64 protein-coding genes, 1 tRNA gene and 1 pseudogene (2 of these 66 cut by a window edge) are annotated in these 53762 nt (G+C 66.4%); 21 read left to right on the forward strand and 45 right to left on the reverse strand.

Features of this window, described 5'->3' with window-relative positions; all coding sequences use genetic code 11:
- Both PARHAE_RS10265 and PARHAE_RS10270 read right to left on the reverse strand, forming a co-directional pair.
- Nucleotides 1–186 carry the 5' portion of an ORF6N domain-containing protein gene (locus PARHAE_RS10265; RefSeq protein ID WP_164555210.1) on the reverse strand. 645 nt of this gene lie to the left of the window's left edge, so 186 of the gene's 831 nt are visible here — the first part of the coding sequence; its start codon is at nt 184–186; its stop codon lies beyond the left edge, outside the window.
- 46 nt (nt 187–232) lie between these two features.
- Nucleotides 233–433 (reverse strand): hypothetical protein, encoded by a 201-nt coding sequence (locus PARHAE_RS10270; protein ID WP_126154525.1) that lies wholly within the window; start codon nt 431–433, stop codon nt 233–235.
- Nucleotides 434–521: 88 nt separating this feature from the next.
- Here PARHAE_RS10270 and PARHAE_RS10275 point away from each other — a divergent pair, with 88 nt between their 5' ends.
- The 5 genes from PARHAE_RS10275 (at nt 522) to PARHAE_RS10295 (ending at nt 2830) form a co-directional block, all read left to right on the forward strand.
- Nucleotides 522–815 (forward strand): Arc family DNA-binding protein, encoded by a 294-nt coding sequence (locus PARHAE_RS10275; protein WP_126154526.1) that lies wholly within the window; start codon nt 522–524, stop codon nt 813–815.
- Between the two features lie 85 nt (nt 816–900).
- Entirely contained in the window at nt 901–1113 is a 213-nt protein-coding gene (locus PARHAE_RS10280) for a hypothetical protein (RefSeq protein ID WP_126154527.1), read from the forward strand.
- A gap of 133 nt (nt 1114–1246) precedes the next feature.
- On the forward strand, nt 1247–1744 hold the full coding sequence (locus tag PARHAE_RS10285) for a DUF3280 domain-containing protein (protein WP_126154528.1): 498 nt from the start codon (nt 1247–1249) through the stop codon (nt 1742–1744).
- Between the two features lie 211 nt (nt 1745–1955).
- Nucleotides 1956–2522: a Panacea domain-containing protein gene (locus PARHAE_RS10290; protein WP_126154529.1), complete on the forward strand. Its 567-nt coding sequence runs from the start codon at nt 1956–1958 to the stop codon at nt 2520–2522.
- A gap of 2 nt (nt 2523–2524) precedes the next feature.
- Entirely contained in the window at nt 2525–2830 is a 306-nt protein-coding gene (locus PARHAE_RS10295; protein ID WP_126154530.1) for a hypothetical protein, read from the forward strand.
- Here PARHAE_RS10295 and PARHAE_RS10300 read toward each other — a convergent pair.
- From PARHAE_RS10300 to PARHAE_RS10345, 12 genes are all read right to left on the reverse strand, one after another.
- Nucleotides 2821–3228 (reverse strand): hypothetical protein, encoded by a 408-nt coding sequence (locus PARHAE_RS10300; RefSeq protein WP_126154531.1) that lies wholly within the window; start codon nt 3226–3228, stop codon nt 2821–2823. The genes PARHAE_RS10295 and PARHAE_RS10300 overlap by 10 nt on opposite strands.
- Before the next feature lie 17 nt (nt 3229–3245).
- Nucleotides 3246–3746, reverse strand: coding sequence for a hypothetical protein (locus tag PARHAE_RS10305; protein WP_126154532.1), 501 nt, complete (start codon nt 3744–3746; stop codon nt 3246–3248).
- A 79-nt stretch (nt 3747–3825) separates the two neighbouring features.
- Nucleotides 3826–4299, reverse strand: coding sequence for a phage tail tube protein (locus PARHAE_RS10310; RefSeq protein WP_126154533.1), 474 nt, complete (start codon nt 4297–4299; stop codon nt 3826–3828).
- Nucleotides 4300–4410: 111 nt separating this feature from the next.
- On the reverse strand, nt 4411–4785 hold the full coding sequence (locus PARHAE_RS10315; protein ID WP_164555211.1) for a phage tail terminator-like protein: 375 nt from the start codon (nt 4783–4785) through the stop codon (nt 4411–4413).
- Nucleotides 4782–5213: a hypothetical protein gene (locus tag PARHAE_RS21070; protein WP_164555212.1), complete on the reverse strand. Its 432-nt coding sequence runs from the start codon at nt 5211–5213 to the stop codon at nt 4782–4784. The genes PARHAE_RS10315 and PARHAE_RS21070 overlap by 4 nt, the downstream gene beginning before the upstream one ends.
- A complete protein-coding gene (locus tag PARHAE_RS10320; RefSeq protein ID WP_126154535.1) occupies nt 5213–6256 on the reverse strand; it encodes a phage minor head protein in 1044 nt (347 codons plus the stop codon). The genes PARHAE_RS21070 and PARHAE_RS10320 overlap by 1 nt, the downstream gene beginning before the upstream one ends.
- 60 nt (nt 6257–6316) lie before the next feature.
- The gene (locus tag PARHAE_RS21075) at nt 6317–6478 is read right to left on the reverse strand and encodes a hypothetical protein (RefSeq protein WP_164555213.1); all 162 of its coding nucleotides are present in this window, start codon (nt 6476–6478) and stop codon (nt 6317–6319) included.
- Nucleotides 6471–6650 carry a hypothetical protein gene (locus PARHAE_RS10325; RefSeq protein ID WP_126154536.1) on the reverse strand — a complete coding sequence of 60 codons (180 nt, stop codon included), beginning with the start codon at nt 6648–6650 and terminating at the stop codon, nt 6471–6473. The genes PARHAE_RS21075 and PARHAE_RS10325 overlap by 8 nt, the downstream gene beginning before the upstream one ends.
- Before the next feature lie 9 nt (nt 6651–6659).
- A complete protein-coding gene (locus tag PARHAE_RS10330; protein ID WP_126154537.1) occupies nt 6660–7085 on the reverse strand; it encodes a hypothetical protein in 426 nt (141 codons plus the stop codon).
- Nucleotides 7085–7546 carry a hypothetical protein gene (locus PARHAE_RS10335; RefSeq protein ID WP_126154538.1) on the reverse strand — a complete coding sequence of 154 codons (462 nt, stop codon included), beginning with the start codon at nt 7544–7546 and terminating at the stop codon, nt 7085–7087. The genes PARHAE_RS10330 and PARHAE_RS10335 overlap by 1 nt, the downstream gene beginning before the upstream one ends.
- A 2-nt stretch (nt 7547–7548) precedes the next feature.
- A complete protein-coding gene (locus PARHAE_RS10340; RefSeq protein ID WP_126154539.1) occupies nt 7549–7779 on the reverse strand; it encodes a hypothetical protein in 231 nt (76 codons plus the stop codon).
- A 64-nt stretch (nt 7780–7843) separates the two neighbouring features.
- A complete protein-coding gene (locus PARHAE_RS10345; RefSeq protein ID WP_126154540.1) occupies nt 7844–8047 on the reverse strand; it encodes a hypothetical protein in 204 nt (67 codons plus the stop codon).
- On the opposite strand from PARHAE_RS10345, the gene PARHAE_RS10350 reads away from it, so the two are divergent.
- Nucleotides 8031–8411: a tyrosine-type recombinase/integrase gene (locus PARHAE_RS10350; protein WP_126154541.1), complete on the forward strand. Its 381-nt coding sequence runs from the start codon at nt 8031–8033 to the stop codon at nt 8409–8411. The two genes, PARHAE_RS10345 and PARHAE_RS10350, sit on opposite strands and share 17 nt — an antisense overlap.
- Before the next feature lie 33 nt (nt 8412–8444).
- On the opposite strand, the gene PARHAE_RS10355 is transcribed toward PARHAE_RS10350, so the two are convergent.
- The 7 genes from PARHAE_RS10355 to PARHAE_RS10385 form a co-directional block, all read right to left on the reverse strand.
- A tRNA-Arg gene (locus PARHAE_RS10355) sits at nt 8445–8521 on the reverse strand.
- A gap of 41 nt (nt 8522–8562) precedes the next feature.
- Entirely contained in the window at nt 8563–9030 is a 468-nt protein-coding gene (locus PARHAE_RS10360) for a GNAT family N-acetyltransferase (protein WP_241232765.1), read from the reverse strand.
- Between the two features lie 69 nt (nt 9031–9099).
- Nucleotides 9100–9609 (reverse strand): CarD family transcriptional regulator, encoded by a 510-nt coding sequence (locus PARHAE_RS10365; RefSeq protein WP_126154542.1) that lies wholly within the window; start codon nt 9607–9609, stop codon nt 9100–9102.
- 322 nt (nt 9610–9931) lie between these two features.
- Nucleotides 9932–10270, reverse strand: coding sequence for a ferredoxin FdxA (gene fdxA / locus PARHAE_RS10370; RefSeq protein ID WP_126154543.1), 339 nt, complete (start codon nt 10268–10270; stop codon nt 9932–9934).
- Between the two features lie 146 nt (nt 10271–10416).
- Complete coding sequence (locus PARHAE_RS10375; RefSeq protein WP_126154544.1) at nt 10417–10695, reverse strand: RNA-binding S4 domain-containing protein; 279 nt, start codon at nt 10693–10695, stop codon at nt 10417–10419.
- Nucleotides 10692–13634: a helicase-related protein gene (locus PARHAE_RS10380; protein WP_241232766.1), complete on the reverse strand. Its 2943-nt coding sequence runs from the start codon at nt 13632–13634 to the stop codon at nt 10692–10694. The genes PARHAE_RS10375 and PARHAE_RS10380 overlap by 4 nt, the downstream gene beginning before the upstream one ends.
- A 3-nt stretch (nt 13635–13637) precedes the next feature.
- Entirely contained in the window at nt 13638–14105 is a 468-nt protein-coding gene (locus PARHAE_RS10385; RefSeq protein WP_241232767.1) for a tetratricopeptide repeat protein, read from the reverse strand.
- A gap of 184 nt (nt 14106–14289) precedes the next feature.
- On the opposite strand from PARHAE_RS10385, the gene PARHAE_RS10390 reads away from it, so the two are divergent.
- Nucleotides 14290–14574: an SCP2 sterol-binding domain-containing protein gene (locus PARHAE_RS10390; protein ID WP_126154545.1), complete on the forward strand. Its 285-nt coding sequence runs from the start codon at nt 14290–14292 to the stop codon at nt 14572–14574.
- 35 nt (nt 14575–14609) lie between these two features.
- Nucleotides 14610–15533 (forward strand): alpha/beta fold hydrolase, encoded by a 924-nt coding sequence (locus PARHAE_RS10395; protein ID WP_241232768.1) that lies wholly within the window; start codon nt 14610–14612, stop codon nt 15531–15533.
- Here the strand turns inward: PARHAE_RS10395 and PARHAE_RS10400 are convergent.
- The 7 genes from PARHAE_RS10400 to PARHAE_RS10430 form a co-directional block, all read right to left on the reverse strand.
- Entirely contained in the window at nt 15530–16471 is a 942-nt protein-coding gene (locus tag PARHAE_RS10400; protein ID WP_126154547.1) for a hemolysin family protein, read from the reverse strand. The two genes, PARHAE_RS10395 and PARHAE_RS10400, sit on opposite strands and share 4 nt — an antisense overlap.
- The gene (gene ybeY, locus PARHAE_RS10405) at nt 16471–16965 is read right to left on the reverse strand and encodes an rRNA maturation RNase YbeY (RefSeq protein WP_126154548.1); all 495 of its coding nucleotides are present in this window, start codon (nt 16963–16965) and stop codon (nt 16471–16473) included. The genes PARHAE_RS10400 and ybeY overlap by 1 nt, the downstream gene beginning before the upstream one ends.
- Nucleotides 16958–18034, reverse strand: a complete 1077-nt coding sequence (locus PARHAE_RS10410; RefSeq protein ID WP_420899400.1) for a PhoH family protein — start codon at nt 18032–18034, stop codon at nt 16958–16960. The genes ybeY and PARHAE_RS10410 overlap by 8 nt, the downstream gene beginning before the upstream one ends.
- A gap of 60 nt (nt 18035–18094) precedes the next feature.
- Complete coding sequence (locus PARHAE_RS10415; protein WP_126154550.1) at nt 18095–18808, reverse strand: ABC transporter ATP-binding protein; 714 nt, start codon at nt 18806–18808, stop codon at nt 18095–18097.
- Nucleotides 18805–19569, reverse strand: coding sequence for an MlaE family ABC transporter permease (locus tag PARHAE_RS10420; RefSeq protein WP_126154551.1), 765 nt, complete (start codon nt 19567–19569; stop codon nt 18805–18807). Before PARHAE_RS10420 ends, PARHAE_RS10415 begins: the two co-directional genes overlap by 4 nt.
- The gene (alr, locus tag PARHAE_RS10425) at nt 19566–20582 is read right to left on the reverse strand and encodes an alanine racemase (protein WP_126154552.1); all 1017 of its coding nucleotides are present in this window, start codon (nt 20580–20582) and stop codon (nt 19566–19568) included. Before alr ends, PARHAE_RS10420 begins: the two co-directional genes overlap by 4 nt.
- 62 nt (nt 20583–20644) lie before the next feature.
- Nucleotides 20645–21406 (reverse strand): NAD kinase, encoded by a 762-nt coding sequence (locus PARHAE_RS10430; RefSeq protein ID WP_126154553.1) that lies wholly within the window; start codon nt 21404–21406, stop codon nt 20645–20647.
- Between the two features lie 166 nt (nt 21407–21572).
- Here PARHAE_RS10430 and glyA point away from each other — a divergent pair, with 166 nt between their 5' ends.
- On the forward strand, nt 21573–22868 hold the full coding sequence (glyA, locus tag PARHAE_RS10435; RefSeq protein WP_126154554.1) for a serine hydroxymethyltransferase: 1296 nt from the start codon (nt 21573–21575) through the stop codon (nt 22866–22868).
- A gap of 49 nt (nt 22869–22917) precedes the next feature.
- Here glyA and PARHAE_RS10440 read toward each other — a convergent pair whose 3' ends face one another.
- Nucleotides 22918–23808, reverse strand: a complete 891-nt coding sequence (locus PARHAE_RS10440) for a DMT family transporter (protein WP_241232769.1) — start codon at nt 23806–23808, stop codon at nt 22918–22920.
- A gap of 51 nt (nt 23809–23859) precedes the next feature.
- Nucleotides 23860–24453 carry a LysE/ArgO family amino acid transporter gene (locus tag PARHAE_RS10445; protein ID WP_126154555.1) on the reverse strand — a complete coding sequence of 198 codons (594 nt, stop codon included), beginning with the start codon at nt 24451–24453 and terminating at the stop codon, nt 23860–23862.
- Between the two features lie 82 nt (nt 24454–24535).
- Here PARHAE_RS10445 and PARHAE_RS10450 point away from each other — a divergent pair, with 82 nt between their 5' ends.
- Nucleotides 24536–25396: a LysR family transcriptional regulator ArgP gene (locus PARHAE_RS10450; protein ID WP_126154556.1), complete on the forward strand. Its 861-nt coding sequence runs from the start codon at nt 24536–24538 to the stop codon at nt 25394–25396.
- Here PARHAE_RS10450 and PARHAE_RS10455 read toward each other — a convergent pair.
- Both PARHAE_RS10455 and PARHAE_RS10460 read right to left on the reverse strand, forming a co-directional pair.
- Nucleotides 25368–25574: pseudogene (locus tag PARHAE_RS10455) on the reverse strand (IS3 family transposase); the annotation flags it as partial. The gene PARHAE_RS10450 and the pseudogene PARHAE_RS10455 sit on opposite strands and share 29 nt — an antisense overlap.
- 205 nt (nt 25575–25779) lie before the next feature.
- Nucleotides 25780–27189 (reverse strand): class II 3-deoxy-7-phosphoheptulonate synthase, encoded by a 1410-nt coding sequence (locus PARHAE_RS10460; RefSeq protein WP_126154557.1) that lies wholly within the window; start codon nt 27187–27189, stop codon nt 25780–25782.
- 128 nt (nt 27190–27317) lie between these two features.
- On the opposite strand from PARHAE_RS10460, the gene PARHAE_RS10465 reads away from it, so the two are divergent.
- Nucleotides 27318–28292: a GlxA family transcriptional regulator gene (locus PARHAE_RS10465; RefSeq protein WP_126154558.1), complete on the forward strand. Its 975-nt coding sequence runs from the start codon at nt 27318–27320 to the stop codon at nt 28290–28292.
- Between the two features lie 55 nt (nt 28293–28347).
- Here PARHAE_RS10465 and PARHAE_RS10470 read toward each other — a convergent pair whose 3' ends face one another.
- The 6 genes from PARHAE_RS10470 to PARHAE_RS10495 all read right to left on the reverse strand — a co-directional run bounded on the left by PARHAE_RS10470 (nt 28348) and on the right by PARHAE_RS10495 (nt 34511).
- Entirely contained in the window at nt 28348–28797 is a 450-nt protein-coding gene (locus tag PARHAE_RS10470; RefSeq protein WP_126154559.1) for a F0F1 ATP synthase subunit epsilon, read from the reverse strand.
- 9 nt (nt 28798–28806) lie between these two features.
- Nucleotides 28807–30231, reverse strand: coding sequence for a F0F1 ATP synthase subunit beta (gene atpD / locus PARHAE_RS10475; RefSeq protein WP_126154560.1), 1425 nt, complete (start codon nt 30229–30231; stop codon nt 28807–28809).
- A 16-nt stretch (nt 30232–30247) separates the two neighbouring features.
- The gene (locus PARHAE_RS10480) at nt 30248–31126 is read right to left on the reverse strand and encodes a F0F1 ATP synthase subunit gamma (protein WP_126154561.1); all 879 of its coding nucleotides are present in this window, start codon (nt 31124–31126) and stop codon (nt 30248–30250) included.
- A gap of 12 nt (nt 31127–31138) precedes the next feature.
- A complete protein-coding gene (atpA, locus tag PARHAE_RS10485) occupies nt 31139–32674 on the reverse strand; it encodes a F0F1 ATP synthase subunit alpha (protein WP_126154562.1) in 1536 nt (511 codons plus the stop codon).
- Nucleotides 32674–33234: a F0F1 ATP synthase subunit delta gene (locus PARHAE_RS10490; protein ID WP_206436929.1), complete on the reverse strand. Its 561-nt coding sequence runs from the start codon at nt 33232–33234 to the stop codon at nt 32674–32676. The genes atpA and PARHAE_RS10490 overlap by 1 nt, the downstream gene beginning before the upstream one ends.
- A 488-nt stretch (nt 33235–33722) precedes the next feature.
- Nucleotides 33723–34511, reverse strand: coding sequence for a class I SAM-dependent methyltransferase (locus PARHAE_RS10495; RefSeq protein WP_126154564.1), 789 nt, complete (start codon nt 34509–34511; stop codon nt 33723–33725).
- Between the two features lie 58 nt (nt 34512–34569).
- Here PARHAE_RS10495 and gloB point away from each other — a divergent pair, with 58 nt between their 5' ends.
- Together gloB and clpA are read left to right on the forward strand one after the other, a co-directional pair.
- The gene (gloB, locus tag PARHAE_RS10500; RefSeq protein WP_126154565.1) at nt 34570–35316 is read left to right on the forward strand and encodes a hydroxyacylglutathione hydrolase; all 747 of its coding nucleotides are present in this window, start codon (nt 34570–34572) and stop codon (nt 35314–35316) included.
- 210 nt (nt 35317–35526) lie between these two features.
- A complete protein-coding gene (clpA, locus tag PARHAE_RS10505; RefSeq protein WP_126154566.1) occupies nt 35527–37848 on the forward strand; it encodes an ATP-dependent Clp protease ATP-binding subunit ClpA in 2322 nt (773 codons plus the stop codon).
- Between the two features lie 95 nt (nt 37849–37943).
- On the opposite strand, the gene PARHAE_RS10510 is transcribed toward clpA, so the two are convergent.
- Genes PARHAE_RS10510 through PARHAE_RS10525 form a run of 4 tightly spaced genes read right to left on the reverse strand, consistent with a single transcriptional unit; the run spans nt 37944 to nt 43716 of the window.
- Complete coding sequence (locus PARHAE_RS10510) at nt 37944–38525, reverse strand: aminotransferase class IV (protein WP_126154669.1); 582 nt, start codon at nt 38523–38525, stop codon at nt 37944–37946.
- 14 nt (nt 38526–38539) lie between these two features.
- Complete coding sequence (locus PARHAE_RS10515; protein WP_164555214.1) at nt 38540–39664, reverse strand: aminodeoxychorismate synthase component I; 1125 nt, start codon at nt 39662–39664, stop codon at nt 38540–38542.
- Nucleotides 39661–43107, reverse strand: a complete 3447-nt coding sequence (mfd, locus tag PARHAE_RS10520; RefSeq protein WP_126154568.1) for a transcription-repair coupling factor — start codon at nt 43105–43107, stop codon at nt 39661–39663. Before mfd ends, PARHAE_RS10515 begins: the two co-directional genes overlap by 4 nt.
- Before the next feature lie 36 nt (nt 43108–43143).
- The gene (locus PARHAE_RS10525; protein ID WP_126154569.1) at nt 43144–43716 is read right to left on the reverse strand and encodes a hypothetical protein; all 573 of its coding nucleotides are present in this window, start codon (nt 43714–43716) and stop codon (nt 43144–43146) included.
- 83 nt (nt 43717–43799) lie between these two features.
- Here PARHAE_RS10525 and hemB point away from each other — a divergent pair, with 83 nt between their 5' ends.
- Together hemB and PARHAE_RS10535 are read left to right on the forward strand one after the other, a co-directional pair.
- Nucleotides 43800–44798: a porphobilinogen synthase gene (hemB, locus tag PARHAE_RS10530; protein ID WP_126154570.1), complete on the forward strand. Its 999-nt coding sequence runs from the start codon at nt 43800–43802 to the stop codon at nt 44796–44798.
- Between the two features lie 279 nt (nt 44799–45077).
- Nucleotides 45078–45701, forward strand: a complete 624-nt coding sequence (locus tag PARHAE_RS10535) for a lipid-binding SYLF domain-containing protein (RefSeq protein WP_126154571.1) — start codon at nt 45078–45080, stop codon at nt 45699–45701.
- On the opposite strand, the gene PARHAE_RS10540 is transcribed toward PARHAE_RS10535, so the two are convergent.
- Complete coding sequence (locus PARHAE_RS10540) at nt 45698–46345, reverse strand: GntR family transcriptional regulator (RefSeq protein WP_126154572.1); 648 nt, start codon at nt 46343–46345, stop codon at nt 45698–45700. The genes PARHAE_RS10535 and PARHAE_RS10540 overlap by 4 nt on opposite strands.
- A gap of 31 nt (nt 46346–46376) precedes the next feature.
- Complete coding sequence (locus tag PARHAE_RS10545; RefSeq protein WP_126154573.1) at nt 46377–47075, reverse strand: M48 family metallopeptidase; 699 nt, start codon at nt 47073–47075, stop codon at nt 46377–46379.
- A gap of 114 nt (nt 47076–47189) precedes the next feature.
- On the opposite strand from PARHAE_RS10545, the gene PARHAE_RS10550 reads away from it, so the two are divergent.
- Nucleotides 47190–47504: a TIGR02300 family protein gene (locus PARHAE_RS10550; protein ID WP_126154574.1), complete on the forward strand. Its 315-nt coding sequence runs from the start codon at nt 47190–47192 to the stop codon at nt 47502–47504.
- A 45-nt stretch (nt 47505–47549) separates the two neighbouring features.
- Here the strand turns inward: PARHAE_RS10550 and guaB are convergent, their stop codons facing one another.
- Complete coding sequence (guaB, locus tag PARHAE_RS10555) at nt 47550–48998, reverse strand: IMP dehydrogenase (protein WP_126154575.1); 1449 nt, start codon at nt 48996–48998, stop codon at nt 47550–47552.
- A 248-nt stretch (nt 48999–49246) separates the two neighbouring features.
- Between guaB and PARHAE_RS10560 the strand changes: the two genes are divergently transcribed.
- From PARHAE_RS10560 to PARHAE_RS10580, 5 genes are all read left to right on the forward strand, one after another.
- Nucleotides 49247–50416, forward strand: a complete 1170-nt coding sequence (locus PARHAE_RS10560; RefSeq protein ID WP_126154576.1) for an OmpP1/FadL family transporter — start codon at nt 49247–49249, stop codon at nt 50414–50416.
- A 101-nt stretch (nt 50417–50517) separates the two neighbouring features.
- On the forward strand, nt 50518–51378 hold the full coding sequence (locus PARHAE_RS10565) for an ATPase (RefSeq protein WP_126154577.1): 861 nt from the start codon (nt 50518–50520) through the stop codon (nt 51376–51378).
- 4 nt (nt 51379–51382) lie between these two features.
- The gene (locus PARHAE_RS10570; RefSeq protein ID WP_126154578.1) at nt 51383–52309 is read left to right on the forward strand and encodes a homoserine O-succinyltransferase; all 927 of its coding nucleotides are present in this window, start codon (nt 51383–51385) and stop codon (nt 52307–52309) included.
- Nucleotides 52310–52312: 3 nt separating this feature from the next.
- On the forward strand, nt 52313–53191 hold the full coding sequence (ppk2, locus tag PARHAE_RS10575) for a polyphosphate kinase 2 (protein ID WP_126154579.1): 879 nt from the start codon (nt 52313–52315) through the stop codon (nt 53189–53191).
- A gap of 10 nt (nt 53192–53201) precedes the next feature.
- Nucleotides 53202–53762, forward strand: partial view of an SDR family NAD(P)-dependent oxidoreductase gene (locus PARHAE_RS10580; protein WP_126154580.1) — the 5' portion only. 162 nt of this gene lie beyond the right edge of the window; only the first 561 of its 723 coding nucleotides appear in the window; it begins with the start codon at nt 53202–53204; the stop codon falls past the right edge of the window.

The following is a 53762-nucleotide window of genomic DNA, read 5'->3' on the forward strand; positions in this document are numbered from 1 at the left end:
GGCACTGATCCGGATGAAATCACGGCCTTCATCGAACCGATCCCGGTTCTCACGGAAGTTCCGGCCCGCAGTGCCGTCCGCGCGTTGATGGATCTCGTCCACCATGGCGAAGGTTACGACAGGCTCACCCTTGTAGGCGATCTGCTGGACCTGCGTGTCAGCAATTTGCACGACCGGCAGGTTCATGTTAGGACTGTAGGCAGTCATATCGGTAGCTCCATTACCGTTGTGGTTAGACAGCGCCGCGCTCGAACGCGGCGTTTTCGTTCCCGGCAGCGGGGGTCTGTCCGGCAAGATCGCCCCCCGCTGCCATTGCCGATCTCAGCGCAAAGACGATCTGCCCCGCCTTCGATCGGCAATTCTGTTTCGCTTCCGCTTCCACCCATCCGTCCACATCTGCCGGAAGGTTAATTTTGAACTGTCGCTTCTCCATGACCTCTCACCTTATGGACCCAACGGGTTCATATAAACCCAATGGGTCCATCCTTGTCAAGAACCCATGTGGTCCTTACGAAGAGTGTATGGCAATCCCGACTCATCACGACATACAGTTTAAAATTCGCATTCCTGCGGAGCTGAAGGCGCGGATTGATGCTGCTGCGAAGGACAATTCGCGGTCCACAACCGCCGAAATCGTTGCGGCGCTGGAAGAGAAGTATCCATCCCCATCGGCCGAATTTGAGAAGGCGTCTGCTCAGACCATGAAGGACGGTGTGACACGTCGCGCATGGTTGCTTGATGAGTATGTCGTTATCCGCAAGGTGGACGGGATGTTACAGGTCTGGCACGAAGGCAACGAACCGCCCGTTCCTTGACCGCATTTTCACTTTTTCTGTGACTTTCACGCGCCCGGCTCCACGCAAGCACGGCAAACTTACCCACCCCTACCGAAAGCACCGCATGACCGATCTGCCGACCATCGACCACGCTACCGTTGCCCCCGCCGCCGAAGGCTTCGCCGCAAAGCCCCTTGCCGACACGCCCGAGGCCCATGCTGCCTTCCAGCAGGCCACCAAGGAATTCGCCTTCAGCCAGACGGCGTGGGAAGTCGCCATGACGAACGCGGGGCGCTTCGAGGCCTGGGACAGGGTGTTGTTCGTCCCTGTCGGCTGACCCAGATCGTTGCACAGCACCAGACCGGAGGTCAGGCAACCAATGGCGAACGAAAATGCACACAGTGCAACTTCTGTCCGATAGCAGCGGCGGGCAGCCATGCTAGGGTATCTAGGCCAACCGGAGCCTCATCATGCTGAAGCAAACACTGCTTGCCCTTGCTGCGTCGCTGATCCTCTCCCCAGCCCATGCTGATGATGCCGTTCCCCGCGGCAAGGTTGCCTTTTTCGGCATCTACCTCATGAACAATGCCGGCGACCTGGACGATTCCGATGAACGGGCACGCATTGCCATGGTCGAGGATCAGATCGCGGCAGAACTCTCGGAGCGCGGTTTCACCCTGGTTGATATCTCGCCCGTGGCCGAGCAGCTCAAGAGCATCAAGAACATCGCGTCATGCAACGGCTGCGACATGAAGCTGGCCCAAGAACTGGGAGCAGACTATTCGGCTACCGGCGAGTTGCAGAAGACTTCTGAACTGATCCTCTCGATGAACTTCTTCCTGCGGGATGTGGAGGCAAGGACGAATCTGCGTCACGGGGCGGTCGATATCCGCGGCAACACGGATGAAAGCTGGACGCGCGGCTACCGATACCTGTTGAAGAACATCATCTTCCGCGGGGAAAGCTAGGGTTTGTCGCGGCTCTGGCTCTCGGGCCGACTTTTGGCGTGACTTTCACACGGGCCACGCCACCTACAACCGTCCAGACTGACGGGCAGGCAGTCAAATCCTATCCGCGAAGCAGCTATCCGGGCGTCGGATTTCGCGTTTTGTGGAACACTCCCTATGTTGTACGGTTAACCTAGACGCGTCCGAATCCAAGAACGGAAGGAGGTTCAGTATGGCGAACGGCCAATATCTGCACGAAACCTACCCCGTCGAACGCGGGGTGCAGCGGTTCCGAGAGTTGATTATCTACATCTCGAAGCAGTGCTCGGAAGATCCCACCTTCGGTGCGGTGAAGCTGAACAAGATCCTTTACCACTCGGACTTTACCGCCTTCGAGAAATTCGGCGTGCCTCTAACGGGGATGCGCTATTTCAAGCTACGTCAGGGGCCAGCACCGAAGGCGCTCGTCCCCACCCGCAGGAAGCTGATCGAAGAAGGCGCGATTAGCCTGGAAGGGCCGAGTGACCCCAACGACATCGGCTACCATCGAACGGTCGCGCGACGCGAACCGATCATGCAGTTCTTCACCCCCGATGAGGTCGAAATTGTCGACCACTTCATTGAAGTATTGTGGGGCCAAAGCGCGCGTGAGGTGAGCGACGCTTCGCACGATGTCCGCTGGCGAGTGGTTAATCTCCGGGATGCGATGCCTTACGAATTCGCGCATCTGGACACGTCGCCCCTTAGCCGCGCTGAACAGGACCGGACACGGGTGCTTGCTGCGGAGCTTGGCTGGTAACCTTGCTGTGGACTATAGCTGAGAACGAAGACTATCTACGTGGTGTGGCCCATTGCGGCGGCGCCCGCTCAGTTGACGAAGCTATTGCGCCGATCATGTATGCGCTGGCCAGACGCCCTCTGGGCTTCGATGAAACCGAGGTTAACGGCGTCTATTTGGCGCGCACGAAGCTTCGGATCAACGGCCCTGACTTTACCCTATCCCATAGTGTGTGGTTCCGTCCGGTAGAAGCGATCAAGACCGTGGAACTGCTTTGGATTGAGGTAACGGCGCCTGACGCAATGGGCGACGATCTGGACTACATCTGATACGCCGCCCTCAACGCCCCCCTGATACCCGCCGCCAGGGCGCGGCGATCTGCCGCCGGGTCAGCACCCGCACACGGTGCCACACCCGCCGGGTCGGCCCCGATCTCCAGCCCGTCCAGGTAGGCCAAAGACAGTGCGCGGATCGTCCCGCGCTCCCACTCGTCCAGCCCCTGGTGCGCAGCGAACGCCACAATCTCGGCCCAAGGCAGCGGCCGCCTCTCACCCATCCCGTCGATCTGGCACCAGCCGATGCCATCCTCGGCCATCATCGCGTCCAGCAGATCGCGCCGGGCGGTGATCTGCGGGAGGTTCAGCGGCGCGCCAGCATCCCGCCGCGCCTGTATCCGGGGCCTGCCTTCCTTTCCGTCCCGCTTGGGCCTGGCGTGCAGCCAGCCCAACTGCCGGGCGTAGAGGGTCAGGCTTTCCCGGACTTCGCCAAAAAAGCGGCGTCATCCTGGGCGAAGTCCAACACCTGCTGGGCGAAGGACGGCTTGCGCCATTCGTCGTCGACGCGCTCACGCATCAGATGCGGCAAGCTGATGAACGTCAGGTCGATGAACGCCGGAACGTCATGGGCAGTCAGGTCGCGCACCTTCCCGTCCTCGCCCGCGGTCTGCATGTTCTTGAAGCCGACAATGAACCGACTGGCGGCCTTGCAGGTCTGCCGATGCAAATCCTCGGCGGTCTGCGTGTCGATCTCGCCCCCAGCGTCCTTCGCGGCCTTTGCCTTCTTCGCGCGGGCAATCTCGTCGTCGCGGAGCGCGGCCTGAATAGTCCGGCTCGATGCGCCTTTCACCAGCACGATGCAGGGCTTGCCGCCGTTCGTGATGACCTCGCCCGTCGACTGGTCGCGAAGTTCCATCTCGCGCGCCGTCTCGGCCGCGCCACGCGCGTCGTAGGCTTTCAGAAAATCCATGATGCTCTTCCTGTGGTGCGGTGCATTGTGGGCCGAGGCGCTGCACCAAACGCCCCGGCCCGCCGGTCGTGGGACCGGATCAGGTTTCCAGGACTTCGATCGGCTCCATGTCCAGTCCCACCGTCACGGTCCCGGAGACTACGCCGTTGGTGGTGGCGCTGCGGGTGACGCCGAAGACTTTGCCCACGAAGTAATCCTTGCGGGGTTCGTCCGCGGCGGTATCCACCTTGGGGTATTCGATCTTGAAGGCGCGCTGTTTCTTGTCGGCCTTGGCCGCCTTCAGAATGATCTGGCCCGCGTCGGAGGGATCATAGGCCATCGGAATTTGCAGCGAACCCGCGTTCGAAGGACCGTGGAACTTCTCCTGCACCCCCGTTTTCAGGGGCGTGTGGGTGACGACCTCGGACGAGCCGCCATATTCCGGGATTTCGGTGATTTCCCCGACCTCGACCCAGGTGGTAACGGCGGTGAAGCCTGCCTCGGTCAGCGTGGCGGGAAGCGTGGCGGAGACGAAGAGGATCGTCCCGATGCCGGTCGTCAGATTATCGGCCATGGTTTGCCCTTTCAGCAAAACAGAACGGCCCGCCGGTGGCGGGGTGATGCGTCCCAGGTTGGTTGATTGCCCCCTGTTCGCCCGTTCAGGCAGCCCGGTGGCGGGGCAAGGTCAGACGGCGATCCAGTCGATGCTGACGGGTACGCGGTAATCCGTGTCGGTGGTATAGCCCGGCAGCACCTGCGACCGGACGATGGTCAGCCGGCCGAGGCGCAGGGCCCTCGGGAAGCGCGCCCTGATTGTCGCAGCCAGGTCGTCGGCGGACGTTGCGAAGGCGTTCAGGTCGGCCACGACGACCACGATTTGCCGCCCTTCGCTGTAGCCCTTGCCCCCCGCCAGCGCGCGGTCAGTGTCGCTACGTGCGGCGTTCTGCATCACCAGGTAGGGGCGTGCGGGCAGCGGGGTCGTGCGGTTCGGCCAGACTATGCGCGGGAAAGCTGCCAAGAGGTGCTGGCCGATGGCGTTCTGGATGCCGGATGGTGTCACTTCTTCACCTCGGCCGCGCGCTTCTCCACGAACTCGCTGAACCGGGCGGCGTTGGCGCCGACGAAATGCGCCCCCTCCTGTTCGTATTCGCGGCCCAGGCTGTCGGTGCCGACGAAGCCGTATTCGATCCGTGCAGCGTGATCCGCCGTCCAGGCGAACTCCATCACGTCGCCCAGCTCCATGCCCGCGATCTTGACCACATAGGCATCGGCCCCTTGTGCCCCGTCCACAGTCAGGCTGTTGATCAGCTCCGACGTATCGACCGGGATCTTGCCCTGTTCCGGCGGCCCGCCCCGGATCGCAGCTTTCGGCTGCGGCGTCTGCGCGGCCTCCAGAACGTCCTGCACGCTCTCACGCATGATGTGGCGCATGTTGCCCTTGGCCTGATCGCAGAGACCGGCCAGCGAGGCGGTGAATGTTTTCGCCATCAGTCTCTCCGGTAGATCAACCGATAGATCGCAACGCACTTGCAGCCAATGCTGTGCTTGGCCCCGCCGCGCGGATCGTGCGGGTAGGCCATCCGCGTCCCGTCCGGGAACTCGAAATCCTCACCCAGATTCACCTTCGTTCCATCCATCGCACGATGGTCTGGGCGCGGCTCGCGCTGCGGGCTGTGCTGCCAGCGGACGCTGACGGCCTCTATGTCCGGATTTTCCAGCATCTGGCTGTATGCCTCATGCCGCCCCGCCGCCTGCGCCGTGAACGCCTCGTTCTGCGAGATGACCCGCCCGCGATAGGCCAGCGCCCGGTTCTTGTGGCTGGTCATCATCTGCTCGATATCGGCCGCAGCCAGCCTGCGCCCTTCCTTGATGGCCTTCGCCACGCGCGGCAGATACCGGGCATCGCTCAACGCATATCGGGGCTTTCGCTTGCCGGTGGCCCGGTCCACCACGAAGTATTCCCGCAGCCGCGCCGGGTCCGAGAGGGTCGCGCGGGCGTTGATCAGGTGGTCCGCCGTTTCAGCCGTCAGCCCGACGCTCCCGCCCTCGCGCCGCTTCGTCACCCGGTTCATCCGCCCCGTGATGTCCAGCGCCGCCTGCCGAGCGGGCCGGTTCTTCTCCATCGCATCCGTCAGCACCAGGCGCATCGCTTCGGTCTGCTCGCGCTCGATGACCTGCACCAGCGCGGCGCCCTGGTTGCGGATCAGCGTCTCGGCGCGAGGGTGGCGACCGTTGAACCCGAACCGCCCTTGCAGCCCTTGGGGCAGCGCCTCGCCGACCATCGCCCCGCCGGTTAGGAACGTGCCGCGAACCGCCTCTTCCAACGGCCACAGCAGCGACTGGTCGAACCGTAACATCTCCATCGCCGCAGCCATGTCCCGCCGCTCCAGCGCGTCGACCAGGGCGCCCAGGTCCACCCTGCCCCGCGCAGCGTAGATCGCGGCCAGGAACGCGTCCCTGATCTGCTGTTCGGCACCGGCCAGCAGCGTCTCAATCGCGGCGATCTGGGTGCGGGTCGGGTTGCGGGCCATTGCGCCTCGTCATGCAAAAAGCCCCGCCGAAGCGGGGCCGGAATAATTGCTGCGGCCAGATTAGTTCAGGAAGGCCAAGAGGCTTGTTGAGGCCAAAAACGCGGCGATTACTGCCAGGGCAATGGCGATCATCGGGCTGCCCCATGCTGATGGCTTAGGATACCGAGGGCGCCCGTTCTTCAACTGCTTCGCGGGATCGTAAGCAAGATCGCGGTCATCCATTATCAGTTCCCTTGCCTCGCGCTGCATCCACCATACCAGCAACGAAGGCGGCGCGCATCAACTCATCGCCGAAGGCAAAGGCGGACGCGGGCAGGATTGCGCAGATGCGGGCGTGGTCGATGTTGCCACGGTCGAGGTGCCACAGGATGCACCAGCACTGGTAAAGGCTCATGCCGCCAGCCTACGCCGCGACCTCGACCTCAAACAAGAGCGCCGTGTCGCCGGGCTTCACCGGATTGACCCGAGCGATCTCATGCATCCCGTCCGCCAACTCAATCCGGTCGCCCATCTGCGGCGCGACACCCTTCGCCGCGATCAACACGACGCGCACGGTCCTTGGCAGTAGTGCGCCGCTGTCATCGCGGCTATAGCGCGTGGTCGCGCCCTTATCCACGGCGATGACCGGGATCTGCATCGGCACCGGATCGGGGATCGTCGTCGGATCATCGTCGCCGCCAATCGGTTCGACCTCCCACGGGTTCTGCGGGCCGTCGCCGTCCGACGGGGCGCCGGTCAGCGCGGGCAGGCGGTAGAGCGTGGCGGGGGCGCCGAAGCGGGTGATCAGCCTGTCGGCCGTGGATTGCAGCCGGGAATAGTCGAAGCCCATCACACCACCATGACGCCGATGCCGAGGCCTGGCGCGGCGATCAGGCCGCGCAGCATCGGCCGTAGCCAATCGAATGATAGGCCCCCGACATCGGCGACCGATGCGCCGACATATTCGACCTCAATGGGCCCGACTTTTTCGCGCTTCACAGCAGCCGAGCCATCCACGCCCGCGAAAGTCTCTCTCCCATGGCTTTCCGCAGCTAGGCGGGCCGCGACATGGCCCACACGGATCAGCTCGACCGCGCCCAGCGGATACCACTGGAAATGCCCGGCCAGCCAACGGGAGACCCGCACAAGCGATGCCTCCTGCACGGTTTCATCCGCAGCGATCCATTGCGCCATGGCAGTTTCCGGCGCGGCGACGGCGGCCTCGGGTTCGAGATAGGCCAGTGCGTCGGCAAGGCTGATGAACGACTGCGCCTCGGGATCGGTCAGCAGGTTTCCGACGATCAGGGGCATGGTCAATCCTCATCGCTGCAAAAATCGCCGTTCATGAGCTTGGTCTTGAACACCTCGACCAGCCACAGAACGTCGCTGCGATCTTTCAGGGCCGGGCTGGCCCGGCCGTCGAAATTCCCGTCCTTGTCCCATCCGAGGATCAGAACTTGGTCATAGACGCCAATGGCCTGCTCAAGCACGTTGTCTGGGCTATCCGCCGCATTCTGCGGATAGAACTTAACGACCTCTGACATGGCTCGACCTCGAAATGGAGAAGCTCTCGGGTTGGTCGAGGCGGCATGCGCCGCCCCGCCGTGGTTACTTCCTGTCGTCTGCCTTCGGCGCAGGCTTGTCTGCCTCGACGGACAGATGACCGGCTACGACCGCAGCGGCGAAGCCCTTGGTCTTCACCGGCTCCCCATCCAGCGAGGCGCCGGGCGCGATATGCGCCTGACGCACCTTGTCGCCGTCCTTGACGTTCACGACGCGAACGGCCTGCGATTTGTTGACGATCCGTGCCATCAGGCAGACCGATCTGGACTTGCTGAAACAGGCCATCAGCCAGGCGCCGCGCCACATGACATGGCTGGTGACGAAGTTCGGCGCTGCCCGGTCCCACAAGGCTTTCAGCAGTTGGTTCGCGGATGCCGCTGCGAAAGCAGGTCTGACGGATGGGAAATCAGCCCATGGCCTGCGCAAGGCCCGCGCCGAATCGCTGGCCGAGGCCGGGGCCACGACCCATCAGATTGCGGCCTGGACCGGCCATGAAACCCTGTCCGAGGTGCAGCGATACTCCAAGGCGGCAAACCGGAAACGGCTGCTCTCCGGACCGGATCGGGAACGGAAATTGGAAACCGTTATGGAAACCGGATCGGAAACCGCTTGAAATCGCATTGAGAACAATGCTCTAGAGATTCACTGGCGATCCCGGAAGGAATCGAACCCTCAACCTGCCGATTAGAAGTCGGCTGCTCTATCCAGTTGAGCTACGGGACCGTCAGGCCGATGTTTTGCGGGATCGCAGGCCGATGCGCAAGTCACAGCGTGCGGGTCATGAAGACGCTGTTCGGATCGGGACGATAGGCCCCGAAAGGCGGGCATTCGACGAAACCGCCGCGCGCATACAGACCCCGCGCGGCGGCAAAGCCGGGCTGCGCGCCGGTTTCCAGCGACAACCGCGTCAGCCCGACCCGGCGCGCATGGTCGATCAGCCGGTCCAGCATCAGCCGCGACAGGCCCCCGCCCCGTGCTTCGGCCAGGATGTGCATGGACTTGATCTCTCCATGCCGGAGATCCAGGCGCTTCAGCGCCGCCATGCCCACAGGGGCACCGGCGCGGCGCAGCACGAAAAAGTCGATCTGCGGCGAAACCAGCGTCTCGCGCGGCATCATGTGGATGGATTCGGGCGGCGTATCGGCGTGCATGTCCGCAGTGTGGCGCTGGAACAGCAGGGCCAGGTCGTCGGCCAGCGGCGATTCGGCGGCAAAGGACAGCGTTTCCGTCACGGGCGGCCCCTGGGAAGGCGGACAGCAAAAGGGCGGCCGCGCGGGCCGCCCCTGACAATAGTTCTGAAATCAGGCGGCGCGGGACAGCAGCACTTCCTCGACGCTCTTCTGGGCTGCACCCTCGTCCAGACCTCTGACCGCCGCGACTTCGCGGGTCAGCCGGTCCAGGGCAGCTTCGTACAGCTGGCGTTCGGAATAGGACTGTTCGCGCTGATCGTCATTGCGGTGCAGGTCGCGCACCACCTCGGCAATGGACATCAGGTCGCCGGAGTTGATCTTCTGGTCGTATTCCTGCGCCCGGCGCGACCACATCGCGCGCTTGACGCGGGCCTTGCCTTTCAGTGTCTCCAGGGCGCGGTCGATCAGGTCGGGGGTCGACAGGCTGCGCATCCCGATTTCCGAGGCACGGGCGGTCGGAACGCGCAGGGTCATCTTGTCCTTCTCGAAAGAGATGACGAACATCTCCAGCCGCAGGCCCGCGACTTCCTGTTCGTCGATCGAGACGATGCGGCCGACGCCATGGGCCGGATAGACGACGAAATCATCGGGGCGGAATTCGTTTTTCTTGGTCTTGGACATCTGGCTTCCTCTTGGTAGTGCCTTGAGAAGGACACAAAGAACCGAAAGCGGCGCAAGCCACCTTCGGTGCGTTTTTTGATCGTGATGTCATCCCTGCTCGGCAGAAAGCAGGAAATCGGCAGTTCGGGGCGCACATCCTTTGGGCCTCTGACTCCCATCAGATGCGAATGTTTCCTGAATATAGCATAAATAAGACGCTAAAAAAAGCATCCTGTGGGGATTGTTCCCCGGCTGGCGTTCCGCCTTAAATTTATTAAAGTTCAATTACTTAAGGCAGGAATGCCGAAAAATTGACGCGGCGGCAGCCAGCGAATCGCGACGGTCAGTCGCCCTCGCCCGGCGCTTCGGAAAAATACTTCTCCAACTTGCCCGGAACGCCGTCCATCTCGGCGGCGGTGGGCAGCGGATCCTTTTTCTGGGTGATGACCGGCCACAGTTCCGAATATTTGCGGTTGAACTCGACCCATTCCTCCATGGCCGGTTCGGTATCCGGGCGGATCGCATCGGCGGGGCATTCCGGCTCGCAAACGCCGCAGTCGATGCATTCGTCGGGATGGATTACCAGGGTGTTTTCACCCTCATAAAAGCAGTCCACGGGGCAGACCTCGACGCAGTCGGTGTATTTGCACATGATGCAATTATCGGTCACGACATAGGTCATCAGAGGCTCCATTCCTTCCGAGGGCTAGTTACGCCCCGGTGTCCGATCATTCAAGGCCGCAGCTTTGGAAAAGACTGCCGTTTCGTGAAAGCGCGCAAGCGGAAAACGCCGTTCCCGGCGGGCCGGGCGCATCCGAACGGGATCCGTCAGGCGGGTTCGTCCAGGTCGTGATACAGAGCCTGGGCCTCGGTCGCGGGGCCGCGCCGCTGGCCAAGCGCGGTGATTTCCAACGCGCGCACCTGGCCAAAGGCCGACACCACGACCCGGTCGCCCGGCCGGACCAGCTTGCCCGGCTTGTTACAGGGCTGGTCGTTCACGCGGACGCCCCCGCCCTCGACCCGTTCGACGGCAATCGCGCGGGACTTGAAGACCCGCGCGAAAAACAGCCACTTGTCCAGTCGCAGCCCGTCGGGACTGTCCGTCACTTCTTGTCCTTCAGCGCCGCGAGGATGGCGAAGGGGCTATCGGGATCGGCCTTCTTTTCAGGCCGGGACGAGAAGGTCGCGGGCTTGTTGTGCTGCGGCTTGCCGCCCTTCTTGAAGTTGTCCTTGCCGCGCGGTTTGCCGCCGCCCTCGCCGTGATCGCGCTTGTCGCGGCGTTCGCGGTTCGGGCGCCCGCCTTCGGGACGATCCTGCCGGTCGCCCTGATGGGCGGAGCGGTCGCCCCGTTCCGGACGGTCGGCTGCGGCGCCGTCCTGACCTGCGCCGTCGCGGCGCGGGCCGCCCCGGCGTCCCTGCCCATCGCCCTGCGGACGGCGGTTCGGGCGCGGCTTCGGCGCCCAGCGGAAGGTATAGAATACCTCCATCTCGGGCTCGGCTTCCTCGATCACCTCGCCCGATGCTTCGGCCTCGGCGCGGCGTTTCTCGGCCTGCTCGGCCTCCCATTTCGCGCGGGTCTCGGCGGCGAGGACGCTTTCTTCCTCGGTCAGCGGGGCGTCGGACGCCTCGCCTTCCGGCGCGGGCGCCGCGACCGGAACCTCGGCCGTCTTGATCTTGGCACGCTCGCCACGCTCGGCGGCATAGCCCAGGCCTTCCATCAGCTTCGAGAACTGCTCCAGCGTCATGCCGGTGATCGACAGCATGTCGGGATTGGCCTCGAACCCGCTGCGCGTGTCCTGGGTGCGCAGCAGATCGGCCAGCCGTTCCAGCATGTCGATGCGGATCGCCCGTTCGCCAGCCGGACGGTATCCCGACAGCGTATAGTGCTGTTCGGGCACCTCGGCGATATGCGGGATCGTGACCAGGCCGGGCGGGGGGCTTTCCGGGAAGGTGTCCAGCCCTTCGGCCAGCGACCACAGCACCAGCCGCAGCCGGGTCGGCGCGGGTTTCAGCAGAGCGGGCATGAAGATCGTGAACTGGCCGAAGCGGACGCCGTGCTTGCGCAGCGCGCCGCGGGCTTCCTGGTCCAGTTCCTTGACCTCGTGCGCCACGCCGTCGCGCGGCAGGATGCCCAGCGATTCCACCAGCCGGAAGGCGAAGCCGCGCGCAAGCCCGGTCAGCGCCTCGTCCTTTTGCAGGGTCAGCAGAGGCTCGAACAAGGCCGCCACCTTGCGGTCGATGAAGTGCTGCAAGCGGCGCTTGACCTTCTCGGCGATCTCGGGGCCCGCTTCCTCGTCCACGAAGACCTCGACGCCGGGATGCAGGGCGTCGGCCCCGCGCACCAGCTTGCCGATGGCGGCGGTGCCCCACATCAGCCCGCCCTGTTCCGTGTAATCCAGCTCGGTATCCGGTGCGTTGTAGAAGCGGTCGGCGCGCAGGTGGAATTCCGGGCGCAGCGCCTCGTAGCTGGCGCGGTTCAGCATCCGGGCCTCGTCCGCCGTTGCGGTCTGGTCGGGGCGGAAGCGGAAGCCTTCCAGACGGCCGGCGAATTCGCCCTCGACCGTCACTTCGCCCTTATCGTTCACTTCGGCCACAAGGCTCTCCTTCTGCTTGAGCCGGCGCAGCAGCACCGAGGTGCGCCGGTCCACAAATCGTTGGGTCAGCGCCGCGTGCAACGCGTCCGACAAGCGGTCTTCTACCGCGCGAGTCTCGCCGCGCCAATGGCTTTCGTCCTGCACCCAGCCGGATCTCTGCGCGACATAGGTCCAGGTGCGGATATAGGCCAGCCGCTTGGACAGCGCGTCGATATCGCCATGGGTCCGGTCGATCCGCCGGATCGCGGCGGCCAGCCAGTCCGACGGAATGGCCCCATCTTGCAGGAAGCCGAAGATTCGCGCCAGCAGGCTGGTATGTTCGACAGGCGAGATCCCGCGAAAATCCGGCACGCGGCACACGTCCCATAAAAGCCGCACATCCTGCCCGCCCTGCACGCGGTCGCGGATTTCCGGGATGTCGCGCAGCGATTTCAGCGCCTGCACGTCGTCCGCGTCCCGGCCCCGGCCCAGCAGCGCGTGGCCCGACGGCGATTCCAGACTGTCCACCAGGCGGTCCATGGTCCCGAATTGCAGGTCCGAGTTGCGCCAGGTCAGCCGCTGGATCGGCGCGAAGCGGTGGTTCTCGATGGCGTCGATCAGGCCTTCGTCCAGAATCTCGGCCTCTCCGGTCACGCCGAAGGTGCCGGATTCGATGTGCCGCCCCGCCCGGCCGGCGATCTGGCCCATCTCGTGCGGGAACAGCGGGCGGACGCGGCGGCCGTCGAACTTGTGCGTGGCGGAAAAGGCCACATGCCGGATGTCCAGATTCAGGCCCATGCCGATGGCATCCGTGGCGACCAGGTAATCGACCTCTCCGGCCTGATACATGGCGACCTGAGCGTTGCGCGTGCGGGGCGACAGCGCGCCCATGACGACCGCACAGCCGCCCTTCTGCCGCCGGATCAGTTCGGCCATGGCATAGACGTCATCGACCGAAAAGCCGACGATGGCGGACCGCGCCGGCATCCGCGACAGCTTCTTGGACCCCGACCAGGACAGCCGCGACAGCCGGTCGCGCCGCTGGAACTGCACGCCGGGGATCAACGCGGCGATGGCCGGGCGCATCGTGTCGCTGCCCAGAAACAGCGTTTCGTGCAGGCCGCGCATCTTCAGCAGGCGGTCGGTGAACACATGGCCGCGTTCGGGATCGGCGCAAAGCTGGATTTCGTCGATGGCGACGAAATCGGCGGCGATGTCGGGCATCGCCTCGGTCGTGGCCACCCAGTATTGCACACGGTCGGGGACGATGCGTTCCTCGCCCGTGACCAGGGCCACGACCGATGGGCCGCGCGCCTTGACGATGCGGTCATAGACCTCGCGTGCCAGCAGGCGCAGGGGCAGGCCGATGACGCCGGTGCGGTGCGCCAGCATCCGCTCGATCGCGTAATGCGTCTTGCCGGTGTTGGTCGGCCCAAGGATGGCCGTGACGCGGCCGCGTTCATGAATTGTCATGGCCTAGATATCGGTGCCGTCCTGCTGCCGTTCCAGACGCGCCACGCCATCGATCGCCTCTTGCTGGTGGGGATGGATGGCCAGGCTTTCGCGGAAGGCGGCCAGGGCGCGTTCGGTATCGCCGGTTTCCTCCAGCATGATGGCCAGTTGGGTCAGCGCGGGAAAATGGCGCGGCTCCAGTTGCAGGGTCCGGGACAGATCCTGGAAGGCGGGGCCGAACTGCCCGGCGGCGGCATAGGCGGCGGCGCGGGTATAGAAGCCCGCCGGAAAATCCGGGGCGTGGTCGGTCAGCGCGGTCAGATGGCCTATGGCGGCCTGGGTATCGCCCTGGTCCAGGGCTTCCTCGCCCCGCTGCAACAGCAGGTCCATCGCGGCGGATCCCGATTTCGACCATTCGCGCAGGATGTCCGATTCGGCGATGCGCCAGGATTCGCCCTGAGGTTCGGCCAGGCGGCGGAAAAGATCGTCCATATCGGGGCGATCCTGGGCCCCGGCCGCCAAAGCGGTTGCGGAAATGACGAAAAAGGTAATTATTCCGTGGCGGAATGCCGCGACGACATTATGGATAATGTGGCGGACGGGACGCATATGAATGATGTTATCCAGCCCGCTTGCCGGGCGCCAGCCCACCCGAAACGAAAGACCTGGAAAAAAGATGAGCAATGTTGTGAATGCGGCCGTCGAGAAGCTGAACGAAAAGATCGGCACGTTCGGATCGACCGCCAAATTCGTGATCGAGGATGAAGGCGCGATCATGATCGACCAGAACGGCGTCCGCGCAGGCGACGAAGAGGCCGAGGTGACGCTGTTCGCCAGCCGCGACACCTTCGAAGGCATCCTGAACGGCAGCGTCAACCCGGCCACCGCCTTCATGATGGGCAAGCTGAGGATCGACGGGTCGATGGGTGTCGCCATGCAACTGGGCCAGGCGCTGTCCTGATCCCCATGCCCGGCCGGCCCGCTCCGTTCAGGCAATTGCCCGGCGATTCCGCGCCTCCGGCGCGAGCCTTCTGGACGCAGGCCGACGACGGCGTGACCCTGCGGCTGGCCCATTGGCCCGCCGCGACCGACAGCCTGGGCACCGTGCTGCTGTTTCCCGGCCGCACCGAATATATCGAAAAATACTCGGGTATCGCTTCCGAACTGACGGTGGCGGGATACGACGTGCTGGCGATCGACTGGCGCGGCCAGGGGCTGTCCGACCGACTGCTGCCGGATGTCCGGCTGGGCCATGTCGGGCAGTTCGCGGATTATCAGCGCGATGTGGTGGAAGTGATCGTCGCCGCGACCGAACTGGCCCTGCCCCGGCCCTGGCACCTGCTGGCCCATTCGATGGGCGGCTGCATCGGCCTTGCGGCGCTGCGCCAGGATCTGCCGGTCGCCTCGGCCGCGTTTTCGGCCCCCATGTGGGGCATCAGCCTGCGGCCCATGCCGCACGGGCTGGCGGTGGGCATGACCTATCTGGCGGGACGGCTGGGGCGCGGCGCGCGCCTGGCCCCAGGCAGCGGGGGCGGCACCCTGGGCACCTATGTGCTGGACGAAAGCTTCAGCGCCAACCTGCTGACCGAGGATGCCGACGAATGGTGCCGCATGGTGCGCCAGGCGGCGGCCTGGCCCGACATGACCCTGGGCGGGGCCAGCTTCGACTGGGTGGGCAAGGCGCTGAACGAATGCCTGCGCCTGTCGCGCCTGCCCTCGCCCGATATTCCGGCTGTGGTCAGCCTGGGCAGCCGGGAAAGGATCGTGTCCGCAGCGGCGATCCGCGACAGGGTCTCCCGCTGGCCCTCGGCATCGCTGCTGACGGTCGAAGGCGCGCGGCACGAGGTGATGATGTGCACTCCCGACCGCCGCGCCGCCTTCCTGTCGGCGGCGCTCGACCTGTTCCAGTCCGCGCCCTAGCCGTCCTGGCCCAGATCCTGCTGGGGAATGTGATGCGGGCGAACCTTGTCCGCCGCCATCGCCGCAGGAAGGCGCAGCCGCACCCGCTTGATGCGGCGGGGGTCGGCATCGACCACCTCGAACTCCGCGCCCGAGGCGTGGGGGATCACCTCTCCCTGCGCGGGAAGATGGCCCGCCAGGGCAAAGACCAGCCCGCCCAGCGTGTCGATATCCTCGCCCTCGTCCTCGCCGATCAGGGGCAGGCCGGTTTCGGCCTCGACATCGCTGACGGGCGCGCGGGCCTGGATCAGCCACTGGCCGGGCTTTTCCAGCACCCACAGGCTGCCCTCGGCATCGTCATGCTCGTCCTCGATCTCTCCGATGACCTGTTCGATCAGATCCTCGATGGTCACTAGCCCGTCCACGCCGCCATATTCGTCGATGACCAGGGCCATGTGGATGCGCTTCTGCTGCATCTGCTGCAACAGCACGCCGATCGACATCGAGGGCGGCACATACAGCAAGGGCCGCAGCATCGGCCGCAGATGGAATTCGCCGTTCGCGCCGAAACCGTGCTTCAGCGCCAGATCCTTCAGGTGGATCATCCCCAGGGGGCTGTCCAATGTCTCGGCATAGACCGGCAGGCGGGAAAACCCGTGTTCGCGGAACAGCGCGACCAGATCGTCCAGGCTGCTGGTCTCGGCGGCGGCGATGATCTCGGCCTTGGGCACGGCCACATCGTCGACGCGCATCCGCCGCAGGTTGACCATGCCGGGCGTGATCTGGGCGCGCCTGTCGTCGCCGTCCGCCTCATCCTCGGCGCCTTTCAGGGCGTCGAAGAACCGCCCCAGGAAACCGCGCGAACTGGGAAGATCCCGTCCCTCTCCTCCGACGCCGTCCGCCTCGGAGGCGGCATCGGCACCAAGGGGATGGCCGGGTAATCGAGACTCGGAGTTCATCAGACCTTCTCGTGATAGGGATCGGGAATATTCAGGCCCGCCAGGATCGAACGCTCGGCGGCTTCCATTGTTTCCGCATCGGCGTCGTTCTGGTGGTCATAGCCCAGCAGATGCAGGGTCGCGTGGACCAGCAGGTGGGTGACGTGATCGGCCGCCGGCTTGCCCTGCGACTCGGCTTCGGCCAGGCAGGTGTCATAGGCGATGGCGATGTCGCCCAGCTCGTCCTCGTCCGGCAGGTCGGGGGCGGCGCCGGGTTCGTGGGGGACATGCTCGACCGAGGGCCAGGACAGCACGTTGGTCGCGCGGGGCTTGCCGCGGAAATCGGCGTTGAGCGCGGCGATGCGGGCGTCGTCACAGCCCATCACCACGACCTCTCCGCCGATGCCATGCCAAGTCAGCGCGGCACTCACCGCGCGTTCGGCCAGGGCCTCAAGCCCCAGCGAGTTCCATCGGTCATCCTCGATGACGCAATCGGTGGAGATGTCGTCAGGCATCGCCTCGCATTGCCCGGCGGGGTGCGTATTGTCCGCGCGGTCCCTCTGATTCGCCACGCGCCAGGGCGGCGGCATCGTCTGCGTCATACGCGGTGATGATGCGCGCGACAAGCGGGTGGCGCACGACATCCTTGGCGGTGAAGTAGTTGAAGCTGATCCCCTTGACCCCGTCCAGGATGCGTTCGGCATCGACAAGCCCCGACTGCATCCCGCGCGGCAGGTCGATCTGGGTGCGGTCGCCGGTCACGACCATCCGCGATCCCTCGCCCAGGCGGGTCAGGAACATCTTCATCTGCCTGGTGGTGGCGTTCTGCGCCTCGTCCAGAACGACGAAGGCATTGGACAGCGTGCGCCCGCGCATGAAGGCCAGGGGCGCGATCTCGATGCGCTTTTCCTCCATCAGCTTCTGCATCTGCTTGGCGGGCAGGAAATCGTTCAGCGCGTCGTAAAGCGGCTGCATGTAGGGATCGACCTTCTCCTTCATGTCGCCGGGAAGGAAGCCCAGGCGTTCCCCGGCCTCGACCGCCGGGCGCGACAGGATGATGCGGTCCACATGCCCGCCGATCAGCATGGTGACGCCCACGGCGACGGCCAGATAGGTCTTGCCGGTGCCCGCCGGGCCGATGCCGAAGGCCAGTTCGTTCTGGAACAGCGACCGGACATAGGCCTTTTGCGCGTCGGTGCGAGGCTCGATGGATTTCTTGCGGGTGCGCAATTCGTAATCGCCCGCCGCGAACATCTCCATCTGTTCGGCGGGCGTCGCGGGGGCGCTGTCGTCCACGCCCATGCGCAAGGCGGCCTCGACCTCGGCCAGCGACACCGGGCGGCCCTGTTCCAGCCGCGCGTAAAGGCCGCGCAGCAGCAGCGCGGCCTCGGCCTGCGCCTCGGGGGTGCCGACCACGGCCAGTTGGTTGCCGCGCCGCAGGATATGGACGCCAAGCGCCTCCTCGATCCGGGCGAGGTGACGGTCGTTCACGCCGCACAGGTCGATCAGCAGCCGGTTGTCGGGAAATTCCAGCAGGGTTTCGGTCGAAGGGGTCGCGACGGGGGGCGTAGGCGTAAGGCCCAAATTTCTCTCCTGCTCAGGTCTTGCCATTCATGGTGGCAATCCGGGGGGATTCGCACAAGGTCATAGTGGCGGGGTGTTGCCAAGAAACCCCGCCAGCGGCGCGGCGTGATCCATCCCGGAAACCGGACCGTCCCATGCGATGCGCCCGTCCTGCAACAATGCCACCCGGTCGCCGATGGCGCGGACCGAGTCCATGTCATGGGTGATGGTGATGGCGGTGGCCCCGGTTTCGGTGACGATTCCCCGGATCAGCGCGTTGATCCGCCGCGCCCGGATCGGGTCCAGCCCGGTCGTCGGCTCGTCGAAAAAGATCACCTCCGGGTCGTCGGCGATGGCGCGGGCCAGCCCGACCCGCTTGGCCATGCCGCCCGACAGTTCGGCAGGCATCAGGCCGGCGGTTTCCGGGCCAAGCCCGACGCGGGCCAGCTTTTCCACGGCGATGGCGCGGGCTTGGGCATCCGGCATCCGCTGGCGCAGACGGAAGGCCACGTTCTGCCAGACGGTCAGGCTGTCGAACAGCGCCGCCCCCTGGAACAGCATCCCGAAGCGGGCCAGGAAGGCCGGCCGCGCCCCGCCTTCCAGCGGACGGCCTTGCCACAGGATCTGCCCGCCATCCGGCGCGATCAGGCCCAGGACGCATTTCAGCAGCACCGACTTGCCGGTGCCCGACTGGCCGATGACGCACAGGCTTTCGCCCCGCCCCACGGCCAGATCGACGCCCGCCAGCACCGGCTTGCCGCCAAAGGATTTGTGCAGTCCCTGGACCCGGATCATTCGAAGAACAGCCCCGTCAGCACGAAATTCGCGGCCAGGATGCCCACGGCGGCGGCGACCACGGCGGATTTCGTGGCCCTCCCCACGCCCGCCGCGCCGCGCCCCGACCGGATGCCGAACCAGCATCCGCAGACTGCGACGATCAGCCCGAAGACCGCGCCCTTCAGCAGGCCCGACACCACGTCCCAGCGTTCCAGATAGGCCGCCGAATTGGCAAGATAGGCGGTAGAGTTGAAGCCCAGCGACTGCGTGCCGACCAGCCAGCCGCCCAGGATGCCGATGATGTCGCCCACGCCCACCAGCACGGGCACGGTCAGCATGGCCGCCCACAGGCGCGGCGTGACCAGCCAGCGCATCGGGTCGGTGGACAGGGTGACAAGCGCGTCGATCTGTTCCGTGACCTTCATCGTGCCGATTTCGGCGGCGATGGAGCTTGCGACGCGGGCCGCGACCATCAGCCCGCCCAGCACCGGGCCAAGTTCCCGCACCATGCCGATGGCGACGATGGCGGGCACCACGTCGCTGGCCTGGAAGCGCGCGCCGCCGGAATGGATCTGCAAGGCAAGCGCCGCCCCGGTGAACAGCGCGGTCAGCCCCACGACCGGCAGCGACAGCCAGCCGATCTGGACCAATTGCGCGGCGAAGGCGCGGCCGTAAAAGGGCCGCAGCCGGAACAGCCCGCGGGCGGTGAACAGCGCGACGGCGCCGATCCAGCGCGTCAGCGACAGTGCCGCGCGGCCGATCAGCCGGACTGGGTTCACCGATAGGTCCGGTCGTAGCGATGGCCCAGAGAGGTCAGGATCTCGTACCCGATGGTACCCGCGAAATCCGCCACCCGGTCGACCGGCTGGGCGGGACAGATCAGGTCCAGTTCCCCCGGCACATCGTCAAGGCCGGTCACATCCACGGTGATCAGGTCCATCGACACCCGGCCCACGATGGGACAGGCCGTGCCGCCCGCATAAAGGCTGGCCCCCTTGGACGAGATCGAGCGCAGGATCCCGTCGGCATAGCCCGCAGCCACCGTGGCGATGCGGCGCGTCGCGTCCGCCGTCCAGGTGGCGCTGTAGCCCACGAATTCGCCCGGTTGGACCATCCGCGTCTGGATCACCGGCAGGGACAGGCGAACGACCGGCTGCGCCTCGGCAAAGGGCAGCGCGCCGTAAAGCCCGATGCCGGGGCGGATCAGGTCGAAATGATAATCCGGCCCCAGCAGGATCCCGCCCGTCGCCGCCAGCGAACGCGGCACGCCGCAGCCATCGGTCATGGCGCGGAAGGCGGCAAGCTGCGCGGCATTGGCGGGGTGGCCGGGTTCGTCCGCGCAGGCCAGGTGGGACATGATGAAGTCGGGGCCTGCCGCCAGGGCCTCGGCCCGGATCGCGGACCATTCGGCGGGTTCCAGCCCCAGCCGGTTCATGCCGGTGTCAAGCTGGATCGCGAAAGGCTTGCCGGGCCGCATGGTCCGGTCGCGGAAGAACTGTTCGGGGCTGTTGAGGACGGGGACCAGGCCGGTCAGATCCGCGCCCTCCATATGGCCGGACAGGATATTGATGCGGGCGTCATCGGGCAGATGCGGGCGCAACGCCCGGCCTTCGCTGGCGATCGCCACGAAAAAATCCCGCGCGCCCGCGGCATAGAGGGCCGGGGCGACCCTGGCCGCGCCCAGGCCATAGGCATCGGCCTTGACCACCGCACCCGGCCGGGCGCCGGGGGCCTTGGCGGCCAGCGCGGTCCAGTTGGCGACGATGGCGTGCAGGTCGATATGCAGGGTCATGGCGGGCGTCCTGTGATGGTCGCGCATCTTCAAGCAGAAATCGGCCCGCGCTTCCAGCCCGTTCAGACGAACTGTTCGCGCAGCAGCCGTTCCTCGAGCCCGTGGCCGTTGTCGAACAGCAGCCGGTGGCGCACGTCCTGCGCGCTGCGGATCTGGACGCGCACGACATGGCGGACCGACCGGGAATCCGCATCCGCCATGACCGGGCGGCGCTCGGGGTTCAGCACCTCGACCTCGACCTCGGCGCCCTTGGGCAGCAGCGCGCCGCGCCAGCGGCGGGGGCGGAAGGGGGCGATCGCGGTCAGGGCCAGAACCTCGGAATTGATCGGCAGGATCGGGCCATGCGCGGAATAGTTATAGGCCGTGGACCCGGCGGGCGTGGCGATCAGCGCGCCGTCGCAGACCAGCTCGGCCATCCGCATCTTGCCGTCGACATGGATGCGCAGCTTGGCGGCCTGGGGGCCTTCGCGCAACATGCTGACCTCGTTGATGGCCAGCGCCTCGTGGACGGATCCGTCGGCGCGGATCGCCCGCATCCGCAGGGGGTTGATGACGGTTTCCTCGGCGGCGGCCAGGCGTTCCAGCAGCCCGCTTTCGGAATAGCCGTTCATCAGGAACCCCACGGTTCCCCGGTTCATGCCATAGACCGGCAGATCGCGGTCGGTCAGCGCGTGCAGGGTTTGCAGCATGAACCCGTCGCCGCCAAGCGCCACCACGACCTGCGCCCGATCCAGATCCGCCGCGCCATAGCGGTCGGTCAGCACCGCAAGGGCCTTTTGCGCGATCTCGGATTCGCTGGCGGTGAAATGGATCGTCGCGGTCATGTCGGCCTCTGTCTGGCGCGGGCAGCATCCGACGCAGGCCCCGGCAATGCAAGCCCTGTCGCCCCTATCCCGGATTCTGCCGCATTTGTGCCTTTCCGCACCGTCAACCCTGGGATAGAAGGCGCCAAACCACCGCCCCTTGGCCCAACGATAAGGACGCGAGCCCATGAACGCACCCACCCGCGAAACCGGATTCTTCACCGAAACGCTGGCCAGCAGCGATCCCGAGGTCGCGAAGGCGATCACCCAGGAACTGGGTCGCCAGCGGGACGAGATCGAACTGATCGCGTCCGAGAACATCGTGTCCAAGGCCGTGCTGGAGGCGCAGGGTTCGGTCCTGACGAACAAATACGCCGAGGGCTATCCGGGCAAGCGCTATTACGGCGGCTGCCAGTATGTCGATATCGTCGAGACGCTGGCCATCGAACGCGCCAAGACGCTGTTCGACTGCGAATTCGCGAACGTCCAGCCGAACAGCGGCAGCCAGATGAACCAGGCGGTGTTCCTGGCGCTGTTGCAGCCGGGCGATACCTTCATGGGCCTGGACCTGAATTCCGGCGGGCACCTGACCCACGGTTCGCCCGTCAACATGTCGGGCAAGTGGTTCAACGTCGTCAGCTATGGCGTGCGCCAGCAGGATCAGCTTCTGGACATGGACGATGTCCGCCAGAAGGCCCTGGAAAACAAGCCGAAGCTGATCGTCGCGGGCGGCACCGCATACAGCCGCGTCTGGGACTGGGCCGCCTTCCGCAAGATCGCGGACGAGGTGGGCGCCTATCTGATGGTGGACATGGCCCATATCGCGGGCCTGGTCGCGGGCGGGCAGCACCCCTCGCCCCTGCCCCACGCGCATGTCGTGACCACCACGACGCACAAATCCCTGCGCGGGCCGCGCGGCGGCATGGTGCTGACCAACGACGCCGACATCGCCAAGAAGATCAACAGCGCGGTGTTCCCCGGCCTTCAGGGTGGCCCGCTGATGCATGTGATCGCCGCCAAGGCCGTGGCCTTCGGCGAGGCGCTGCAACCCTCGTTCAAGGCCTATGCCGCGCAGGTCGTGAGGAACGCGCAGGCCATGGCGGACGAGCTGATGAAGGGCGGCATCGACATCGTGTCGGGCGGCACCGACAACCACCTGTGCCTGGCCGACCTGCGTCCGAAAGGCGTCACCGGCAAGGCGACCGAGGCTGCCCTGGGCCGTGCCCACATCACCTGCAACAAGAACGGCGTGCCGTTCGATCCTGAAAAGCCCTTCGTCACCAGCGGCATCCGCCTGGGCACCCCGGCCGGCACCACGCGCGGCTTCGGCGAGGATGAATTCCGCCAGATCGCCCGCTGGATCGTCGAGGTCGTGGACGGACTGGCCGCGAATGGCGAGGAAGGCAATGCCGAGGTCGAGGCCAAGGTGAAGTCCGAGGTGGCCCAGCTTTGCGCCCGCTTCCCGCTTTACGCCGGGATGTGATGCGCTGATCCGAAGACCACCCCGCCGCGTCCCTCGCGGCGGGTTTTTTTCATGGCTGTTCGGCGGCGGGCACGATGGCGGCAGACCGCAGCCGCGCCTCTCGCCAGGTGATATAGCTGATCGCCCCGATCATCATCGCGCCGCCCAGGATCACCCATTCGTCCATGGGTTCGTGAAAGACCAGGACTCCTAGCAGGCTGGCCCAGATCAGTTGCAGAAAGACGACCGGCTGCGTCACCGTCAGGGGCGCCGCGGCGAAGGCGCGCGTCATCGTGTAATGCCCCGCCGTGGCAAAGACCGCGACCAGCCCCAGCCAGCCGATCTGCGCCCAGGTCGGCGGCACCCAGACCGCCCAGGCCACCGGCGCCAGGCCGATCGTCACCGTCAGAGACAGCATGGCGACGACGATGGCGGCGGGAACATGGTCGGTGATGCGCTTGGCGACCAGATAGGACGATCCAAAGGCCAACGAGGCCGCGACCTGCGACAGATGCCCCGGATCCAGTTCCCGCAGCCCCGGCCGCAGCACGATCAGCGCCCCCATCAGCGCCACGCAGACCGCAGCGATGCGCCGCACGGCCAGCCGCTCGCCCATGATCAGGGCGGCGCCCACGGTGACGACGATGGGGTTCAGGAAGCCGATGGCCGTCGCCTCGGCCACGGTGATGCGCGACATGGCATAGAACCATGCGATCACCGCCAGGACATGCAGCCCGCCCCGCAGCGTCAGCATCCGCCAGACCTGCGGCGGAAACCCCGCCCGCAGCGCCGGGATCAGCACTGGTCCCAGAAACACCAGCCCGAACAGAAACCGGATGAACGCGGCCTGAGGGGCGGGCACCGCGCCACCCAGCCATCGCACGATGCCGTTCACGGCGACAAAGCACAGCCCGGTCGCCAGCATCCAGCCAATTCCCGCCAGATCCCGGCGCGTCTGCATGTCCATTTGCATGACGTGCAGTTGGACCGCTTTGCGGCGGCTGCGCAAGGCTCATTCGGCGATCAGGCTCAGCGCGATGGACCACATCACGACGCCGATCCCCGCCTCCAGCACCTGCCAGGCGCGGGGCCGGGCAAAGACCGGCGCCAGCAGCCGCGCGCCGAAGCCAAGCGCGAAGAAGAACAGGACCGATCCCGTCATCGCCCCCAGCCCGAAGACCAGCGGATCGGGCCATTGCGCCGACACCGCGCCCAGCAGCACCACGGTGTCCAGCCAGACATGCGGGTTCAGCCAGGTCAGCGCCGCGATGACCGCCAGCGTCCGGCCCAGCGTCGCGCCGCCGCCCTGCGGCCGCAGCGCTTCGCCCCCCTGCCAGGCGGCGCGAAAGGACCGGGCTCCGTACCAGATCAGGAACGTCACCCCGGCCCACGGCATCACATCGGCCAGCAAGGGCGCGGCGGCGACGATGCGGGCCATGCCCGTGACGCCCAGCAGGATCAGGACGGCGTCCGACAGCGCGCAGAACAGGCAAACCCAGAACACATGCTGCCGCATCAGCCCCTGCTTCAGCACAAAGGCGTTCTGCGCGCCGATGGCCACAATCAGCGACAACCCGGTTCCAAGCCCGGCAGCATAGGACATCATCGACGGCACCTCCTGCCCGCCCTGTCGCACAGGCGGACGATCAGTTACAATGAATTCGACTCATGCTGATGAAGCGTTGCTTATGCTGGACTATCCCGCCCTTGCCGCCTTGGCCGAGGTCATCCGCCGCGGATCCTTCGAGGCCGCCGCCCTGGCCTTGCGCGTCACGCCCTCGGCCGTCTCCCAACGCATCCGCACGCTCGAGGATCGGATGGGGACCGTCCTGATCGACCGGGGGCCGCCGGTCCGTGCGACTGCCCCAGGGCTGCGCCTTGCCGCGCATCTGGATCAGGTACGGCTGCTGGAAGCCGGTCTGAGCATGGCCGCGCCGGAACGCCCCGTGCTGCCGCTGGCCGTCAACGCCGACAGCCTCGCAACCTGGGTCATGCCCGCCTTGGCCGCCGTGCCGGGGCTGGTGGACCTGACCATCGACGACCAGGACCATGCGCTGGACTGGCTGCGCGGCGGGCTGGTGGCGGCCGCGATCACCAGCAACAGCCGCCCGGTTCCGGGCTGCGACTGCCTGCGGCTGGGGGCCATGCGCTATCGCGCCACGGCCAGCCCCGACTTCGCCGCCCGGCATTTCCCGGACGGCGCGACCGCCGCCAGCCTGGCCCAGGCGCCATCGCTGTGCTTCAATGCCAAGGACGCGCTGCAAAGCCGCTGGGCGCAGGCGCTGACGGGCGCACGGCTGGCGCTGCCGATGCACCGCATTCCCGCCTCGCAAGCCTTTGCCGACGCGGCGCGGCTGGGCCTTGGCTGGGGCATGAACCCGGAACTGATGATCCGCGACGATCTGGACCAGGGCGGCCTTGTGGACCTGGCCCCGGACCTGCCGTTGGACGTGCCGCTCTACTGGCAGTTCAGCCGCCTCACCGGACCAGCCTTGGCGCCGCTGACCGAAGCCATCAAAAAGGCCGCCCGCGCAGCCCTGCTGCCCTGACGGCCCTTTTGCCTTTGAGAACCACCGCATCGATGCGCTGCCTGCGGCTGGTCGGACGGCGGCAAAACGCCCGCAATCCGCGCGGGCCGACATTCATCACCCGGCACAGCCGGTCGACCGGGAAGGCCTCTCGCTGTTCCTCGACGAACCTGAACCTCATGGCCTGTGGCTCGTGAACCTTTGCCGTCTCGACCCGCACGATCACGCCGATTGCGAATACTGGGTGCGACGGGCGATCCGCTGGCCATCCGCTGACGGTCGAGGCGAGCGGCCGCGCTTGGCGCGGGGGCACGAATGCGGATCCTGCCGCCCGGACCTGCGGTCCCTGCTGGCCGCGGCGCAGATGAGGACAGCCGCCCGGCAAGGGGGCGGCCGCCGGCAGGTCAGACGGCCACGGCGTCGGGCCGGGGCCGGATCGCGGCCTCGCGGCGGTTGCGCAGTTCCTCGGCCACCAGGAAGGCGAGTTCCAGCGACTGACTGGCGTTCAGGCGCGGGTCGCAGGCGGTGTGATAACGGTCCGACAGATCCTCGTCCGTCACGGCGCGGACGCCGCCGGTGCATTCGGTCACGTCCTTGCCGGTCATCTCGAAATGCACGCCGCCGGGGATCGTGCCGCAGGCCTTGTGGACGGCGAAGAACTCGCGCACCTCGCGCAGGATCGAATCGAAGGCCCGCGTCTTGTAGCCGGTCGAGGACTTGATGACGTTGCCGTGCATCGGGTCGCAGGACCAGACCACGTTCGCACCCTCGGATTGCACCGTCTGGATCAGGCGCGGCAGGTGGTCGCCCACCTTTCCCGCCCCGAACCGCGCGATAAGCGTCAGCCGACCCGCCTCGTTTTCGGGGTTCAGCTTGGCCATCAGCGCCTTCAGGTCGTCCGCCGTGGTCGTCGGGCCGCATTTCAACCCGATGGGGTTCTGCACACCCCGGCAGAATTCGACATGCGCACCGTCCACCTGGCGGGTGCGGTCGCCGATCCAGATCATGTGGCCCGACCCCGCCACCGGCAGACCAGTGGTCGAATCGACGCGGGCCAATGCTTCTTCGTATTCGAGCAGCAGGGCTTCGTGGCTGGTATAGAAATCGACCTTGGACAGTTGATGCGCGGTGTCGGAATTGACCCCGGCGGCCTGCATGAAGGCCATCGCGTCGCTGATCCGGTTCGCGATGTCGCGGTATTTCGCGGCCTCGGGGCCGCCGACGAAATCGGCGATCCAGCTTTGCACGCGGTGCATGTCCGCGAAACCGCCGGTCGAGAACGCCCGCAGCAGGTTCAGCGAGGCCGCCGCCTGGGTGTAGGCCGCCAGCATCCGCTGCGGATCGGGGATCCGCGCCTCGGCCGTGAAGTCGAAGCCGTTGATGATGTCGCCGCGATAGCTGGGCAGTTCCACGCCATCGACGACCTCGGTCGGGGCGCTGCGGGGCTTGGCGAACTGCCCCGCCATCCGGCCGACCTTGATGACCGGCATCTGGGCGCCCCAGGTCAGCACGACCGCCATCTGCAACAGCAGCTTGAAGGTGTCGCGGATATTGTCGGCGCTGAATTCGGCAAAGCTTTCGGCGCAGTCGCCGCCTTGCAGCAGGAAGGCCCGGCCCTCGGCGGCCAGGGCAAGCTGGGCCTTCAGGCGCCGCGCCTCTCCGGCAAAGACCAGGGGGGGATAACGGCGCAGCTGCGCCTCGGCCGCCTGCAACGCAGCGGGGTCGGTATAGTCCGGCATCTGGACGCGGGGATAGGCGCGCCAGCCGGCCTTGTCCCAGGTTTGGGTGGCGGTCTTGCGGTTCTCCTGCGTCATGGCACGCACTCCTTGGAAATGATCGTGTTGATATAGACGCGAACGGCCGCAAGGGGAAGGTGGCGGATCCTCTTGCGGCAGCAGGAAAACCCTGATGATGTGGCGCGAACACGCGCGAAGACAGCCCCATGCCATCCGAAAAGCCCCGCCGGTTCACCTTTCTTCTGCTGGAACGGTTCACCATGCTGCCCTTCACCGCAGCCGTCGAGCCGCTGCGGCTGGCCAACCGCGCCTCCGGGCGGAACCTCTATGCCTGGCGGCTGGTCGGGACAGGCAAGGACTGGGCCACCTGCTCGAACGGCGCCAGGGTCGCCCTGGACGGGGGACTGGACGACACGACGGCCGAACGCGACGACGCGATCATCGTCTGCGGCGGCACCGAGATCGCGCGCGAGGCGACCCGGCCCGTGCTGACCTGGCTGCGCAAGCAGGCGCGCGGCGGCGCGACGATGGGCGCGGTCTGCACGGGCGCCTGGATCCTGGCCGAGGCGGGGCTGCTGGACGCGCGCAAGGCCACGATCCACTGGGAAAACCACGACGGCTTCGCCGAGGCCTTTCCGCAGGTCGACCTGTATCGGTCGGTCTTCGTCAAGGACGGCAACCGGCTGACGGCGGCAGGGGGCACGTCCTCGATCGACATGATGCTGCACCTGATCGCCGAGGCGCATGGCGAGGCCCTGGCGACCGAGGTCGCGGACCAGATGCTGCACACCACCATCCGCACCAACCAGGACCGCCAGCGGCTGTCGATCCCCACCCGGATCGGCGTCCGCCACCCCAAGCTGGCTGCCGTCATCGCGCGGATGGAGGGCAACCTGGAAGACCCGATCAGCCCGGCCCAGCTTGCGGCGGATGCGGGGATGTCCACCCGCCAGCTGGAGCGGCTGTTCCGCCGTTACCTGAACCGCAGCCCCAAGCGGTATTACATGGAAACCCGCCTGGCCCGCGCCCGCAACCTGCTGATGCAGACCGACATGTCGATCATCGAGGTCGCCCTCGCCTCGGGCTTTTCCAGCCCGTCGCATTTTTCCAAATGCTACCGGGCGCTGTATGGCGGCACGCCTTACCGCGAACGCGGGACGGGGGCGCCGCCGCAGGCATGAAAAAACCCCGGAGCGGGATCCGCACCGGGGTCTTTCAGTCACCACGGACCAGCCCTTAATCGGGCACGGTCGATTGGTTTGGATCCAGGCCGATATGGGTGCCCAGGGCCTCCATATCCGCCAGCAGCTTGACGGCGGCGGTGACGACATCATCGCCCACCGCGTCGCGCTTGCTTTCCAGATTGCGGCGAGTGCGATGCGCCTCGGTCATCATCTCGTTGAAGACGGCCTGGGTCACTTCCTCGCGCGGATGGCCGCGTTCGGCCAGCAGGCTGACCGAATCGGGACCGATCTCGACAAAGCCGCCGGTCACGGCGAACTCCGTCTGCGATCCGTCGGCGCCGATCGCCGTGACCAGACCCGGCCGCAGCGTGACGATGGTGGGCGCATGGCCGGGCATGGCGGTCAGGTCGCCGTCCGTGCCCGGCAGGCGCACCTCGCGCACCGGGACCGAGACAAGGCTCCGTTCCGGCGACACGAGGTCGAACTGCATGGTATCGGCCATTTCGCCCCCTTACGCGGCTTCTGCCGCGAGACGCTGGGCCTTCGCCTTCACGTCCTCGATGTCGCCGACCATGTAGAAGGCCGATTCCGGCAGGTGGTCGTATTCACCGGCAACCACGGCCTTGAAGGACGCGATGGTCTTTTCCAGCGGCACCTGAACGCCGTCCGAACCCGTGAAGACCTTGGCCACGTCGAAGGGCTGCGACAGGAAGCGCTGGATCTTGCGGGCGCGGGCCACGGTCAGCTTGTCCTCTTCGGACAGTTCGTCCATCCCCAGGATGGCGATGATGTCCTGAAGCGACTTGTACTTTTGCAGGATGCCCTGCACGTCGCGGGCGACCTGATAATGCTCTTCACCCACGACGGCGGGGTCGAGGATCCGGCTGTTCGAATCCAGCGGGTCCACGGCCGGATAGATGCCCAGTTCGGAAATCGCGCGCGACAGAACCGTCGTGGCGTCCAGGTGGGCGAAGGTCGTGGCGGGCGCCGGGTCGGTCAGGTCGTCGGCCGGAACATAGACGGCCTGGATCGAGGTGATCGAGCCGTTCTTGGTCGAGGTGATGCGTTCCTGCATCGCGCCCATGTCGGTGGCCAGCGTCGGCTGGTAACCCACGGCGGACGGGATCCGGCCCAGCAGGGCCGACACTTCCGAACCGGCCTGCGTGAAGCGGAAGATGTTGTCCACGAAGAACAGAACGTCGGTGCCGGTGGCGTCGCGGAACTGTTCGGCCACGGTCAGGCCGGTCAGCGCCACGCGCATCCGCGCCCCCGGAGGCTCGTTCATCTGGCCGTAAACCAGGGCCACTTGCGACTCGGCCAGGTTGTCCGGCTTGATGACGCCCGATTCCACCATCTCGTGATACAGGTCGTTGCCTTCACGGGTGCGTTCGCCCACGCCCGCGAACACGGAATAGCCCGAATGCACCTTGGCGATGTTGTTGATCAGTTCCATGATCAGAACCGTCTTGCCCACGCCGGCGCCGCCGAACAGGCCGATCTTGCCGCCCTTGGAGTAAGGGGCCAGCAGGTCGATGACCTTGATGCCGGTGACGAGGATCTCGGACGAGGTCGCCTGCTGCGCGAATTCCGGCGCGGGCTGGTGGATCGCGCGGCGTTCGCTGACGTTCAGGGGTTCGCCCTCGTCGACCGGCTCGCCCACGACGTTCAGGATCCGGCCCAGCGTCACGTCGCCGACCGGAACCGTGATCGGGCCGCCGGTGTCGCTGACCGGCTCGCCGCGGACCAGACCTTCGGTCGAATCCATGGCGATGGTGCGGACGGTGTTCTCGCCCAGATGCTGCGCCACTTCCAGGATCAGCTTCTTGCCGTTGTTATGCGTTTCCAGCGCGTTCAGAATCGCCGGCAGGTGGCTGTCGAACTGCACGTCAACGACGGCGCCGATCACCTGCGTGATTTTACCAGTGGCCTCTGCCATGTCTTACCCCTACGTGTCAGAGCGCCTCGGCGCCCGAGATGATTTCGATGAGTTCCTTGGTGATCGCGGCCTGACGCGAGCGGTTGTACTCGGTCGTCAGACGGTCGATCATGTCGCCCGCGTTGCGCGTGGCGTTGTCCATGGCCGTCATCCGCGCGCCCTGTTCGGACGCCGCATTTTCCAGAAGCGCCGCGAAGACCTGCGTTGCGACCGAACGCGGCAACAGGTCGGCCAGGATGGCCTCCTCTCCGGGCTCATAGTCGTACAGCGCCGAGGCACCGCCGGTCGCTCCGCCCTCGGGCAGTTCGGCCGGGATGATCTGGCGGGCGGTCGGAACCTGGCTGATCACCGATTCGAAGCGGTTGTAGAACAGCGTCGCCACGTCGAAATCGCCCGCCTCGAAGCGATCCAGCACGTCGTCGGCGATGGCGCGGGCATTGTCGTAACCCACGCGCTTCACCTCGGACATGTCGACATGGCTGACGAACAGGCTGCCGTATTCGCGCTTCAGCTGCTCGCGGCCCTTCTTGCCGACGGTCAGGATCGCGACCTCTTTCCCTTCACCCCGCAGCCGATCGGCATATTGCCGGGCCAGCTTGACGATGGTGCTGTTGAAGCCCCCCGCCAGGCCGCGTTCCGAGGTCATCACGACCAGCAGATGCTTGCGGTCGGCGCCGGTCCCGGCCAGCAGGCGCGGCGCGGACGCGGAACCGGCCGCATTCGCGGTCAGCCCTGCCATCACCGCCGCCATCCGGTCGGCATAGGGACGCGCGGCTTCCGCCGCTTCCTGCGCGCGGCGCAGTTTCGCGGCGGCGACCATCTGCATCGCCTTGGTGATCTTCCGCGTGTTCTTGACGCTTCCGATCCGGTTCTTGAGATCCTTGAGACTGGGCATCTATTCCCCCTCTCAGGCGCGGGTCTTGTTGTACGCGTCCAAAGCCGCCTTGATCGCTTCTTCCAGCTCGCCCGAGACCTTGCGGTCGTTGCGGGTCATGTCGTCCAGCAGGTCCGACTTCTGGTTGCGCAGGAACTGGATCAGCCCTTCTTCCCAGGCGACGACATCCTTGACCGGAACGTTGTCGATATAGCCCTTGGTCCCGGCATAGATCACAATCACGATTTCCGCGTTGGTCAGCGGGCGATATTGAGGCTGCTTCATCAGCTCGGTCAGGCGCGAACCGCGGTTCAGCAGGCGCTGCGTCGCGGCGTCGAGGTCCGAGCCGAACTGCGCGAAGGCCGCCATCTCGCGATACTGGGCCAGTTCCAGCTTGACCGGGCCGGCGACGGATTTCATCGCCTTGGTCTGGGCGGCCGAACCCACGCGCGACACCGACAGGCCGGTGTTCACGGCCGGGCGGATGCCCTGGAAGAACAGTTCGGTTTCCAGGAAGATCTGGCCGTCGGTGATCGAGATCACGTTGGTCGGGATATAGGCCGACACGTCGCCCGCCTGGGTCTCGATGATCGGCAGCGCGGTCAGCGAGCCTGCGCCGTTGGCCTCGTTCAGCTTGGCCGAACGCTCCAGCAGGCGGGAATGCAGATAGAACACGTCGCCCGGATAGGCTTCGCGGCCGGGCGGACGGCGCAGCAGCAGCGACATCTGGCGGTAGGCCACGGCCTGCTTGGACAGGTCGTCATAGATGATCAGCGCGTCCATGCCGTTGTCGCGGAAGTATTCGCCGATCGCGGTGCCCGAATAGGGCGCCAGGAACTGCATCGGCGCGGGGTCCGAGGCGGTCGCGGCGACGACGGTCGTATAGGCCATGGCGCCGGTTTCTTCCAGCTTCTTGACCAGCTGGGCCACGGTCGAACGCTTCTGGCCCACGGCGACATAGACGCAATGCAGCGTCTTCATGCCGTCGTTTTCGCGGCCGTTGTAGTTCAGCTGGTTCAGGATGGTGTCCAGCGCGATGGCGGTCTTGCCGGTCTGGCGGTCGCCGATGATCAGTTCCCGCTGGCCGCGGCCGACCGGGATCATCGCGTCCACGGCCTTCAGGCCGGTCGCCATCGGTTCGTGCACCGATTTGCGCGGCATGATGCCCGGCGCCTTCACGTCGGCGATGCGGCGTTCGGTCGCCTCGATCGGGCCCTTGCCGTCGATGGGGTTGCCCAGGCCGTCCACGACGCGGCCCAGCAGCCCCTTGCCGACCGGCACGTCCACGATGGACCGGGTGCGCTTGACGGTGTCGCCTTCCTTGATCGAGCGGTCGTCGCCGAAGATCACGATCCCGACGTTGTCGGTTTCAAGGTTCAGCACCATCCCGCGGATGCCGCCGGGGAACTCGACCATCTCGCCGGCCTGCACCTTGTCCAGGCCATAGACGCGGGCGATGCCGTCACCGACGGACAGCACCTGCCCGACCTCGGCCACCTCGGCCTCCTGGCCGAAATTCCTGATCTGATCCTTGAGGATGGCCGAGATCTCGGCTGCCTGGATTCCCATTATCCGACCTCTTTCATAGCATTCTGGAGGGAAGCGAGCTTCGAGCGGATCGAGCTGTCGATCATCTGCGAACCAAGCTTGACAATCATGCCGCCGATGAGGGCCTCATCGACGCGGGTGTTCAGTTTGACCTTCTTGCCGGACTTCTGCGCCAGGGTGTCGCGCAGGCGGGTCTGCTGGTCGTCGGTCAGCGCGACGGCGCTTGTCACCTCGGCGGTGACCTCGCCGCGCTCGGCCGCGATCAGCGCCTGCAACTGGCGCACCAGTTGCGGCAGCACGAACAGGCGGCGGTTCCTGGCCATCAGTTGCAGCGTGTTGGCCAGCACCGGCGAAAAGCCCATCTTCTGCGCCAGCGCGCCGATGGCGCGGGCCTGATCGTCGCGGGTATAGATCGGAGAGCTGATCAGGTCGCGCAGATCGGCGCTGTCCGACAGCGCCGCGCCCAGATCCTCGGTCTGCCGGGCCAGGGCGTCCAGGCCCCCGTCTTCCTTGGCGATGTCGAAGACGGCCTGCGCATAGCGCCCGGCGATGCTCTGGGACATGGAAACAGAGTTGGCCACGGTCATCCTTTACGGTTTGCGCAAGCCCCACTGGCGGGCCGGCGGGAGCCGGTCTGTCGCGGGGTGCGGGTCGCAGTCGCACGGCTTATGGAGGGCCGTTCGGAAATCTGCGGCGTCTCTAGCAGGTGAAAACGGCTCGGGCAACCGGCTAGAACGCGGAAATGTGAGGGATTGCCACCTTCGGATCTCCATATGCCGGAACGGGTCGGAGAAAGCCGCTGACAGGGGCGCGCGGCGGCCCTTGCGCCTGCCGCAGAAAGGCGTGGAAACAACCCGGCACGGGGCGGTTACCCTGGGGCCGTCACCCCATGCCGGGCGTCACTGACAACATCTACAAAACGGGCAGTCACCCTTGCCATGACGGGCTGGCAGGGCAGGACGACTTGTTAACAGCAGGTCACCAGTTACAGCATTCCTATAGGACATAATGCTGCGCTGCGGCAGTTCACCTTATGGACAGGTCTTGCGCGATTCGCGGGCGTTAACGGTCATTTTTTCTGCATATGCTGCAAATTTCTGGCTGTCGGGGCGCGCGCGGGACGCGGCCCCACGACCCCGTCCAGGATCTCCAGCGGGCTGGGGACATGGACCCGCGATCCGGGGCCTATCGGGGCGCGCATCTGCTTGGACAGTTCGATCAGCACCACTCCGGCGATCAGGACGCGGCTGATGCGCGCGCCCGCCCGTTCCCACATCTGCGCGCTGCCCAGCCAGAACCGCCGGTCCGAGGGCGGGATATAGACCGCCGACCCGTGCCATTCCGGCACGAAACCCGCCCGCCGGGCCTGGGTCTCGATCTGGCCGGTGGTATAGCTGCGGCCCAGGCCGAAGGGCGTGCGGTCCGAGGCCGCCCACAGCCCGGCGCGGTTCGGCACCATCGCCATCATCCGCCCGCCCGGACCCAGCACCCGCCAGGCCTCGGCCAGCAGGGCCGAGGGATCGTCGCTGGTCTCCAGCCCGTGCAGGATCACCAGCCGGTCGACGCTGCCGGTTTCCAGCGGCCAGGCGATCTCGTCGCACAGGACACTGTGGTTGGGCATCCCGGCGGGCCAGGCCATCACCCCCTGCGGGCCGGGCATCAGCGCCGTGACCCGCCGCGCCACCGCCAGATAGGGCCGCAGCATCGGCGCGGCGAAGCCGAAGCCCGCGACAGTCATCCCCGTGCATCCCCCCGGCTGCCAGCGCGACACCAGCCGGTCGCGCAGGATGCGCTGCACCACACGGCCAAGCGACCGCTGGTAATAGAACTGGCGAAGGTCGGCGATATCGTGGTGCATTGCGCCCCGGCCCGGCTTTTGACAGGCTCGACCTCATCACACGCAAGGGGATTTGCCAATGCCGCTGGAACTGGTCACGCTGCGCTGCCTGAAGGACAACTATGCCTATCTGCTGCATGGCGACGAGGGCACGGTCCTGATCGACGCCCCCGAGGCAGCGCCGATCCTGCGCGAACTGGCGGCGCGCGGCTGGTCCCTGTCGGCGATCCTGCTGACCCATCACCACTCTGACCATGTGGACGGCGTGGCCGAGATCGTGCAGACAACCGGCGCCATGGTGATCGGCGCCGCCGCCGACGCCCACCGCCTGCCGCCGCTGGATCTGCGCATCACGCCGGGCGAGCCGCTGGAGGTTCTGGGCGAACCCGTCCAGATCATCGACGTGTCGGGCCATACCGTCGGCCATGTCGCCTTCCATTTTCCCCAATCCGGCTATGCCTTCACCGCCGACAGCCTGATGGCGATGGGTTGCGGCCGCCTGTTCGAGGGCACGGCCGAGATGATGTGGGACAGCCTGTCGCGCCTGAACGCCCTGCCCGCCGACACGCTGATCTGTTCGGGCCACGACTATTGCGCGGGCAACGGCGCCTTCGCGCTGTCGGTCGACCCCGAAAACCCGGCCCTGCGCGACCGGCTGGACGCGGTGCAGCGGGCGGAACAGCCCTGCGCCCCCGCGACCCTGGCACAAGAGCGCGAGACGAATCCGTTCCTGCGGGTGGCTGCCCTGCGGCCGGGCCTGGGGATGGAGGACGCCCCGGACGCCCAGGTCTTCGCCCGGCTGCGCGCCATGAAGGACGCGTTCTGAACGCCAGGCGAAATCGCCGTCACCGGGGCCGCGCTTGAAATCCGCGCGGCGACGCATCACATCTGCCTCAACCGTGGGAAAATCGTGGCGTCCCGGTGAAAAAGCACTTGATGCCGACTGAATTCCACCAAATCTTAACTGTATCGTGACAGTCTGGGCAGGTGGGCACAAGATATGCCCATACCGCCAGCCGACTGACAGGAGAAGACCGTGCCAAGTTTCTCGACCCCCCTGGAACAGGCCATTCACCAGGCGCTTGCGCTGGCGAACGAACATCGACACGAGCTTGCCACGCTCGAACACCTGCTGCTGGCCCTGACCGAGGAACCGGACGCGGTCAAGGTGATGCGGGCCTGCAATGTCGACCTGGACGAGCTGCGAAAGCTGCTTGTCGATTTCATCGAAGACGACCTGTCCACCCTGATCACCGACGTGGAAGGGTCCGAGGCCGTGCCGACCGCCGCCTTCCAGCGGGTGATTCAGCGCGCCGCGATCCATGTCCAAAGCTCGGGCCGGCAAGAGGTGACGGGCGCGAACGTTCTGGTCGCGATCTTCGCCGAACGCGAATCGAACGCGGCCTTCTTCCTTCAGGAAATGGACATGACCCGCTACGACGCGGTCAACTTCATCGCGCATGGCGTGGCGAAAAACCCGTCCTTCAACGAAAGCCGCAAGGTGGTCGGGTCCGACGAACCCGAACAGAAGCAGGCCGAGGCCGCGCCCGAGGCCAAGGACGAAACCGCGCTTGGCAAATACTGCGTGGACCTGAACGCCAAGTCCAAGAAAGGCGACATCGACCCTCTGATCGGCCGCGAGGCCGAGGTCGAGCGGGCGGTCCAGGTTCTGTGCCGCCGTCGCAAGAACAACCCGCTGCTGGTGGGCGATCCGGGCGTGGGCAAGACCGCCATCGCCGAAGGGTTGGCCCTGAAGATCACCCGTGGCGAGACGCCCGAGGTGCTGGCGGGCGCCACGATCTTCTCGCTGGACATGGGCGCGCTGCTGGCGGGCACCCGCTATCGCGGCGATTTCGAGGAACGGCTCAAGGCGGTCGTCAAGGAGCTGGAGAACCACCCCGACGCGATCCTGTTCATCGATGAGATTCACACCGTCATCGGCGCGGGGGCGACCTCGGGCGGGGCGATGGATGCCTCGAACCTGCTGAAGCCTGCGCTGTCGGGCGGCAAGCTGCGCTGCATGGGATCGACCACCTACAAGGAGTTCCGGCAGCATTTCGAAAAGGACCGCGCGCTGAGCCGCCGGTTCCAGAAGATCGACGTGAACGAACCCTCGGTCCCCGACACGGTCAAGATCCTGATGGGCCTGAAACCCAGCTTCGAAAAGCACCACGACCTGCGCTACACGAACGAGGCGATCAAGTCGGCGGTGGAGCTGGCCAGCCGCTATATCAACGACCGCAAGCTGCCCGACAGCGCCATCGACGTGATCGACGAGGCGGGCGCGGCGCAGCATCTGGTCAGCGAAAGCAAGCGCCGCAAGATGATCACCCCCAAGGAGATCGAGGCCGTGGTGGCCAAGATCGCCCGGATTCCGCCGAAGAACGTCAGCAAGGACGATGCCGAGGTGCTGCGCGACCTGGAAGCCTCGCTCAAGCGCGTGGTGTTCGGACAGGACGCGGCGATCACGGCGCTGTCCTCGGCGATCAAGCTGGCGCGGGCCGGCCTGCGCGAGCCCGAAAAGCCCATCGGCAACTATCTGTTCGCCGGACCCACAGGCGTCGGCAAGACCGAGGTCGCCAAACAGCTTGCCAGCACGCTGGGCGTCGAACTGCTGCGCTTCGACATGTCGGAATACATGGAGAAGCACGCGGTCAGCCGCCTGATCGGCGCGCCTCCGGGCTATGTCGGCTTCGACCAGGGCGGGATGCTGACCGACGGGGTGGACCAGCATCCGCATTGCGTGCTGCTGCTGGACGAGATCGAGAAGGCGCATCCGGATGTCTACAACATCCTGTTGCAGGTGATGGATCACGGCAAGCTGACCGACCACAACGGGCGGCAGGTGGATTTCCGCAACGTGATCCTGATCATGACCTCGAACGTGGGCGCGTCCGACATGCAGAAGGCGGCGATCGGCTTCGGCCGCGACAAGCGCGAGGGCGAGGATACCGCCGCCATCGAGCGGACCTTCACGCCTGAATTCCGAAACCGCCTGGACGCCGTCATCAGCTTTGCGGCCCTGTCCCGCGACGTGGTGGTCCATGTGGTCGAGAAGTTCGTGCTGCAACTGGAAGCGCAGCTGATGGACCGCAACGTCCATATCGAACTGACCCCGGAAGCCGCCGACTGGCTGGCCGAAAAGGGTTACGACGACAAGATGGGCGCCCGTCCCCTGGGCCGCGTGATCCAGGAAAACATCAAGAAGCCGCTGGCCGAGGAACTGCTGTTCGGCCGGCTGACTAAGGGCGGCGTGGTCCGCGTGAAGATCGAGGACGACAAGCCGGTCTTCGACATCACCGGCCCCGACGCCCCCCGCATCGGCAAGTCCAAGACGCCGCTGCTGACCGCGGAATAAACCCCGCGCCTCGCTACCCAGGCCCCGCCGTGCCACCTCGCGGCGGGGCTTTTTGCTGCCGCACGCGCGTCACGCCGGGGCGGGGTGCCTTGGGATCAGGACAGCCGCGCCGGAATCAGCCCGCGCAAGGCATTGCCCATCAGGATGCGTCCGTCCTCCAGATCGTCGGGCCGCAGCACCGCTTCCCGTGCCCGCCCCGAGGCCAGCAGCGACGCCCGCAACACTCCCGGCAGCAGCCCGCAATCCAGCGCAGGCGTCAGCAGCCGACCCTCGCGCTCTAGAAACAGGGTGGTGATCGTCCCTTCGCAAATCTCGCCGCGTTCGTTCAGCAGCAGCGCCTCGTCCACCGCCCCAGGCAGGGCGGCGCGCGCCGCGTCATAGCCGGGCCGGTGCGAGGTCTTGATCCGCAGCCAGGGATCGCTGCTGGACAGGCGGACATCGGCAATCCGCAAAAGCCACAGGGGTGGATTCGCGGCCAGCGGCTGATGCGTCAGCGCCACCGCCCCCGCCGCGTCCACCGTCAGCCGCGCCCGCAGAACCTGCCCGCGCGGCAGCCCGGCCAGCACCGCCGAGACCCGCCCCTCGTCCAGCGGAAAGCCCACCGCCGCGCAGTCCCGCCGCAGCCGGTCCAGATGCAGCGGCCACAGCTGGACCCTGCCATCGGGTTCGGCCCGCATGGTCTCGATGACGGTCAGGCCTGCGGGGAGAGGTTCAGAAATGCGGCCTTGCACAATGCCTCCTGCCATTCCGATCCGGCGCGGCTGTCATGGGTGATGCCGCCGCCGACATTCAGCCGCAAGCGGTCGGGGGCCTCCAGGACGGGCGTACGGATCGCCACCGAAAAGCGCATCGGTCCGGCCGGGTCGATCCAGCCAATGGCCCCGCAATAGACCCCGCGCGGCGCCTGTTCCAGTTCCGCGATGATCTGCATCGCCCGGATCTTCGGCGCCCCGGTGATGGATCCGCAGGGAAACAGCGCCGCCAGGATCGCCGCCAGACCGACGCCCCCCGCCAGTTGCCCGGTCACGGTCGAGGTCATCTGGTGGACGGTCGCATAGGTTTCCACCTGAAACAGCGACGGCACCCGGACGCTGCCGGGCATACACACCCGCGACAGATCGTTGCGCAACAGATCGACGATCATCAGATTCTCGGCCCGGTCCTTGTCCGAGGCCGACAGGGCCGCAGCCAACGCCCTATCCTGGGCCGCGTCGACGCCGCGCGGCGCGGTGCCCTTCATCGGCCGCGTCTCGATCCGGCCGGCGCCGTCGACCGCAAAGAACAGTTCGGGGCTGCGCGACAGGACGATCGGACCGCCCAGATCGACGAAGGCGCCCTCGCCCACCGGCTGGCGCGCGGCCAGGGCGGCATGGATCGCCAGCGGATCGCCCGAGACTCGCGCCTGCATCGGAAAGGTCAGGTTCACCTGGTAACAGTCGCCCGCGGCGATATAGGTGCGCACCGCCCGCAAGGCAGCGTCGTATCGCGTGCGGCCCCACAGCGGCTGCGGCGCGCCGATCACCACGCCAGCCGGATCGGGCAAGGGCGGGGCCGGGCGCGGCGCGTCGAAAACCCCCATCAGGATCAGCGGCGCCTCGCGGTCCGAAGGCATCAGCGGCGCCAGCTTGGGGGTCAGCGCGTAGCCCAGTTCATAGGACAGATAGCCCGCCAGCCACAGCCCACGCGCCCGCGCGGCCTCGATTGCGGCCAGGGCCGGGCCGACGCCCGCGGCGGTATCGGCGCGGATCACCGTTTGCGGCGCGGCAAACAGCGTGCCGCCGGGAAGGGGGCCGTGGTCGAAGCGGACCTGGTTCACCTGGCGGCCTTGGCCTTGGCCGCCAGGTCGCGGGCGATGGCGAAGGCGCCCTTGATGCGGTCGGCATCCGTCGCCCAATCGCGGCGCACGAAGATCTTGTTGCCGTCCACTTTCGCGTCGCCGCGCTGATCGGTCAGGAACTCGACCAGCCCCGCCGGATTGGCGAACTTGTCGCCGTGGAACTGCACCGTGGCCCCCTTTGGCCCGGCATCCAGGCGCGAGATATTCGCGCGCTTCGCCATCGCCTTGATGCGGATCACCAGCAGAAGCGTATTCACCTCTCGCGGAAGGGGACCGAAGCGGTCGATCAGCTCGGCCGCGAAACCCTCCAGCTCGACCTTGGTGGTCAGGCCGGACAGGCGGCGGTAAAGGCCCAGCCGAACGTCCAGATCGGGGATATAGCTTTCCGGGATCGTGACCGGCACGCCGAGGTTGAGTTGCGGCGCCCATTCGTCCTCGGGCGTGCCCTCGATCTCGCCCGATTTCAGCTTGGCGATGGTTTCCTCCAGCATCTGCTGGTAGAGTTCGAAGCCGACCTCCTTGATATGGCCCGACTGCTCCTCTCCCAGCAGGTTGCCCGCGCCGCGCAGGTCAAGGTCTTGGCTGGCGAGGTTGAAGCCCGCGCCAAGCCCGTCGATGGACCCCAGGAATTTCAGCCGCCGCATCGCCTGCGGGGTCAGCGGCTGGCGCGGCTTGGTGGTCAGATAGCAATAGGCGCGGGTCTTGGACCGGCCCACCCTGCCCCGAATCTGGTAAAGCTGCGCCAGGCCGAACATGTCGGCCCGCCAGACGATCATGGTGTTCGCGGTCGGGATGTCCAGGCCGCTTTCGACGATGGTGGTCGCCAGCAGCACGTCATGGCTGCCGTCGTAAAATGCGTTCATCCGCTGGTCCAGATCGCCCGCCGCAAGCTGGCCATGGGCGACCAGGTAATTGATTTCCGGCATGTTCTCGCGCAGCCAGTGCTCCACATCCGGCAGGTCGGACAGGCGCGGGACCACGAAGAAGCTTTGCCCACCGCGATATTTCTCGCGCAGCAGCGCCTCGCGGATCGTCACGCTGTCGAATTCGCTGACATAGGTGCGGATCGACAGCCGGTCCACCGGCGGCGTGCCGATCACCGACAGGTCGCGCACGCCGGTCAGCGACAGTTGCAGCGTGCGCGGAATCGGCGTGGCGGTCAGGGTCAGGACGTGGATGTCGCTGCGCAATTCCTTGAGCCGTTCCTTGTGGGCGACACCGAAATGCTGTTCCTCGTCGATGATCAGCAGGCCCAGGTTCTTGAAGCGCACCCCCTTGGCCAGCACCGCATGGGTGCCGACGACGATATCCACGCTGCCGTCCGACAGCCCGGTGCGGGTCGCCGCCGCGTCCTTGGCGGACACGAAGCGCGACAGGGGCCGCACGGCGATGGCGGTGCCGCGAAAGCGTTCGGCGAAGGTCTTGAAGTGCTGGCGGGCCAGCAGCGTGGTGGGCGCCACCACCGCCACCTGCATCCCCTGCGACGCGGCGATGAAAGCCGCGCGCATCGCCACCTCGGTCTTGCCGAAGCCCACGTCGCCGACGATCAGGCGGTCCATGGGGCGGCCCGCCGCCAGATCCTCGGCCACGTCCTCGATGGCTGAAAGCTGGTCCTCGGTTTCGCTATAAGGGAAGCGGGCGGCGAAGGCCTGCCAGTCGTGATCCTCGGGTTCCAGCACCGGGGCGGGTCGCAGCAGGCGTTCGGCGGCCACCCGCATCAGCTTGTCGGCGATCAGCTTGATGCGTTCCTTGAGCCGCGCCTTGCGCGCCTGCCAGGCGCCGCCGCCCAGCTTGTCCAGCAGGCCTTCCTCGTGGCCATAGCGCGACAGCAGCTCGATATTCTCGACCGGCAGGTAAAGCCGGTCGCCGCCCGCATATTCCAACGCCACGCAGTCATGCGGCACACCCGCGGCCTTGATCGTCTCAAGGCCCGTATAGCGCCCGATGCCGTGTTCGACATGGACGACCAGATCGCCCGGCGTCAGGCTGGTCGTGTCGCGCAGGAAATTGTCGGCACGGCGGCGCTTCTTCGCGCCCCGGATCAGCCGGTCGCCCAGCACGTCCTGTTCCGAGATCACCGCGAGACGGCCAAGCGCCTGTCCCTCGGCCACGAAACCCTCGTCCAGGGGCCAGACCGCCAGCCCGACCGTGCCCGGCTTGTCGGGCATGTCGCGGATATCGCCGATGTGCTTGGCCCCCGCCAGACCCTCATCGGCCAGAAGGCCCGACAGACGGTCGCGGGCGCCGTCCGAGAAGCTTGCGACAATGACCCGATGGTCCTTGGAAAGCGCCTTCACATGATCGGCCAGGGCCTTGAACAGGTTGATGCTTTCCGCCTGACGTTCCGGCGCGAAGTTGCGCCCCGCGCGGCCGCCCGCATCCAGCACCCCCGGTCCCGGCGGCTGCGGCAGCACCGCCAGCCGCAGCAGGCGATGCGCCGCCAGCCAGGCCGTCCACTCGTCGTCTGAAGGGAACATCGCCTCGGGCGGCACGGGTTTATAGACCGTGTCGCTGCGGCCCTTGGCGGCCATCGCGGCCTTCCGCGCCTCGAACTGTTCTCGGATCATGCCGCGCCGGGCGTCGATCACCTGGCCGATATGATCGTCCAACACCACCGAGGCGCCGGGCAGATAGTCGAACAGGCTCTCCATCCGGTCGTGGAACCAGGGCAGCCAATGTTCCATCCCCGCCGTCTTGCGGCCCGCGCTGACGCTTTCATACAAGGGATCGTTGGTGCCGCCGCCGTATTCCGTGCGATAGTTCTGGCGAAAGCGGGTGATCGCGTCCTCGTCCAGGATCACCTCGGACATGGGCGCAAGCTCGATCCGCGACAGCTTTTCGGTGGTGCGCTGCGTTTCCGCGTCGAATCGTCGGGCGCCGTCCAGAACGTCGCCGAACAGATCCAGCCGCACCGGGCCGGATTCGCCGGGCGGGAAGATGTCGATGATGCCGCCGCGCACGGCATAGTCGCCGGGTTCGGTCACGGTGGGCGATTGCGCGAAACCCATGCGCACCAGGAAATCGCGCAGCGCGGCCTCGTCGATGCGGTCGCCGACGCGGGCGGTGAAGCTGGCGCCCCGCACCACGTCGCGCGCGGGCACCCGTTGCAGCACCGCGTTCAGCGTCGTCAGCAGCACGAACGGCCCCTGGATCGCGCCCTGCGCCAGCCCGGCCAGCGTCGCCATCCGCGCCGCCTGAATATCGGGCGAGGGCGAAACGCGGTCATAGGGCGTCGTGTCCCAGGCCGGGAAATCCAGCACCGCCAGATCGGGCGCCAGGAAGGCAAGTGCCGCCCGCATCGCGGCCATGCGGCGGTCGTCGCGGGCGATGTGGATCACGGGGGAACCGCGCGCGGCCTCGCGCGCGATCAGGGCGGCGTCATAGCCTTCGGGCGCGCCGGAAAGGATCAGGTGTTCGGCCATGGGCGTGAGGTAAAGCGCCGCGCGGCGGAGTCAAGGTCAGAACCCATAGGGATGGATCACCGACCACAGCGCGCCCCACAGCGCCGTGACCGCCACCGCCGCCATGGACAGGACCGTGACCAGCCGCCGGTGGATCACCATCCGCCTGACCGCCTGGGACGCCGCCTCGGGGATGGGCTGGGCGCCCTGCTCGGCCGCCTCCAGCAGCGGGACAAGACGGCGCGCCAGCGCGATCCGCATCCAGAACAGCGCCGCCAGCGGCATCAGCAGCAGAAAGGACGCCAGCGCCAGTTCAAGGTCATAGCCGATGCCCATGATCGCCAAGGACGACAGCGCGAAGCCGGTCGCGGCCAGGAAGCACGCCCCCTCTCGCCTGCCCAGCCGCCAGCGGGGCAGCACCAGCGACAGCCAGTCCAGCAGGTGCAGGACCACCGGGGCATCGCCCTTGCCCTCGACCAGGGCGGCGCGGGCGCGGGACAGGATCTCGACCGGGACGCCGATCACGCTGCGGCCCGTCAGCGACCAGGTGCCGATCACGACCAGCCAATACCAGACCGTGCCGAACGACCGGCTGTCCAGAAACCCGATCAGACTGTTGAATTGAGGCACGCGGGCTTCCTTGTCCTTGGTCGCGGGCGACCTTAGAACGGCAGTCGCCAAAGGAAAAGCCGCCCCGAAGAAGGAAACCCGCCATGCCGACGCCGATCATCGCCCCCTTCCCCGCCGCCCGGCTGCGCCGGCTGCGCCGCACCCCCGCGATCCGCGCGATGGTATCGGAATGCGACGTGACGCCCGCCAACCTGATCTGGCCGATCTTCGTGACCGAGGTGTCGGGGGCCGAGGGCGAGATCGCCTCGATGCCCGGAGTCGAGCGGCTGACTCTGGACGGCGCGCGCCGGGCGGCGGAACGGGCCGCGACGCTGGGCATCCCGGCGATCTGCATCTTTCCCCATTCAGATCAGGATCTTAAGACAGAAACTTGCGAACGGGCCTGGGATCCCGACAATATCGGCAACCAGGCGATCCGCGCCGTCAAGGAAACCGTGCCCGACCTGGCGGTGATGACGGACATCGCGCTGGATCCCTATAACGCCAACGGCCATGACGGCATCGTCGTGAACGGAGAGATCCTGAATGACGAGACGGTCGAGGCCTTGGTCCGCATGGCCCTGGCCCAGGCGGAAAGCGGCGCCGACATCCTGGGGCCAAGCGACATGATGGACGGCCGCATCGGCGCGCTGCGCGGCGCGCTGGAACAGGCGGGCCACAAGCATGTGGCGATCCTGTCCTATGCGGCGAAATTCGCCTCCAGCTTCTATGGCCCGTTCCGGGACGCGGTGGGCGCATCCGGGCGGCTGGTGGGCGACAAGAAGACCTATCAGGTCAACCCCGCCAACCGGGGCGAGGCGATCCGCTGCGTCGCCCGCGACTTGGCCGAGGGCGCGGACATGGTGATGGTCAAGCCGGGAATGCCCTATCTGGACATCTGCCGCGCCGTGAAGGACCAGTTCGGCGCGCCGACCTTCGCCTATCAGGTCAGCGGCGAATACGCGATGCTGGAAGGCGCGATCCGCAACGGCTGGCTGTCGCGGGACGCCATGTTCGAAAGCCTGCTTTGCTTCCGCCGGGCGGGCTGCGACGGCATCCTGACCTATTTCGCGCCGCTGGTGGCCGAGGCGTCCAAAGGCTGAAACTCATCAGAAAAAAATGCGGATTGACCGCTGATATCCGCATTCCCAATAAAAAGAATAACACGAGAAAAAACCGAGTCAAAATAAAACGAAATAGCGATGAACTTCAACCAATACGGGTAAATATTAGTTTTATATTTATTATTGGGCGAAACTGAAGGCACGGGGTTCTGTGGGCGACTTGCCGCTATGGCGCATCACCGGCAGGTGACAGGCCCGGAAAAATCTCCTAGGTCTCGGGCGACAGCGCCATGCGCATGCAGAGATGAGGGCGACAGAATGAACGATGGAAACCGGATCACCCGGCGCGGCGTCCTGGCCGGAGGCGCCGCCGCGCTGGCGGTTGCCGGGTGCAGCAATGCCGTGGGCACCAATGCCGGGGCGGAACTGGATGCGCGGGTCGATGCGACGCATCAGTATCTTGTCCAGAACTACCCGTCGGCGCAAGCCCTGGTGCAGAACGCCAAGGGCGTCCTCTACATGCCCCTGATGACCGAGGCCGCGCTTGGCTTCGGCGGCGCCTATGGCCAGGGCGCGCTGAGGATCGGCGGGGCGACGGTGGACTATTATTCCGCCACCCGCGCCACTGTGGGTTTCCAGGCGGGCGCGCAGCAATACGCGCATGTGCTGATCTTCCAGACCGATGCCGCGCTTGCGTCTTTCCGCGCCTCGCCGGGCTGGCTGGCGGGGGCCAATGCCTTCTATGCGATCCCCCAGGGCGGCATGGCGCTTGGCGCCGACACGATCACCGCGCAGCTGCCGGTCGTGGCGATGATCTTCGGCCAGGCCGGGCTGATGGCGGGCGCGTCGATCGAGGGCACGAAATACACCCGCATCATCCCCTCTGAACTCCCGACGCTGGGCTTCGGCGGCATGGGCCTGCCGCAGATGGGCCGCCGCTAACCCGAGGTCAGGTGCCGCAACCCGTGCGTGACATCGGCGCGCACGGCCAGCCGCAGGGCGGGTTCGTCGCCCGCCCGCAGCGCGGCCAGGATCATGCGGTGATGGCGGGGCGGCTCGTTCCGCTTCACCCGGCCGTAAAGCGCCCGCATCGTCGGTCCCAGTTGCAGCCAGATCGTTTCCAGCATCGCCAGCATCGCCGGGGCCTGCGCGCGCAGATACAGCATCCGGTGGAATTCCAGGTTGCAGCGGATATAACCCACGGCGTCGTGGTTCTCGACCGCGTCGGCGATGCGCGCGTTCATCTGCGCCAGCCGGTCGATCAGCGCGAAATGCGCGCGCGGCAGGGCGCGGGCGGCGAGTTCGGGTTCGATCAGCGCGCGCAGGGCCGCCAGTTCCTCGATCCGGTCGTCCGACAGCGCGGGCGTGGTGACGCGCCCTGACGCGGACAGCGTCAGCGCCCCCTCGGCCACCAGGCGGCGCACCGCCTCGCGCGCGGGGGTCATCGACAGGTGGTATTCGCGGGCGATGCCGCGCAGGGTCAGCGGCTTGCCGGGGGGCAATTCGCCCAGCATGATCCGGCTGCGCAGGTTGCGGTACAGCTTCTCGTGGGCGGAAGGATCGGCGGGGCGGGCTGGGGCGTTCATGGTGCGTTTGTGATCACAAACCGCGCACTCGTCAATCCCCCGTGGGATCGCGGAACTGCCAGGCCATCAGGTCCGGCCCGTGCCGCCGCAGCCAGTCGCGGTGGCGCGCATAGTCGGGCATCAGCCCCGCTACTGCCGCCCAGAAGCGCGGCGAATGATCCATGTGGCGCAGATGCGCGACCTCGTGGGCAGCGACATAATCCAGGACCACGGGCGGGGCCATCGCCAGCCGCCAGGAGAACATCAGCCGCCCGTCCGCCGTGCAACTGCCCCAGCGGGACCGCGTGTCGCGCAGGGCGATGGCCCGATAGCTGCGGCCAAGCGCCACGGAATAACGGTCGCAGGCCGCGCGCAGGCGCGCCATCGCCTGGTGCTTCAGGAACGCCTGCACCACCGGCCCCGCCGGACGGCCCGCGGGCAGCAGCAGCGCCTCGCCCTCGACCGACGCGGCGCGCACCGAGGCCGGGGTCAGCACAAGCGGCACCCCCGCAACCGGCACCGCCGCGCCGTGCTGCACGATGCTGGGCGGGGGCCGCCGCTGGGCCGCCTGCAACAGCCAAGCCGCCTTCGATTCGGCGAATGCGGCGCCATCGGACAGCGGGGCGCCCACGGGCAGCGTCAGCACCACCGGCCCGCCGTCGCGCGGCACCCGCAGCGTCATGCGCCGCGCGCGGGCCGAGCGCCGCCAGGTGATCCGCATCCCGTTGCCGATGGTGAACGCCTCGGCCATCCCGCGCCTGCCCTTGCCCCGTCCGCCGGTTGCTGTCGAAAGCCTTTGACACCCCCGTATGCCTGTGGCAGGGGGACCACCGAAATTCCCTAAACGCGGCGGAAGGAGAATGCCATGCCCAAAGAGGAATGGGGCACGAAACGCCTGTGCCCGCACTGCGCGACGCGCTTTTACGACCTGCGCGCCAATCCGATGACCTGCCCCGCCTGCGGGAACACCTTCACGCTGGAAAGCCTGACGGACTCGCGCGGCAAGACGCTGGTCACCGAAAAGACCGCCGCCCGTGAAGACGACGACCTGGTCGACGACGACGAGGATCTGGGCGACGACGCAGGCGAGCTGGACGACGATCTGCTGGAGGAGGACGACGACGACGGCGACGTGTCGCTGGACGAAATCGCCGATGTCCCGGAAAACGACGACGATTGATCCGAAAAAGGCCGGTCCCAGACCGGCCTTTGTTCTTTTGCGGGGTCAGCCAAGCCTGTAGTTCGGGCTTTCCCGCGTGATCTGCACGTCGTGGACGTGGCTTTCCTTCAGCCCAGCCCCGGTGATGCGGACGAACCGGCAGTTCTTGCGCATCTCCTCGACCGTGGCGCAGCCGGTATAGCCCATCGCGGCGCGCAGGCCGCCGACCAACTGGTGGATAACCGCGCTGGCGGAACCCTTGTAGGGCACCTGACCCTCGATCCCCTCGGGGACCAGCTTGTCGGTCGCCGCGTCCTTCTGGAAATAACGGTCGGCCGAGCCGCGCGCCATGGCGCCCAGGCTGCCCATGCCGCGATAGGATTTGAAGGACCGGCCTTGGTACAGGATCACCTCGCCGGGGGATTCGTCGGTGCCGGCGATGGCGCTGCCGACCATGGCGCAGCTGGCTCCCGCCGCGATGGCCTTGGCGAAATCGCCCGAGAACTTGATGCCCCCGTCGGCGATGATCGGCACCTCGCCCGCAGCGGACGCCGCATCCATGATCGCCGTCAGCTGCGGCACGCCCACGCCCGCGACGATCCGCGTGGTGCAGATCGAGCCAGGCCCGATGCCGACCTTGACCGCATCGGCCCCGGCGTCGATCAGCGCGCGCGTCCCCTCGGCCGTGGCGACGTTACCGGCCACCACCTGCACCTCGTTCGAGAACATCTTCACCCGTTCGACCGCCTTGGCGACCCCTGCGGAATGGCCGTGGGCGGTGTCGATCACCACCATGTCCACGCCCGCGTCGATCAGGGCCTGGCTGCGCTCATAACCCTCGTCGCCCACGGTCGATGCGGCGGCGACGCGCAGGCGGCCCAGATCGTCCTTGCAGGCCAGGGGGTTCAGGACCGACTTTTCGGTATCCTTCAGCGTCAGAAGGCCCGTCAGCTTGCCCTGCCCGTCGGTGATCAGCAGCTTTTCGATGCGGCGTTCCTTCATCAGGCCGATGGCCTGCTGGCGGTCGGCCGGTTCGGTCAGCATCGCCAGATTGTCCGAGGTCATGACCGCCCGCACCGGCGTCCGGTCGTCGCTGGCAAAGCGCATGTCGCGGTTGGTGACGATGCCCACGACGCGGCCCTGGTCGTCCACGACCGGAAAGCCGGTGACGTTGAAGCGTTCCTGGAACGCCTTGGCGTCGCCCACGGTCTGATCGGCGCACAAGGTGATCGGGTTGTAGACGATGCCCGATTCGAACCGCTTGACGCGGCGGACCTCGTCGGCCTGCTGTTCGGCGGTCAGGTTGCGGTGGATCACGCCCATGCCCCCTGCCTGGGCCATGGCGATGGCCATGCGGCTTTCGGTGACCGTATCCATGGCGGATGACAGCAGCGGGATGTTCATGGCGATGGCGCGCGTCACGCGCGTCGTCACATCGGCGGTCGAGGGCATGACCGTGGATGCGGCGGGGACCAGAAGCACATCGTCAAAGGTAAGCGCCTCACGAATCTGCATGGGGTGTCCTTGCGGCAAGTTCGTTTGGCAGTTTCCCCTTTCACGGGCCGGGATGTTTGTCCAGTGCGGCGAGGCGTTTTTGTTTCGGATAATTCCCCGATCCGGGACAACCGAAAGTTGCTGCAAAGACACGCGGGGCACACGCATTGGGCATCGACGCCGCGTCATATTGCACCATTAATTGATTCGTAGAACATCGGCGGTAAAGCTCGAATCCAGCGGCCGCATGGCTGCCAAGGGAGGGAACTATGAAAAAAATCATGACTGGCGGCGCGGTTCTGCTGATCTCTGCGTCCCCGATCGTCGCGGGCGGGATCGAACGGGCGCCGCAGTCCCTGTCGGTGCTGTTCGAACAGGGGAATTACGCGGAACTCAGCTTCGGCGGCGTGGATCCGACGGTTAAAGGGCAAGACGTGGCGCCGGCTGCCATTGGCGGACCTTTCAATACGGGCGACGTGGCGCAGGGCTATGGCTTCGTGGGACTGGCCTACAAGCACCAGTTCACCGACAACCTGTCGGCTGCCTTCATCATGGAGCAGCCGTTCGGCGCAGACATCCTGTATCCCGTAGCGCCCGCCGGATCGGTCGTCCTGGGCGGAACGCGGGTCGAGGTCAATTCGACCACCTTCACGGCATTGGCCCGCTACAAGTTCGAGAACAATTTCTCGATCCACGGCGGGATCCGCGCGTCCAGGGCCGATGGCGGCGTGACCCTGGACGGGGCGGGATACAGCAGGATCGCACCGCCCTATGACCTGACGATCGACGACGAATGGGGCACGGGCTATGTCATCGGCGCGGCCTATGAGATCCCCGAGATCGCGGGCCGCGTGTCGCTGACCTACAACTCTCCCATCGACCACGATTTCGACATGACCGAGACGGGGGATGTCATCCTGGGGGCGACCGGCGGCCTGACCGATACCATCTCGGGACGATACACGGTCAAGACGCCGCGCAGTTGGACCCTGGAGGGCCAGACCGGCATAGCCCAGGGCACGCTGGTCTTCGGTTCGATCCGGTGGGTCAAGTGGTCCGAGTTCATCGTGGACAACGCCGTCTTCCCGATCAACACCGGCACTGGCACCGTGCCCCTGGTAGAGGTCGAGGATACGACGACCTACACGATCGGCGTCGGTCGCAAGTTCACCGAGAACTGGTCCGGCTCGGTTTCGTTCCTGTATGAATCCAGCGAGGGGGACACGGTGTCGCCGCTTGCCCCCACCAACGGGCGCAAGGGCATCACGCTGGCGGCCATCTACACGATGGACAACATCAAGGTCACGACCGGCATCAACTATACCAGGCTGGGCGGTTCGGACCTGGGCATCGGGGAGACCGGCAACAAGACCAAGGTCGCCACGATGGACGACAACCATGCCTGGGGCGTGGGCGTCCGCATCGGCTACAGCTTCTGACCCCCCTGCCACCGCGATCCAGGCAAGGCCCCGTTCCGGCGGGGCCTTTGCTTTTGGCCGGGCGCGGATTACCTATGCGGCGCAAGGCGAAGGGGCACCCGATGATCTATGGCAGCGGCGGCGAATGGTTGGGATCGGGCGCAAAGCGCATCGTCCTGTTCGGCATGTCGGGCCTGGGCAAGACATACCTGGCCAACATGCTGCGCGAGGCGGGCGACTGGTTCCACTACTCAGTCGATTACCGCATCGGCACCCGCTACATGGGCGAATTCATCGCCGACAACTTCAAGCGCGAGGCGATGAAGGTTCCCTTCCTGCGCGACCTGCTGCTGTCCGACAGCGTCTATATCGCCAGCAACATCACCTTCGACAACCTGGCGCCGCTGTCGACCTATCTGGGCAAGCCCGGCAGCCCGTCGCGAGGCGGCCTGCCCTTCGACGAATACTGCCTGCGCCAGAACCAGCACCGCCGGGCCGAGATCGCGGCCCTGCTGGACACGCGCCACTTCATGGACCGCGCCCGCGACATCTATGCCATCCCGCATTTCGTCTGCGATTCGGGCGGCTCGATCTGCGAGGTGGTGGATCCCGACGATCCCGCCGATCCGGTGCTGTCGGCACTGGAACGCGATCTGCTGATGGTCTGGATCAAGGGGTCCGACGCCCATACCGCCGAACTGGTCCGCCGCTTCGACAAGGCGCCCAAGCCCATGTATTACCAGCCGGAATTCCTGGAAAAGGCCTGGGTCGCCTATCGCGTCGAAAAGGGGCTGGAGGCGGCGCAGGTCAATCCCGACGACTTCATCCGCTGGACTTACGCGCGCGCCCTGGCCCACCGCCAGCCGCGCTATCAGGCGATGGCGCGGCGCGGCGTCACCGTCCTGGCCGAGGAGGTGGCCGAGGTCCGCAGTCCTGCGGATTTCGACGCCCTGATCGCCCGCGCCATCGACCGCAAGGAATAAGACAATGCCCATCACCCTGAACGAGAACCTGCCCGCCTATCGCATCCTGTCGGACGAAGGCGTGATGGTGATGTCTCCGGGCCGGGCCGCGACCCAGGACATCCGGCCGCTTCGCATCGGGCTGCTGAACCTGATGCCCAAGAAGATCCAGACCGAAAACCAGTTCGCCCGGCTGATCGGCGCGACCCCCTTGCAGATCGACTTTCAGCTGATCCGCATGTCCGACCACGAAAGCCGCAACACCGCCGCCGACCACATGGCGAGCTTCTATCGCCCCTTCCGCGATGTCGAGGCCACCGGAGAGAAGTTCGACGGCCTCATCATCACCGGCGCCCCGGTCGAGCAACTGCCCTTCGAGGATGTGACCTATTGGCCGGAACTGACCCGCGTCTTCGACTGGACGCAAAGCCATGTCCATTCGACCTTCGGCGTCTGCTGGGGCGGCATGGCGATGGCCTGGCATTTCCACCGCCTGGACAAGCACCTGCTGGACCACAAGGCCTTCGGCTGCTTCCGCCACCACAACCAGGCCCCCGCCAGCCCTTATCTGCGCGGCTTTTCCGACGACGTGCTGGTCCCCGTCAGCCGCTGGACCGAGGTGCGCCAGCCCGATGTTGACGCCCGCCCGGCCCTGCGCACGCTGCTGGCCAGCGACCAGTGCGGCCCCTGCCTGCTGGAGGATCCGGGCCATCGCGCGCTGTATGTCTTCAACCACTTCGAATACGACAGCACGACCTTGAAAGAGGAATACGACCGCGACGTGGCCTCGGGCAGGCCGATCAACGTGCCGTCGAACTATTATCCCGACGACGATCCCACGCGCACGCCGTCGAACCGCTGGCGCAGCCATGCCCATCTGCTTTACGGTAACTGGATCAACGAGATCTATCAGACGACGGAATACGACCTGAACCGCATCGGAAAGGGATAGGATATGCCCGACGCGCCTCTTCTGCCCCTGGTGGGCAAGATCACCCAGGCGCTGAAGGACGCGCCCAAGGACATCAGGAAGGTTCTGGACGGCGCGGGCAAGGACGACATCCTGGACCCCACCTATCCCTATCGCGCAGGGCTGGACCGCAAGACCTACGAGGCGCGGATGGGCCAGTTGCAACTGCAACTGGTACGGATGATGCATGACGTGGTGGCGACCGGCAAGCGGCTGGTCGTGCTGTTCGAGGGGCGCGACGCAGCTGGCAAGGGCGGCACCATCGAACGCACCCGCGAGAACCTGAACCCTCGGTCGGCCTATATCGTCGCCCTGCCCACCCCTACGGAACGCGAGGCCGGGCAATGGTATTTCCAGCGTTACGTCGACTGGCTGCCCGCCGCCGGGGAAATCGCGCTTTTCGACCGAAGCTGGTACAACCGCGGCATCGTCGAACGCGTCTTCGGCTTTTCCACCGAACAGCAGCGCAACGCGTTCTTCCGGCAGTTGCCGGGCTTCGAACGGACCCTGGTCGATGACGGAATCGTCCTGGTCAAGCTGTGGCTGAACGTGGGCCGCGCCGAACAGCTGCGCCGCTTCCTGGACCGCGAGGCCGATCCCCTGAAGCAATGGAAGATGTCGCGCATCGATGTCGAGGGTCTGGCGAAATGGGACGACTATACCCAGGCGATCCACGACACGCTGAACCTGTCGCATTCGCCCATCGCGCCCTGGACGGTGATCCGGTCCGACGACAAGCGGCGCGCGCGGATCGCCGCCATCCAGACGATCCTGAACGCGGTCGATTTCGCGGGCAAGGACGCCGCCGCCATCGGCACACCCGACCCGGCCGTCACCGGCGGGCCGGACCTGCTGGATCGATAAGGGGCACGCGATGGACCTGAAGAACAGCCGCGCCATCGTCACAGGGGGCGCCTCGGGCCTGGGGGCCGCCACCGCCGACTGGTTTCGGGCGCAGGGGGCCAGGGTGGTGATCCTGGACCGCGAGGCGGGCGACCGACCCGACCATGTGCAGGCCGACGTGACCTCGGCCGACAGCGCGGCGGCGGCCATCGCGCGGGCCGTCGAGCTGATGGGCGGCATCGATATCTGCGTGAACTGCGCGGGCATCGTGATCGGCGAAAAGACCGTGGGCCGGAACGGGCCGCACGACCTGGACGCCTTTCGTCGCGTGGTCGAGGTGAACCTGATCGGCAGCTTCAACACGCTGCGGCTGGCGGCGGCCGAGATGGCCAGGAACGGTCGGACCGAAAACGGCGTGATCGTCAACACCGCGTCCGTTGCGGCCTTTGACGGGCAGAAGGGACAGGCGGCCTATGCCGCGTCCAAGGCCGGGACCGCGGGCATGACCCTGCCCCTGGCGCGCGACCTGGCGGGTCTGGGCATCCGCGTCTGCGCCATCGCGCCCGGCATCTTCGCCACGCCCATGCTGCGC

The sequence above is a fragment of the Paracoccus haematequi genome (assembly GCF_900631945.1).
Lineage (GTDB): Bacteria > Pseudomonadota > Alphaproteobacteria > Rhodobacterales > Rhodobacteraceae > Paracoccus > Paracoccus haematequi_A.

What these genes read in the sequence shown, in the direction of transcription:
- PARHAE_RS10270 (WP_126154525.1), bottom strand. Translation starts at nt 433, where the DNA reads ATGGAGAAGCGACAGTTCAAAATTAACCTTCCGGCAGATGTGGACGGA.
- PARHAE_RS10275 (WP_126154526.1), top strand. Translation starts at nt 522, where the DNA reads ATGGCAATCCCGACTCATCACGACATACAGTTTAAAATTCGCATTCCT.
- PARHAE_RS10280 (WP_126154527.1), top strand. Translation starts at nt 901, where the DNA reads ATGACCGATCTGCCGACCATCGACCACGCTACCGTTGCCCCCGCCGCC.
- PARHAE_RS10285 (WP_126154528.1), top strand. Translation starts at nt 1,247, where the DNA reads ATGCTGAAGCAAACACTGCTTGCCCTTGCTGCGTCGCTGATCCTCTCC.
- PARHAE_RS10290 (WP_126154529.1), top strand. Translation starts at nt 1,956, where the DNA reads ATGGCGAACGGCCAATATCTGCACGAAACCTACCCCGTCGAACGCGGG.
- PARHAE_RS10305 (WP_126154532.1), bottom strand. Translation starts at nt 3,746, where the DNA reads ATGGATTTTCTGAAAGCCTACGACGCGCGTGGCGCGGCCGAGACGGCG.
- PARHAE_RS10310 (WP_126154533.1), bottom strand. Translation starts at nt 4,299, where the DNA reads ATGGCCGATAATCTGACGACCGGCATCGGGACGATCCTCTTCGTCTCC.
- PARHAE_RS21070 (WP_164555212.1), bottom strand. Translation starts at nt 5,213, where the DNA reads ATGGCGAAAACATTCACCGCCTCGCTGGCCGGTCTCTGCGATCAGGCC.
- PARHAE_RS10320 (WP_126154535.1), bottom strand. Translation starts at nt 6,256, where the DNA reads ATGGCCCGCAACCCGACCCGCACCCAGATCGCCGCGATTGAGACGCTG.
- PARHAE_RS21075 (WP_164555213.1), bottom strand. Translation starts at nt 6,478, where the DNA reads ATGGATGACCGCGATCTTGCTTACGATCCCGCGAAGCAGTTGAAGAAC.
- PARHAE_RS10325 (WP_126154536.1), bottom strand. Translation starts at nt 6,650, where the DNA reads ATGAGCCTTTACCAGTGCTGGTGCATCCTGTGGCACCTCGACCGTGGC.
- PARHAE_RS10330 (WP_126154537.1), bottom strand. Translation starts at nt 7,085, where the DNA reads ATGGGCTTCGACTATTCCCGGCTGCAATCCACGGCCGACAGGCTGATC.
- PARHAE_RS10335 (WP_126154538.1), bottom strand. Translation starts at nt 7,546, where the DNA reads ATGCCCCTGATCGTCGGAAACCTGCTGACCGATCCCGAGGCGCAGTCG.
- PARHAE_RS10340 (WP_126154539.1), bottom strand. Translation starts at nt 7,779, where the DNA reads ATGTCAGAGGTCGTTAAGTTCTATCCGCAGAATGCGGCGGATAGCCCA.
- PARHAE_RS10345 (WP_126154540.1), bottom strand. Translation starts at nt 8,047, where the DNA reads ATGGCACGGATCGTCAACAAATCGCAGGCCGTTCGCGTCGTGAACGTC.
- PARHAE_RS10365 (WP_126154542.1), bottom strand. Translation starts at nt 9,609, where the DNA reads ATGTCCAAGACCAAGAAAAACGAATTCCGCCCCGATGATTTCGTCGTC.
- fdxA (WP_126154543.1), bottom strand. Translation starts at nt 10,270, where the DNA reads ATGACCTATGTCGTGACCGATAATTGCATCATGTGCAAATACACCGAC.
- PARHAE_RS10380 (WP_241232766.1), bottom strand. Translation starts at nt 13,634, where the DNA reads ATGACAATTCATGAACGCGGCCGCGTCACGGCCATCCTTGGGCCGACC.
- PARHAE_RS10385 (WP_241232767.1), bottom strand. Translation starts at nt 14,105, where the DNA reads ATGGACGATCTTTTCCGCCGCCTGGCCGAACCTCAGGGCGAATCCTGG.
- PARHAE_RS10390 (WP_126154545.1), top strand. Translation starts at nt 14,290, where the DNA reads ATGAGCAATGTTGTGAATGCGGCCGTCGAGAAGCTGAACGAAAAGATC.
- PARHAE_RS10400 (WP_126154547.1), bottom strand. Translation starts at nt 16,471, where the DNA reads ATGAACTCCGAGTCTCGATTACCCGGCCATCCCCTTGGTGCCGATGCC.
- ybeY (WP_126154548.1), bottom strand. Translation starts at nt 16,965, where the DNA reads ATGCCTGACGACATCTCCACCGATTGCGTCATCGAGGATGACCGATGG.
- PARHAE_RS10415 (WP_126154550.1), bottom strand. Translation starts at nt 18,808, where the DNA reads ATGATCCGGGTCCAGGGACTGCACAAATCCTTTGGCGGCAAGCCGGTG.
- alr (WP_126154552.1), bottom strand. Translation starts at nt 20,582, where the DNA reads ATGACCCTGCATATCGACCTGCACGCCATCGTCGCCAACTGGACCGCG.
- PARHAE_RS10430 (WP_126154553.1), bottom strand. Translation starts at nt 21,406, where the DNA reads ATGACCGCGACGATCCATTTCACCGCCAGCGAATCCGAGATCGCGCAA.
- glyA (WP_126154554.1), top strand. Translation starts at nt 21,573, where the DNA reads ATGAACGCACCCACCCGCGAAACCGGATTCTTCACCGAAACGCTGGCC.
- PARHAE_RS10440 (WP_241232769.1), bottom strand. Translation starts at nt 23,808, where the DNA reads ATGCAGACGCGCCGGGATCTGGCGGGAATTGGCTGGATGCTGGCGACC.
- PARHAE_RS10445 (WP_126154555.1), bottom strand. Translation starts at nt 24,453, where the DNA reads ATGATGTCCTATGCTGCCGGGCTTGGAACCGGGTTGTCGCTGATTGTG.
- PARHAE_RS10450 (WP_126154556.1), top strand. Translation starts at nt 24,536, where the DNA reads ATGCTGGACTATCCCGCCCTTGCCGCCTTGGCCGAGGTCATCCGCCGC.
- PARHAE_RS10460 (WP_126154557.1), bottom strand. Translation starts at nt 27,189, where the DNA reads ATGACGCAGGAGAACCGCAAGACCGCCACCCAAACCTGGGACAAGGCC.
- PARHAE_RS10465 (WP_126154558.1), top strand. Translation starts at nt 27,318, where the DNA reads ATGCCATCCGAAAAGCCCCGCCGGTTCACCTTTCTTCTGCTGGAACGG.
- PARHAE_RS10470 (WP_126154559.1), bottom strand. Translation starts at nt 28,797, where the DNA reads ATGGCCGATACCATGCAGTTCGACCTCGTGTCGCCGGAACGGAGCCTT.
- atpD (WP_126154560.1), bottom strand. Translation starts at nt 30,231, where the DNA reads ATGGCAGAGGCCACTGGTAAAATCACGCAGGTGATCGGCGCCGTCGTT.
- PARHAE_RS10480 (WP_126154561.1), bottom strand. Translation starts at nt 31,126, where the DNA reads ATGCCCAGTCTCAAGGATCTCAAGAACCGGATCGGAAGCGTCAAGAAC.
- atpA (WP_126154562.1), bottom strand. Translation starts at nt 32,674, where the DNA reads ATGGGAATCCAGGCAGCCGAGATCTCGGCCATCCTCAAGGATCAGATC.
- PARHAE_RS10495 (WP_126154564.1), bottom strand. Translation starts at nt 34,511, where the DNA reads ATGCACCACGATATCGCCGACCTTCGCCAGTTCTATTACCAGCGGTCG.
- gloB (WP_126154565.1), top strand. Translation starts at nt 34,570, where the DNA reads ATGCCGCTGGAACTGGTCACGCTGCGCTGCCTGAAGGACAACTATGCC.
- PARHAE_RS10510 (WP_126154669.1), bottom strand. Translation starts at nt 38,525, where the DNA reads ATGCGGGCCGAACCCGATGGCAGGGTCCAGCTGTGGCCGCTGCATCTG.
- mfd (WP_126154568.1), bottom strand. Translation starts at nt 43,107, where the DNA reads ATGGCCGAACACCTGATCCTTTCCGGCGCGCCCGAAGGCTATGACGCC.
- hemB (WP_126154570.1), top strand. Translation starts at nt 43,800, where the DNA reads ATGCCGACGCCGATCATCGCCCCCTTCCCCGCCGCCCGGCTGCGCCGG.
- PARHAE_RS10535 (WP_126154571.1), top strand. Translation starts at nt 45,078, where the DNA reads ATGAACGATGGAAACCGGATCACCCGGCGCGGCGTCCTGGCCGGAGGC.
- PARHAE_RS10540 (WP_126154572.1), bottom strand. Translation starts at nt 46,345, where the DNA reads ATGAACGCCCCAGCCCGCCCCGCCGATCCTTCCGCCCACGAGAAGCTG.
- PARHAE_RS10545 (WP_126154573.1), bottom strand. Translation starts at nt 47,075, where the DNA reads ATGGCCGAGGCGTTCACCATCGGCAACGGGATGCGGATCACCTGGCGG.
- PARHAE_RS10550 (WP_126154574.1), top strand. Translation starts at nt 47,190, where the DNA reads ATGCCCAAAGAGGAATGGGGCACGAAACGCCTGTGCCCGCACTGCGCG.
- guaB (WP_126154575.1), bottom strand. Translation starts at nt 48,998, where the DNA reads ATGCAGATTCGTGAGGCGCTTACCTTTGACGATGTGCTTCTGGTCCCC.
- PARHAE_RS10560 (WP_126154576.1), top strand. Translation starts at nt 49,247, where the DNA reads ATGAAAAAAATCATGACTGGCGGCGCGGTTCTGCTGATCTCTGCGTCC.
- PARHAE_RS10565 (WP_126154577.1), top strand. Translation starts at nt 50,518, where the DNA reads ATGATCTATGGCAGCGGCGGCGAATGGTTGGGATCGGGCGCAAAGCGC.
- PARHAE_RS10570 (WP_126154578.1), top strand. Translation starts at nt 51,383, where the DNA reads ATGCCCATCACCCTGAACGAGAACCTGCCCGCCTATCGCATCCTGTCG.
- ppk2 (WP_126154579.1), top strand. Translation starts at nt 52,313, where the DNA reads ATGCCCGACGCGCCTCTTCTGCCCCTGGTGGGCAAGATCACCCAGGCG.